The organism is Pseudonocardia sp. NPDC049635 (assembly GCF_040659795.1).
Classification (GTDB): Bacteria; Actinomycetota; Actinomycetes; order Mycobacteriales; family Pseudonocardiaceae; genus Pseudonocardia.
In genome coordinates this window covers 57672-114350 of sequence record NZ_JBFAON010000007.1, presented here as the reverse complement: position 1 = coordinate 114350, position 56679 = coordinate 57672, and the positions used below count along the sequence as shown (strand labels likewise).

Genomic DNA, 56679 nt, shown 5'->3' with positions numbered 1-56679 from the left:
ACCGCCGGTGTCGGTGAGTTCGCGAACACGATCGTGCGGCTCGGTGGTGCCCGGCCCGGTGACAAGACCCTGCTCGACGCGCTGCTGCCCTTCGTCGAGGACCTGGAACGCCGGGTCGCCGCGGGCGACGAGCTGGCCCCCGCCTGGGTCGCGGCCGCCGAGGTCGCGACCCGCAGGGCGCGGGACACCGCGGGCCTGAGGCCACGGATCGGGCGCGCCCGCCCGCTGGCCGAGAAGAGCGTGGGGACGCCCGACGCGGGGGCGACCTCGATGGCACTGATCGTCACCGCGGTGGGACGGGTACTGGAGGAGGACAGGTGAGCGACGCACTGCGCATCGTGGTCGGCGCCGACGACGCCGGCTTCGACTACAAGGAGCGGCTCAAGGCCGATCTGCAGGCCGACGACCGGGTCGCCGAGGTGATCGACGTCGGGGTGGCGGCCGACGGGCACACCGCCTACCCGCACATCGGGGTGGCCGCCGCCAGGATGGTTGCCGACGGAGCGGCCGACCGGGCCCTGCTGGTCTGCGGCACCGGACTCGGCGTGGCGATCTCGGCGAACAAGGTGCCCGGCATCCGCGCGGTGACCGCGCACGACCCGTTCTCGGTGGAGCGTGCGGTCAAGTCCAACAACGCGCAGGTGCTCTGCTTCGGCCAGCGGGTGGTCGGGCTCGAGCTCGCCCGCAAGCTCGCCTCGGACTGGCTGGACCACCGGTTCGACCCCCGGTCGGCGTCGGCGGAGAAGGTCGCCGCCCTGGACGTCTACGACCGCCGGGCAGGTGAGCCGGCCGAGCCGGAGACGGTGGGGACGGACGGCTGATGTTCGATCTGACGGGCAGGGTCGCGCTGGTGACCGGTGCCGCATCCGGGATCGGGGCCGAGGTGGCCGGAGCGCTCGCCGCCCGCGGCGCCGTCGTCGCCGGGGCCGACCTGCGCGCGGACGGTGTCCGCGGGTGCGGATCGGCGCACCGGGTCGACGTCGCCGACCCGGACTCGGCGCGGTCCTGCGTGCAGGAGGTCGCCGACACCCACGGCCGGCTCGACGTGCTGGTCAACTCGGCGGGGATCGCACTGCTCGCACCCGCGTTGGAGCTCGGCGTGCAGGAGTGGCGTCGCACCCTCGACGTGAACCTGACCGGTTCCTGGCTGATGGCGCAGGCGGCCGGGCGGATCATGGTGCAGCAGGGGCACGGCCGGATCGTCAACCTGGCGTCGCAGGCCGCGAGCAGCGGTCTGCAGGAGCACGCGGCGTACTGCGCCTCGAAGGCCGGCATCAACGGGCTCACCCGCACCCTGGCCGTGGAATGGGGGCCGCACGGGGTGACCGTCAACGCGGTCTCACCGACGGTCGTGCTCACCGCGCTGGGCCGCGAGGTCTGGGACAACCCGGCGGGGGACGCGCACCGCGCCGAGATCCCCGCACGGCGGTTCGCCGAGCCGGCCGAGATCGCCGCCGCCGTCGTGTACCTCGCCTCGGCCGAGGCGGCGATGGTGAACGGCGCCGAGCTGAAGGTCGACGGCGGCTTCACCGCCCGCTGAACCGCCCCGGCCCCGGTTCGTGTTCGTCGCCGGGCCGACCCGCGCGGCTCACACCGGGTTCACCTCGGTGGGGTGTCATGGACGACATGGGAACGCTGCTGGTCTCGCTGTCCGGCCTCACCGACGGCGACGACGCCGACCGGGCCCGTGCGGTCTCCTTCGCCGCCGAGCTGGACCGGCGCGGGGTCCCCCTGACCCACCTGGTGCAGCCCCGCGCGGCGGGGCTGCAGCCGCTGCACCGCGGTGACGACCTGGTCCGCTGGATCGCCGGCCGGATCGGCGCCGGTGACGACCTGCTGCTGCACGGCTACGACCACACCGCCGACCCGGTCGGGGCGTGGCAGAACGGATCGGTCCCGCGGATCGGCAGGCGCACCGAGTTCGGCGCGCTGCCCCGGCACGAGGCGCTGCTGCGATTGACCGCCGCGCGCCGCGTGCTCACCGCCACCGGGTTGTCGACCGACGGGTTCGCGCCACCCGGCTGGGTCGCCTCGGCGGGCACCCTCGCGGCGCTGCCCGAACTCGGGTTCGCCCTGTGCGCCGACGAGGCGTCGGTGCGGTCCACGGTCGCCGGCGGCCCGGTGCTGCGGGTGAAGGTGCTGACCTTCCGCCGCTCCGAGCCGTGGTTGCGGGCCGAGCGGGCGACCGGCGGCCGGCGCGCGCTGCAACAGCAGGCGCTGCGCCTGGCACGGCGCACCGGTGTCGTGCGGATCGGACTGCGCGCCAAGGATCTGCGTAAGCCGCACCGGGTCGAGGCCGCACTGGAGGCGATCGACGCCGTGCGTGGCACGGGTGCCGTCGGGTCGGTGTACCGCACGCTGATGTCCGCGGCCGACGCCGCGGCGTGACACCGCAGGCCCACAGGTTGTCCACACTGTGTGTTGCCTGTGGACAACCCCGGTCGCCTGTGGATGGATCAGTGCCGGTACTCGCCGAGCACGCAGAACTCGTTGCCCTCGGGATCGGCCAGGACGGTCCACGGCTGGTCGCCGTGCTGGCCCACGTTGATCCTCGTCGCGCCCAGCATCAGCAGCCGGGCGACCTCCGAGTCGCGGACGCCGTCCGGCCGCAGGTCGATGTGCATCCGGTTCTTCGTCCGCTTGCCCTCCGGCACCGGCACGAAGGTGATCCCCGGTGCGCCACCGCGCGCGGGCCGGATGGAGAACTCCCGCGGCGAGGCCGCCACCACCTCCCAGTCGAGCGCCTCGGCCCACCATCGGCCCAGCCGTTCCGGATCGCGGGCGTCGAGGACCACCTGCTCCCAGTTCATGCCCATCGGACGCATCCCACCGTTGCCCGGCCGGTGGCCGGTGCGGGGGGCGGAGGACCCGCCGGAGCCTGAGCATCGCTGCGGTGCATACGACCAGCATCCCCGGTCCGGCCGCGCTCGTCCGAGCGGGTGATGTGGGTCGTTGCTCACGCGGCGCAGGCGCGGAGGCCACCGCGGGACCCGGCGCCACCGGATCAGCCGGTCGTGTGCGCCCGAAGTACGGCGCGCTCCTCGTCGGCGGTCAGTCCCGACCGGCGGTCGCGGGCCGTCCCCAGCTCCCGCTCCCGCTCCAGTGCGGCGCGCGCCGTCTCGCCGACCGGCCGGGTACCGAGCCCGGCGGCGAAGGAGGCGGTCACGTCCCGGTCGGCGATGCCCCAGTGCGACTCGGGCAGCCACAGCGGCAGCGATCGCGGCCCGGCCCAGATCGCGACGTCCTCGGAGACCAGCGTCTCGGGCGGCACCCGTACCAGGTCGAGGTCCGTGGCCCCGACGGCGTCGGCGACCTGCTCGAGCACCCGGGACAGGGTGGAGCGCGATCCGGTGCCGTCGAAGACGCCGGTGGCGCCGGTCTCCGCGGACCGTACGATCCACTCGGCGAGGTCCCGCACGTCGATGATCTGCATCGGGTGCCCCGGCACGTCCGGGACGACCGCGCGCCCGCCCCGGGCGAACCGCTCGGCCCAGTACCCGAAGCGGTCCGACAGATCACCGGCCCCGCAGATCAGCCCACCGCGCACGATCAGCGCGCGGTCCCCGACCCGGGCCCGCACGGCCTGCTCGCTCGCCACCTTGGCGGCGCCGTAGACGTCCGGGTCGTCGGAGTCCGGATCGGGCTGCTCGTGCAGCGGAGCGAGGGTGGGCTGGTCGACGGTCCCGCCGCGGAGCGACGGGTCGGCGTAGGCGTTGATCGACGAGACGAACGTCCAGTGCGCGGCCCGGTCGGCGAGCACGCCCAGGGCCTCGCGCACCCAGGGCGCCGACATCGTCGCGACGTCGATCACCGCGTCGAACCCCCGCGCGGAGGGCTCCCCGGCCAGTGCCGCCGCCAGCGCACCGGGATCGGAACGGTCCGCCTTCACCGTCGCCGCACCCGGCGGCGGCGCACCGGAGACTCCGCGGGACACGCAGGTCACGACGTGTCCGGCGGCGAGCGCCGCCTCGGCGATCGCACGCGAGAGGAAGACCGTTCCACCGAGCACCAGAATCCGCATACCCGATGGTGGGGCCCGGCACCGCCGGTTGTCATCTCCGCCCCGCCCGGGACGGGGCGGGCCCGCGATACGAACCTCTACGCTGGTCCCGTGGCGAGAGTGGTGGTGGACGTGATGCCCAAGCCCGAGATCCTCGACGTCCAGGGTCAGGCGGTGACCCGGGCGCTCGGCCGGATCGGGGTCTCCGGGGTGAGCGGGGTGCGGCAGGGCAAGCACTTCGAGCTCGAGGTCGACGACACGGTCGACGACGAGACCCTGCACCGGCTCGCCGGTTCGCTGCTGGCGAACCCGGTGATCGAGGACTGGACGGTGACCCGGCTGTGAGCAGCGCGGCTGCGCCGCCGGCAGACGCTGCCGGCCGGCGGGTGGGTGTGATCACCTTCCCGGGCACGCTCGACGACGTCGACGCCGCCCGCGCGGTCCGTCGTGCCGGTGCCGAGGCGGTCCCGCTGTGGCACGCCGATCACGACCTGCGTGGTGTGGACGCCGTCGTCGTCCCGGGCGGCTTCTCCTACGGCGACTACCTGCGGGCCGGCGCGATCGCGTCGCTGGCGCCGATCATGCGGGAGGTCGTCGACGCGGCCGGTCGCGGCCTGCCGGTGCTCGGGATCTGCAACGGCTTCCAGATCCTCTGCGAGGCGCACCTGCTGCCCGGTGCGCTGGTCGCGAACGCCGGCCTGCACTTCCTCTGCCGGGACCTGGTCCTGACCGTCGAGAACGGGCGGACCGCGTGGACCGGTGACTACGCGGCGGGTGCGGAGCTGCTCGTCCCGCTGAAGTCGCAGGAGGGGCGCTACGTGGCCGACGCCGCCACCCTCGACGAGCTCGAGGGCGAGGGCCGGGTGGTGTTCCGCTACCGCGACGGAGCCCCGAACGGCTCGGCGCGTGACATCGCAGGGATCACCAATCCGGCCGGGAACGTCGTCGGGTTGATGCCGCACCCGGAGCACGCCACCAGCACCCTCACCGGCCCGTCGGACGACGGCCTGGGCCTCTTCACCTCGGTGCTCTCGGCGACGGTGGCCGCCGCTTCCTGAACCGCCGACCGGCCGGTCCGTGCTTGCGGGTACGGCCCGGCCGGTGCCTGCGTCCCGCGATTACCCTGGTGCCGTGACGCAGTCCCAGGTGCAGGTCGATTCCGTCTCCCACGCCGCTGCGACGCCCGAGGCGCCGCAGCCCTACCGCGAGCTGGGCCTCAAGGACGACGAGTACGCCCGCATCCGGGAGATCCTCGGCCGCAGGCCCACCGACGCCGAGCTGGCCATGTACTCGGTGATGTGGAGCGAGCACTGCTCGTACAAGTCCTCGAAGGTGCACCTGAGCTACTTCGGCGAGACGACCACCGACGAGATGCGTTCGGTGATGCTCGCCGGGATCGGTGAGAACGCCGGCGTGGTGAGCATCGGCGACGACTGGGCCGTCACCTTCAAGGTCGAGTCGCACAACCACCCGTCCTACGTCGAGCCGTACCAGGGTGCGGCGACCGGGGTCGGTGGCATCGTCCGCGACATCATGGCGATGGGCGCCCGCCCGATCGCCGTCGGCGACCCGCTGCGGTTCGGCCCGATCGACGCCGACGACACCGGGAGGGTGCTGCCCGGCATCGTCGCGGGGGTGGGCGGCTACGGGAACTGTCTGGGTCTGCCGAACGTGGCCGGTGAGGTCGTCTTCGACCCGTCCTACGCAGGGAACCCGCTGGTCAACGCCCTGTGCGTGGGCGCACTGAAGACCGAGGACCTGCACCTCGCCTTCGCCTCCGGCACCGGCAACAAGATCATCCTGTTCGGTGCGACGACCGGTCTCGACGGCATCGGCGGTGTGTCCGTCCTGGCCTCGGAGACCTTCGACTCCGAGAGCGGCGGATCCGGGCGCAAGAAGCTCCCGAGCGTCCAGGTCGGCGACCCGTTCACCGAGAAGGTGCTGATCGAGTGCTGCCTGGAGCTGTTCGCGGCCGGGCTGGTCGTCGGCATCCAGGACCTCGGTGGCGCCGGGTTGTCCTGCGCCACCTCCGAGCTGGCCAGCGCCGGTGACGGCGGCATGCACGTCGACCTCGACGCCGTCCCGCTGCGCGCGACCGGGATGACCGCGGCGGAGATCCTCTCCTCGGAGTCGCAGGAGCGGATGTGCGCCGTCGTGACGCCGGAGAACGTCGAGGCGTTCCTGGCCGTGTGCCGCAAGTGGGACGTGCTGGCCTCGGTGATCGGTGAGGTCACCGACGGGGACCGGCTCGTCATCACCTCCGGCGGGGAGACCGTGGTCGACGTGCCGCCGCGCACCGTCGCCCACGAGGGCCCGGTCTACCGGCGCCCGGTCGCCCGCGACGACGACCGGCAGGACGCGCTCAACGCCGACACCCCGGACCGGTTGCCCCGCCCGGAGACCCCGTCCGAGCTGCGCGCCGAGATCCTGCGGCTGGCCGCCGCGCCGAACCTGGCCAGCCGCTCCTGGGTCACCGAGCAGTACGACCGCTACGTGCGCGGCAACACCGTCGCCGCGCACGGTGCCGACGCCGGGATCGTGCAGGTCGACGAGGAGACCGGTCGCGGTATCGCGGTGGCCACCGACTGCAACGCCCGGTTCGTCGCACTCGACCCGTACACCGGTGCGCAGCTCGCGCTCGCCGAGGCCTACCGCAACGTCGCCACCTCCGGTGCGGTGCCGCTGGCCGTCACCGACTGCCTGAACTTCGGCTCGCCGGAGGACCCGCACGTCATGTGGCAGTTCCAGCAGGCCGTCCGTGGTCTCGCCGATGCCTGCGCGGTCCTCGGTACGCCCGTCACCGGTGGCAACGTGAGCTTCTACAACCAGACCGGTACGACCGCGATCCTGCCCACCCCCGTCGTCGGGGTGCTCGGCGTGATCGACGACGTGAGCACGGCGGTCCCGTCCGGGTTCGCCGGTTCCGACGGCGACGTCGTGGTCCTGCTCGGCACGACCGGTGCCGAGTTCGGCGGGTCGGAGTGGGCGCACGAGGTGCACGGCCACCTCGGCGGCCGTCCGCCCGCTGTCGACCTGGAGCACGAACGGCGCCTCGCCGGGCTGCTCGCCGCAACGGCCGCGGACGGCGCGCTCACCGGCAGCCACGACCTCTCCGACGGCGGGCTCGCCCAGGGCCTGGTCGAGGCGGCGCTCGCCGGGAACCGGGGCGCCCGGATCGACCTCGCCGGCGTGCACGACGACACCTTCGTCGCGCTGTTCGCCGAGTCCGCCGGACGGGTGCTGGTCACCGTCGATGCGGCGACCGCCGACGCCTTCCTCGCCCGCGCCGCGGAGGCCGGTGTCCCGGCCGCGCGGATCGGCGAGACCGGTGGGACGCGGCTGGACCTCGGCGACGCGGTCGGCGGACTCGGGCTGGACGAGCTGCGGGCCGCCTGGGAGGCGACCCTGCCCGCCCGGTTCGGCCCCGTCGCCGTGTGAGCGGCGTGGTCGTGACCGCCGCGCTGCACGACTGGCTCGACGGCGGCCCGGAACCGGACCGGGCCGCCCGCAAGGCCGCGGTGAAGGAGTCGCTGGCCGAGCTGGCGCGTCGGGCCCCCGGGCACAGCGTCGAGGTACGGGTGCCGCCGTTCGGTGCCGTTCAGTGCATCGACGGGCCGCGGCACACCCGCGGCACCCCGCCCAACGTCGTGGAGACCGATCCGCGGACCTGGATCGCGCTCGCACTGGGGCGCACGTCCTGGCCGGACGCCGTCGCCGGCGGTTCGCTCCGGGTGTCCGGTTCGCGGGCCGCGGAGGTGGCGGCACTGCTGCCGGTGTCCGGTTCGCGGAGTGACCCTCCTCCCCGAAACTGAAGGAACCTGCTGTTGCGGCGTACGATCACGAACTGGTCCCGGTACGCCGCCAGCCGAGGAGCGCCGCGTTGAGTTCCGTCCGGAACGAGCACGTCAGCCCTGCCCCCACAGCCGAGTCCGTCGCCGCTCCCGAACCCGAGGAGACCGGCCCCCGCGAGGAGTGCGGGGTCTTCGGTGTCTGGGCACCGGGCGAGGACGTCGCGAAGATGTCGTACTACGGCCTCTACGCGCTGCAGCACCGCGGCCAGGAGGCCGCCGGCATCGCCGTGTCCGACGGGACCCGGATGGTGGTGTTCAAGGATCTCGGCCTGGTCAGCCAGGTGTTCGACGAGCAGACGCTGTCCTCGCTGCGCGGTCATCTCGCGGTCGGGCACTGCCGTTACTCGACCACCGGTGCGACCACCTGGGAGAACGCCCAGCCGACGTTCCGCACCACCGTCACCGGCTCCGGCATCGCCCTGGGGCACAACGGGAACCTGGTCAACACGGCCGAGCTCCGCGAGGCCGTCGCGCGGCTGGAGACCCGCAACCGTTCCGGATTGCGCGCCACCACCGACTCCGACCTGGTCGCTGAGCTGCTCGCCGCCGAGGCCGCGGACCTCGGCGTCTTCGAGGCCGCGCTGCGGCTGCTGCCGCGGCTGCGCGGCGCGTTCTCGCTGGCCTTCGCCGACGAGACGACGCTGTTCGCGGCCCGCGACCCGCAGGGGGTGCGGCCGCTGGTGCTGGGCCGGCTGGAGCGCGGCTGGGTGGTCGCGTCCGAGACCGCCGCGCTGGACATCGTCGGCGCCTCGTTCGTCCGCGAGGTGGAGCCCGGGGAACTCATCGCGATCGACGCCGACGGCATCCGCAGCGAACGCTTCGCCGCGCCGGAGCCGAAGGGCTGCGTGTTCGAGTACGTCTACCTGGCCCGGCCGGACACCCAGATCGTCGGTCGCTCGGTGTACGACACCCGGGTGGAGATCGGCCGCAGGCTGGCCGAGGAGCACCCGGTCGACGCCGACCTGGTCATCCCGGTCCCGGAGTCCGGCACCCCCGCCGCGATCGGCTACGCGCAGGGCTCCGGCATCCCCTACGGCCAGGGCCTGGTGAAGAACGCCTACGTGGGCCGCACCTTCATCCAGCCCAGCCAGACGATCCGCCAGCTCGGCATCCGGCTGAAGCTGAACCCGCTGCGCACCGTGATCCGCGGGAAGCGGCTCGTCGTCGTCGACGACTCGATCGTGCGCGGCAACACCCAGCGGGCCCTGGTCCGGATGCTGCGCGAGGCCGGCGCCCTCGAGGTGCACGTGCGGATCGCGTCGCCGCCGGTCCGCTGGCCCTGCTTCTACGGCATCGACTTCGCCAGCCGCGCCGAGCTGATCGCCAACGGCGCCGACCCCGAGGGCGTCCGCCGCTCGATCGGCTCGGACTCCCTCGGATACGTCTCGGTGGAACAGATGGTGGCCGCCTCCGAGCAGCCGCGCTCGCGGCTGTGCTGCGCCTGTTTCGACGGGGACTACCCGATCCCGCTCCCCGAGGAGGCGAAGCTCGGCAAGCACCTCCTCGAGGACGTCCCGTCCGCCGAGCACGCCCGGAGCGCGCCCGCCCCGCTGCCGGTCGGATACGGTGCGGGTGAGGTGCTGTCGAGGCCCTAGGGCCCGACCGCACCCCGCGACGCCCCCGACACACACCCCGTACTGGAGAACCGACCCATGCCCTCGACCGAGCCCGGCCCCGCCAGCTACGCATCGGCGGGGGTGGACATCGATGCGGGGGAGCGGGCGGTCGAGCAGTTCCGCCCGTTCGCGGAGAAGGCCACCCGGCCCGAGGTGATGGGTGGCATCGGCGGGTTCGCCGGGCTGTTCGCCGCCAAGTTCGGCAAGTACGCCGAGCCGGTGCTGGCGGCGTCGACCGACGGCGTCGGCACCAAGGTCGCGATCGCGCAGGCGATGGACAAGCACGACACCATCGGTCAGGACCTGGTCGCGATGGTCGTCGACGATCTCGTCGTGTGCGGTGCGGAACCGCTGTTCCTGCAGGACTACATCGCCGTCGGCAAGCTCGTCCCCGAGAAGGTCGCCACCCTGGTCCGCGGCATCGCCGAGGGTTGCGAGCAGGCCGGCTGCGCGCTGCTGGGCGGCGAGACCGCCGAGCACCCCGGCCTGATGGACGCCGGCGGTTACGACCTGTCCGCCACCGGCGTCGGCATCGTGGACGCCGAGAAGATGCTCCGCCCGGAGCGGGTCCGGCCCGGCGACGTGCTGGTGGCGCTCGGGTCGTCCGGCCTGCACTCCAACGGCTACTCGCTGGCCCGGCACGTGCTGCTGGACATCGCCCGGTTGCCGCTGGAGGGTGAGCTGGAGGAGTTCGACCACTCGCTCGGTGAGGAGCTGCTCGTCCCGACCCGGATCTACGCCAAGGACTGCCTGGCGATCACCGCCGAGACCGGTGTCCGCACCTTCTCGCACATCACCGGTGGCGGGCTGGCCCGGAACCTGGAGCGGGTGCTGCCCGACGGCCTCGCCGCGACCGTGGAGCGCGGATCGTGGACCCCGGCGCCGGTGTTCAAGCTGATCCAGGGCCGCGGCCGGGTGGAGCGGGCGGAGATGGAGAAGACCTTCAACATGGGTGTCGGCATGGTCGCGGTCCTGCCGCCCGAGGACGTCGACCGCGCGCTCGCCGTGCTCACCGCCCGGCACGTGCCGGCCTGGATCCTCGGCGAGGTGTCCCGGATCGGCGACGTCGAGGGAGCGGACTCCGGCGGGATCGGCGCCCGGGTGCAGCTGCGCGGGGAGCACCCCCGCTTCTGAGCGGGGTCAGCGCGCCGCCGCGGACCGGTCGTTCGGGCGGTGCGACTCCCGCAGCATCGGTGGGTGCAGCATGGTGGCGGGTCCCCGCCGGAACAGCCGGGGCGGGCGCCCACGACCACCGGTGACCAGCGTCGCCGTCGGCACCAGGAAGCCCTCGGTGGACGTCACCTTCCGCTGGAAGTTCCGCGGATCCAGCGACGCGTCCCAGACCGCCTCGTAGACCCGGCGGAGGTCGGAGACGGTGAACTCCGGCGGGCAGAACGACGCGGCCAGTGTCGTGTACTCGAGCTTGGACCGGGCCCGCTCGACGCCGTCGGCGACGATCCGGTCGTGATCGAAGGCGAGCGCCGGGACGGCGTCGACCGGCCACCACGCCGACGCGGCGGCCCCTCCGCCCGGTGTCGGCTCCGGCATGTCCGGGACGAACGCCAGGTAGCCGACGGACAGCACCCGGCCGCGCGGGTCCCGGTCCGGTGCGGCGTAGCTCGCGAGCTGCTCCAGGTGGCCGACGACGGCGTCCCCGGTCGCGGCCCCGGTCTCCTCGCCGAGCCGGCGGCTGGCGGTGTGCACCAGGTCCTCCTCGGGGCGCACGAAACCGCCCGGGAGGGCCCACTCGCCGAGGAACGGCTGCTCCCCGCGCTCGATCAGCAGCAGGTGCAGCTGGTCCGACCGGACCGTGAGCACGACGAGATTGACGGCGACGGCGAAGAGGTTGCCGCGCATGTCGTGAACACCTCGGACAGGACGGGGACCGGTGAGCGCGCCCCTGCCGGGAACGCGTTGGTGATCTTGCCCTATCCGGCCGGTCGGGCGAAACCGCCCGGTACGACCGGCGTAGCGCTCGCAGCGGCGAGCGGATCAGGAGTGGACGCGCACGTGATGGCGCCCGGTCGGGGACCGGGGTCCCGACCGGGCGCCGGTGCGCGGATCAGCGGCGAGGGTGGTCGTCCTCGTCGTTGTACTTGGCGGCGAGGTCGGCGTACTCGCCGTACTCCTCATCGCCGTTGTCGGTAGTAACCGCCGTCCCGCTCCCGATCTCGCGCTGCAGCGCGTCGAGATCCATCGCGGGGGAGCTGTACTTGAGCTCGCGGGCCACCTTCGTCTGCTTGGCCTTGGCTCGTCCGCGCCCCATGGCTGGTCCCCCTTACAACAGGGAAGGGGCGGCCCGGTCACCTGACACGACCCGGCGGCCCCTCTCGTCTCATCAATGTCGTGGGACCAACCGTACCCTGCTCACCCGGGGGCGTGCGATGCGGCACCGCCGTCGTCACAGGTGCGGGTCCGTGGAGGTCCCTCCGGCGAGGCCTCGTGTCCGCCTCCCGCTCCCTCGGCCGGGTGGCGGGCGACTCCGCAGGTCAGCTGCGGCGACCCGGCCCGCCCCCGGCGCGCTCCCGGGCCGCCCGGCCGGGTGGTGGGCGGTCCGGGTCCGGCTCGTAGGAGTCCGGGTCGATCGTGACGGGGGACACTCGGTCGTCGATGCCCGCGGTCAGTTCCGCGTCCACCGGGACCGAACGCTTCACCAGGGCCAGCGCGATCGGACCGAGCTCGTGGTGCTGGACCACTGTGCCGACCCGGCCGACCACGCGACCGTCGCGGTGCACCGGGTCCCCGGTGCGCGGCAGGTCCTCGTCGCCGGCGTCGAGATGCAGCAGCACCTGGCGGCGCGGCGGGCGCCCCAGGTTGGCCACCCTGGCGACCGTCTCCTGCCCGCGGTAGCAGCCCTTCGTCAGGTGCACCGCCGGTCCGATCCAGCCGACCTCGTGCGGGATCGTCCGCTCGTCGGTGTCACGGTGCAGTCGCGGGGCGCGGGACTCGACCCGCAGCGCCTCGAACGCGATCGTCCCGGCCGCACGCGCCCCGGCCGCGGTGAGCGCGGACCACCAGGTGCCGCGCTCCTCGCGCGGGACGACGACGTCGGCCGCGTCCTTGCCCGGCCACGGCGTGCGCCGCACGAACCCGCCGTCCGGCAGCCCGGCCACGCCGTGCGGTGCGGGCGGGACCGGCAGGCCGGCCCGTTCGAGCACGTCCGCTACGTCCGGGCCGACCACGGTGAACACGGCCAGCTCGGTCGTGGCGTCGCGTGGCTCGACCTTCGACCAGAACACCATCTTGCGCAGGTAGTCCAGCAGTGCCGCACCCTCACCGGGCTCGGTGTCGAGGTACACGGTGTCGTCGGTGGCGGCGACGCCCATGTGGTGCAGGACCCGGCCCTGCACGTCGAGCACGAGCGCCTCGGTGCCGGTGCCCGGTGGCAGCTCGCTCACGTGCTGGGTCAGCAGCAGGTGCAGCCAGGACAGCCGCTCCTCGCCGGTGACCGCGAGCACGTCGCGGTGGCTGCGGTCGACGGCGGCCGCTGAGCGGGCCATCGCACGCTGCTCGGCCGGCGGGTCGCCGTGATGGGCGGGGACGGCCGCGTCGGTGTCGGTGTTGGTGTCGGTGTCTGTGGCTGTGCCGGTGGCTGTGCTGGTGCTTGCGTCGACGCTGGGGCTGCTCGCGCTGCCGCCGGCGATCGGCTCGGCTGCGCCTGCTGCGCCCGCCGGTGCGGTTCCGTCGGGGCCCTCGGGTGTCGTCTGCGGTCCGGTCGTGCTCACCGGTCTCCCTTCGCGGCAGCCGGTGTCACCGGGGCCGCGTCGTCGTGCTCGGCGTGGTGCTGGCGGTGGTGCCGGCTGTCGTGCCGGACGTCGGGCCGGGGCCCGCCGCGGTGATCGGCGTCGTCCGACGCGCAGTCGGCACAGGTCCCCGACAGTGCCACGTGAGTCGCGTCCAGATGGAAACCCCGGTCCGCGAGGGTGTGTTCAGCCACACCGGACAGCAGCTCCGCCGGCACCTCGTCGACCCGGCCGCAGCGGTGGCACACCAGGTGCACGTGGCGGTGCCGGTGCTCGGAGTAGGTCGGCGCCCCGTGCCCCAGGTGGGTGTGCCGGACGACGCCGAGATCCTCGAGCAGGTCCAGCGTGCGGTAGACGGTCGTGATGTTGACGGCGGGCGCCGTGGCCTGGACGTGGGTGCAGACCTGCTCGGGTGTGGCGTGCCCCAGCTCGCGCACCGCGTCCAGGACGAGTTGGCGTTGGGGGGTCATCCGCAGACCGCGCTTGTGCAGCGTGCCCTTCAGCGAGGAGTCCACAGGGTGATGGTATTCGTTCCGGCCGGTACGCTGCGATCGCGAGGACGGTAGCCGCGCATCATGTCACGGGGGCGTCCCTCGCGGGGGACGCCACGCCGGTGGGTGATCATTGCGGGCCGCGGCGTTCGCCGTGGCGGTGCTCGCGTGGCTACCCTGACCGGCGGGGTCGGACCGGTGCCGCCGGTGCGCGGACCTCGCAGTGGTGTCTCACCGGCACTGCGCCGGACGAACTGTGAGGAGTGAGCGATGACGGCAGACGGGGCGGACCGCCCGGGCGGTTCCCCGCGGTTCGACGTCGTGCTCCGCGGATATGACCGCAGGCAGGTCGACGAGCACATCGTCGGTATGCAGCGGGTGATGGCCCGGATGCGGGCCGACATCGACGCGCTGCGTGCCCGGCCGGTGCCACCGATGCCGGTGCCGCCGCCCGGTGGGTTCGTCGGGCCGCCCATGCCGCCCGGGCCGCCCGGCCCGCCGCGGCAGGGCCCGCCGCGGCCCGTGCCGCCGCCGCCAGGGCCCGGCCCCGAGCCGGACCGGCACACCGGGTCCGACCACTTCTCCGACCGTATGCAGGCGATCCTGCAGAAGGCGGAGGAGGAGGCCGAGGAGATCCGGGCCAAGGCGAAGGCCGACGCCGAGCGGGTCACGGCCGAGGCGCGCAAGCAGGTCGACCGGGCCCGGGCGGACGCCGACCGGGCCCGTGAGCAGGGGGACAAGCTCCGTGCCGAGGTCGCCGAGCTCGCCCGGCGCCGGGACGAGCTGCGGACGGGCCTGGGGAAGCAGGCCGGTGCCCCGGCCGAGCGCGCCCGGCCCGACAGCCGGCCGGTCCCGGCGAAGCCCGAGGGTTCGGAGGAGGCGGCTCGTCCCGAGCCGGGCGTCCGTTCCGGGACGGGTGAGTCCCGCAACGGCGCGGCGCAGCCGGGTCGTCCGGGTTCCGGGGCCGCGCCGCAGCCGGCCCAGAAGGAGCAGCCCGCCGCCGCTGCGCAGCAGGGGCAGCAGCCCGGCCGCGGGCCGGGGGCGCCGCAGTCCCCGTCCGGGGTGAACGGCGCCCGCCCCGCCGCTGCACAGCAGGGCGAGCCGGTTCCGTCCTCGCCTTCCCCCGTGTCGTCCTCGTCGCTGTCCTCACCGCCGTCGTCACCCCCGCGGCCCGGTCCGCGCCCGCAGTCCGGCCCCGGCCGCAGCGACTCCGGCTCGCAGGCCCGCCCGCAGGGGCGGCCCGCGGGCCCGCCCGACGCCGCGAAGCCGGCCGGTGGAGCCGGACAGCAGGGTTCCGCCCCGCAGACCAGGCCGGGGCAGGCCGGTGGGTGGAGCCAGACCGTCCGGCCCGAGCGGTCGGACCAGCCGGGCTCGGCCCCGCAGGGCCAGGGCAGCGGCTCCGGTCAGCAGAGCCGGCCCGGCCACGGGCAGCAGGGCCCCGGCGCGGGGCCCCGGCCGTCGCCGGCGCCGCGCCCCGGGGCGGCGCCGCCCGCGCAGTCGGCGCAGGATCAGGGTGCCGAGCGGACCGCCGCCGTACGCCCGGGTGGTGAGGAGTCCGAGCCCGAGCCCGCCGAGCTGTTCCGACCGGCGTCCGACGCCCGTCCGCCCGCCCCGGCGGCGGCCGCCGTGCCGCGTCAGGACGGGAAGGGCGGGTCCGAGAAGGACGCCGAGAAGACCGTCGCGGTCGGCGCCGTCCGCCGTTCCGGTGACACTCCATCGGATGGTTCGGAGAAATCCGGATCGGAGCCGGATAAGGCTCCGTCCGCGAGGTCCGGGTCCGAGTCGGACGCGCCGACGACGGCCAACCCGGCGGCGGCCCGTGGCGGCGGCCAGGGCGAGCCGGAGCCGCGACGGAACGGCTCCGGTCAGTCCGGCAACGGTCAGGGCGGTCTCGGCGGCGGATCGGAGTCCGCGGAGAAGGCCGGTGGCCGACCGGCCAACGGCAAACCCACCGGTTCGCACGGTGGTACGAACGGCCCTGCCGACTCCGCCCGGCCGAGCGCTGCGCAGCCCTCGTCGGGGACGCGCAGCACCTGAGGTTGCACGCACCCGGGCCCGGGCCCCTTTAGGGTCCGGTTCCATGCAGCTCGGCTCGGTCACGGTTCCGCCCCTCGCGCTCGCCGCGGTGCTGGGCGCGGTGGTGCTGCTCGTGGTCTGGATCCTCCGGGGAGCGTGGGGGGCCCGCCGTGGGCCGGCGCACCTGCCCGTTGCGCCGCCCGCTGCGACCGGTTCGCAGCCGTGCGCCGAGGACTGGACCGGGGAGTCGGCGGGCGGTCCGGCGGATCCGCCGCCGCCCGCCCGTCCGCGGACCGTCGCTGACATCGTCGCGGAGCGGCGGATCGACACCTCCGCGGAGCGGCGGGTCGGCACTTCCGCGGAGCGGCGGGTCGGCACTTCCGCGGAGCGGCGGGTCGGCACTTCCGCGGAGCAGCGGGTCGACACCTCCGCGGAGTGGGACGTGCACACCCCTGCCGGGCCGGGCGTCGACACCGGCCCGCTCCCCGGCCTCCCGGTACCGTCCGCCGGCGCGGTCCCCGGTCACGCCTCCGGGCCGGCTCCCGCCGCGCACGACGGGCCCGGCCGGCACGCCCGGGAGACGGACCGGGGCAGCCTGCTCGACGAGCTGTTCGCACCCGCGGACGAACGGCCCGACGAGGCCACACGGGCCCGTACCCGCCCTGCTCCGGTGAGCCATGACCGGCCGCAGGACGAGACCGCCCCGCAGGCCCGGCGGCACGGGAGCGCCGTGGAGCAGACCCGTCCGTCGGGGTCCACGAACCCGCCCGCGGCCACGACGAGGCAGACCGACCGCGACGAGGGGCGCCGGGCCACCGGGTGGCGGGCGCCGGAGCCGGGCCCGGCCACCGTCGACGGGTCGGCCGCGGGCAGCGCGGCCCGGTCACAGCCGGGCGTCGGTCGTGCGGCGGCTGCTGCGGGCGGGCCGAGGGAGCGGTCCGCGGACCCGGACGATGTCAGGCAGGGGGCGGCCGGCCCGGTCTCGCGCCTGCACATCGCCGGCGAGCACCCGGGGGGATCTGACCCGGAGGAGTCGCCCGACGAGCGGCCGGCCGGCGGACCGTCCGTCACCGGGCCGCCTGCCACGGAAACGTCCGGTGAGTCGTCACGCACCGACGCACCGGTCACCGGTCTGCCGGTTTCCCGGATCGGCGAGGAGGGTGTGCCCGGGGCCGGTGATCTCACCGCGGCACCGCTGCCGCCCTGGTCCACCGAACGCACGGTGCCGGCCCACGAGGACCTGCCGAGCGCGGAGCAGCCGGGTGAGCGGTACGGGGACCGGGCCGGACCGGTACCGCCACCTGTGTCCGAGCCGGTGTCCCGCGCCGTGCAGCAGGCACTCGCGGCGCGGGCCGTCCAGCGGGCGCGGATGCGCCGGGACGGTGCCGACCCCGATCTCCCCGACACCGGTCGGGGTGAGCAGCAGGAACTCCCGCTGTCGGTGGTGCCCTCGGTGCCCGGTGACGAGGACGCGCGGGACCGGCTGCTCGCGGTGCTGATCGCCGACCCGGCCCGCGCCGTCGACGCCACCCGCACCCTCGACGACTCGCAGCACCGGATCGAGGAGCTCGGCGACGTGCTGCGCCGCCGTCGCGCCGAGCTGGCCGGCGCCGTCCGGCACCTCAGCGAGTGCGGCCTCGATCCGGCCCAGATCGGGCGGCTCGCCGGTATGGCACCGGCCGATGTCCGGACCATCCTGGACGGCGAGGACGCAGGCCGCTGAACAACCGCCGGCCGCCTCAGCCGATCACGGTGAACCGCACCCGGGTGCCGGGTGTCGCCTGGGCCAGGAGCGGGAGGTCGTCGGTCTCGACCACCGCGATCACCGGGTAGCCGCCGGTCGTCGGATGGTCGGCCAGGAACACCACCGGCGGCCCCTCCGGCGGTGCCTGCACGGCACCGGTCACCATGCCCTCGCTGCGCAGCTCGCGGTCCCGCGTGTCGGGATGCCGGGCGGGCGGCGGCCCGTCGAGCCGCACCCCGATCCGGTTGCCGTCGGCCGACACCGTCCACACCGGACGGGTCAGGGCCTCCCGCGAGTTGCTGAACCAGTCGTCCCGGGGGCCGAGCCGGACCCGTAGGCGCACCGTGTCCGGCGGCACCGAGACCGGGACCGGACCGCAGGCGGGGAGCTCAGCGGGCCGATCCGCGACACGCAGCCGGTCCCCGTCGGCGAGCACGGCGGGGCCGAGCCCGGACAGCAGATCGGTGCTGCGGCTCCCCAGCACCGCAGGCACGTCGATCCCGCCCGCCACGGCGAGATAGACGCGCAGTCCGGCCACCGGTGCTCCGACCTCCAGCACGGCGCCGTCGGGGAGATGCACCGCGGCATGCGATTCCGCGGGCCTGCCGTCCACCCGTACCGGGGCGGGTGCACCGGTCACCGCGACGACGTGGCCTCCGTGGGCGCGCAACCGCAGGCGTCCTCCCAGCAGCTCCAGGCCGGCCGCGCCGGCGTCGTTGCCGACCAACCGGTTCCCCAGCTCGTAGGCGGGCCGGTCGAGCGCGCCGGACGGCGGCACCCCCAGGTGCGCGTTGCCCGCCCGTCCGCGGTCGGTGACGAGCGCCTGCGGGCCGGCGGAGAGGACCTGCAGGACGATCCGGTCGGCGCTCACCGGGCCTCGAAGCGCACCCGGTCGCCCGGGGTGAACAGCGCGGGACGTTCGGCGGCCGGATCGAACAGGACGGTGTCGGTGCGCCCGATCAGGCGCCAGCCACCGGGGGAGCGCCGCGGGTACACACAGCTGTAGACATCGGCGATCCCGACCGAGCCGGCCGGGACCGCGGTCCGTGAGCTCTCCAGCCGTGGCTGCTGCAGCGGCTCGGGCAACCCGGACAGATAACCGAAACCGGGGGCGAAGCCGCAGAAGTCCACCGTGTACTCCGCGCCGCTGTGCAACGCGACCGCCTCGTCCCGGGAGATCCCCGCGGTGTCCGCGACGAGATCAAGGTCGGCGCCGTCGTAGTGGACCGGGATCGTGTGCAGGACACCGGTACCGCTGATCCCGTCGCGGGGGTCCGCGCCGGCCGCGGTGGCCCGGACGCGGTCCAGGGAAGCGCCCGGCGCGACCTCGACGAGCACGGTCCGCGCGGCGGGAACGAGCTCGGTGACCTCGGTCAGGCCGGCGGCCCGCACGGCGTCGACGATCGCGGCCACCTCGGCGGCGGATCCCACCTCGAACAGCAGCGCCCGGTTCCCGCACGGGCGGACGACGGCGTCCACCTAGCCGACCACGCGGTGCAGCAGCGCCGAGATGTGTGGCTGCATCGGCTGGCCGACCATCGCCCGCTCGTCGACGTAGGCGAGGTCGCCCTGGTTCACCAGGCCGTAGAGCCGCTTCGCCGCGGTGACCTCCTTCGCCGACGGGGTGCGGGCGATCGCGTCGGTCTCGATCTGCCAGGACCGCATGTCACCCTTCGGTCCGTAGTAGACCTCGACGACGCCGGTGTGGTGGGCGATCAGCACCTCGACCGAACCGTCCGGCTGCGGCCGCCAGAAACCGGTCTCGCGGGCGGCCTGCCGGATGACCCCGCCGTCGGGGTCGAGCAGCCAGGCCCGCGATTCGTAGGACAGGAACGGGCGCCCGTCGTGGGCGAAGGTGATCTGCTGTCCGAAGTGGAACGGGCCGTCGATGGTCGGGTAGACCACCTCGCCGGTGCCCCGCCAGGTGCCGACGAGCGGAAGCAGGCCCAGGCAGGCCTCGTTCAGGTCGGGGCCCTGGCGGAGGTTGGCGGTGTCGTCGTCGACCGGGAGGTCGGGCCACTGCGGCCGGTTGCGTTGCGGCGAGTCCGGCGCGGCGTTGGCGGGGCCGGAGATGGTGGTCTGCAGCTGCTCGTCGTCGGGATCGGTCACGAGTCGCGCTCCTCGGTGTGGTCGTCGGCGGCGTCGTCCGGGACGGGACGGTCCGTGCGCCCGGGATCCGGTGCGGCGGCGGGGTCGACGACGAACAGGCGCCGGAGCAGCCACCCGGCCCAGGCGGCGGTCCCCGCGGACAGGGCGATCAACAGCCCGGTGGAGAACCAGTGCACGACGCGCCAGCCTACCGAAGCGCCGGTGGGGAACCCGCCGGGCGTGCCGGGCCGCCGGGGCGGCCGCGCACCGGAGCGCGTCGCCCGGTGCGAGTGCATCATGCAGGATGCATTCTTCACTCATTCGGGTGTGATGCAACTCGCTGACGCGTTCGTATGTTGTGGTTCCGCCGGTTTCGGCACGACCCACGACCACGACCACGACCACGACCACGACCACGACCACGACCACGACCACGACCACGACGAGGTGGACCATGGCGCTCGCCGACGCGACCGCACGATTCCTGGCCCAGATGGCGGAGAGCGGGGCCGCACCGCTGCACGAGATGACCCCGGCAGAGGCTCGCGAGCTCGGTGGGGCACTGCGGGACATGTACGGCGAGGGCCCCGAGGTGGCCCGGTGCACCGACGAGGCGATCCCGGTCGACGGGGGCACCATCACAGCCCGGGTCCTGCTGCCGGAGGACCCGCGCGCAGTGAGATCGTCTACTACCACGGTGGCGGCTGGGTGATCGGCTCGCTCGACGAGTTCGAGACGCTCGGGCGGAACCTGGTGGCCCGTACCGGCGCCGCGGTCGTGCTGGTCGACTACCGGCTGGCGCCCGAGCACCGCTACCCGGTCGCGGTCGAGGACTCCTGGGCCGCGTTGCGCTGGACCGTCGACCACTTCGCGGCGCAGGGCCTGCAGCTGCCGCTGATCGTCGCCGGGGACAGCGCGGGCGGCAACCTCGCCGCGATCATGGCACAGCGGGCGAAGGCCGAGGGCGGACCGGAGATCTCGCTGCAGGTCCTGATCTACCCGGTCACCGACGCCGACGTCGACAACGTCAGCTACACCGACCCGTCCAACCAGCTCATGCTCAGCCGCGACTCGATGATCTGGTTCTGGGACCACTACGCACCGGACACCGCCGCCCGCTCCCGGCCCGACGCGTCGCCGCTGCAGGCGACCGACCTGTCCGGTCTGCCGCCCGCGGTCGTGCTCACCGCCGAGCACGACGTACTGCGCGACGAGGGCGAGGCCTACGCCGAGAAGCTGCGCGCCGCAGGCGTCCCGGTGCAGAGCCGCCGGTTCGAGGGCCAGATGCACGGCTTCTTCACCTTCGTCAACGTCCTGCCCGGCTCGGCGGCCGGTCTGGACTACGTCGCCGAGCAGGTCGAGCAGCACCTGGCCGGCCGCTCACAGCCGGCCTGAACCCGTCCCCGCCCACCCCGTCGGCACGACAGCGCTCCCCACGCCGTACCGCACTCCGATCTGCAACGACGCACGTCAGGAGCAAGCATGAGCAACGAACGGACCGTGGACGCCGTCATCGTCGGCGCCGGACTCGCCGGTCTCTACCAGCTGTACCGGCTGCGCGAACAGGGACTGAGCACCCGGGTCTTCGAGGCCGGCGACGGTGTCGGCGGCACCTGGTACTGGAACCGGTACCCGGGCGCCCGCTGCGACGTCGAGAGCCTCTCGTACTCCTACTCGTTCTCGCCCGAGCTGGAACAGGAATGGGAGTGGACCGAGCGCTACCCCAGCCAGCCCGAGATCCTGAGCTACATCGAGCACGTCGCCGACCGCTTCGACCTGCGGCCCGGGATCACCTTCAAGACCAGGGTCGTCTCGGCGGTGTTCGACGAGGCCACCAACCGCTGGCGGGTGGACACCGACACCGGTGAGACCGTCGACGCCCAGTACCTGATCATGGCGACCGGATGCCTCTCCCGGGCCAAGGACATCGACATCCCGGGGATCGCCGACTTCCAGGGCGCGACCTACCACACCTCGCGCTGGCCACGGGAGGGTGTGGACTTCACCGGCAAGCGGGTCGCCGTGATCGGTACCGGATCGTCCGCGGTGCAGTCGATCCCGGTCATCGCGGAGCAGGCGGCCGAGCTCACCGTGTTCCAGCGCACACCGGCCTACTCGCTGGCTGCCCGCAACCGTCCGCTGGAACGGTCCGAGATCGACGCGATGAAGGCCGACTACCGCAACTGGCGACAGGCACAGCGCACCTCCGGATTCGGTGTACCGGTCGAGCTGGCCACCAAGTCCGCTCACGAGGCGACCGAGGCCGAACGGAACGCCCGGTACGAGGCGGGCTGGCGGGAGGGCAACCTCGTCTCCATCCTGGCCGGATACACCGACACCCTCACCGACGCCGCCGCGAACGAGACCGCCGCGGAGTTCGTCCGGCAGAAGATCCGGGAACGGGTCGCGGACCCGGAGGTGGCCGAGATGCTGTGCCCGCGCACCTACCCGTTCGGTACCAAACGGCCGTGCCTGGACACCGGCTACTACGAGACGTTCAACCTGCCGCACGTCTCACTCGTCGACATCAGGCGGACACCGCTCGTGGAGGTGACCACCTCCGGGGTGCGCACCTCCGAACGTGAGTACGAGTTCGACGTCATCGTGTTCGCGACCGGGTTCGACGCCATGACCGGCGCCCTCGAGGCGATCGACATCCGGGGCCGCGACGGCCTGCTGCTGCGGGAGAAGTGGGCGGAAGGTCCGCGCACCTACCTCGGACTGGCCGTCGCCGGGTTCCCCAACCTGTTCACCATCACCGGCCCCTCCAGCCCGTCGGTGCTGTCGAACATGATCGTGTCCATCGAGCAGCACGTCGACTGGATCACCGACTGCATCGTCGCACTCCGGGAACGGGCGATCCCCGCGATCGAGGCGACGGTGGAGGCGGAGGACCAGTGGGCCGCCCACGTCGAGGAGGTCGGCAACGCGACCCTCTACCCGACGGCCGACTCCTGGTACATGGGATCGAACGTGCCCGGCAAACCGCGGGTGTTCATGGCCTACATCGGTGGGGTCGGGTTCTACCGCGAGCAGTGCGATGCGATCGCCGCCGACGGGTACCGCGGATTCCGGCTCCACGAGGCACTCGCGACGACGTGAGCACACATCACGGCCCCGGGGCCGGTGCACCGGGCACCGGCCCCGGGGGTGATCGGCCGGGGGAGGGGGAGCATGATTTCCCGGTGTCCTTCTCGATCCCACCGACCCGGCGCGAGGCGATCACCCGTCAGCTCCGCGGTGAGATCGTCGAGGGCACGCTCGCGCCCGGGACCGTGATCAAGGACGCCGAGCTCGCCGCCCGGCTCGGGGTCAGCATCACCCCGGTCCGGGAGGCGATCGCGCAGCTCGTCGCCGAGGGGCTCGTCGACGTCGCACCGAACCGGACACGGCGGATCGCCGACCTGAACGTCCAGGACACCGTCGACCTGATCGACGTGATGGGTCTGCTCGCCTGCGCCGGCGTCGAATGGGGCGTCGAGAACATCACCGACGAGCACCTGGAGCGGCTGCGCACCCGGCTCGGCGAGTTCGAGGACGCGCTCGCCCGCCGCGACGTGACCGCCGCCAACGCCGCCGGATCGGACTTCAGCACCATCCTGATCCTGGCGAGCGGCAACCGGGAGCTGCAGACCCACGTCGATCTCGTGGTGACCCGGACCCGACGGATGATCGCGCTGAAGTGGGACAGCGCGATGTGGGCCCCGTGGACCGAGGGCTACCGCGCCGTCCTCGAACTGCTCGAACGTGGTGAGCGGGCCGGTGCCGTCGAGCGGTACCGGCAGATCTACCGGGAGTGCCGGGCCCTGCTCGGGGCCGCCGCCGAGCAACCGTGACAGCCGAGCCCTGATACGCGAACGGGCCCTTCCCGGGAGCGATCCCGCGAAGGGCCCGTCTCGCGCCGACGCACGCTCGGGCGAGGGTGTTGTCTCGCGCCGTCGCACGCTCAGGCGACGGAAATCTCCGTCTGGTGCAGGCCCGGCCCGTCGACGACGAACTCGGACTGCCCGTTGCCCGAGCGTGACAGCGCCCGGACCGTCCAGCTACCCGGAGCGGCGAAGAACCGGAAGTCACCCGAGGCCGAGGAGACGACCTCCGCGGTGAACTCGCCGGTGCCGTCCAGCAGCCGGACGAACGCACCACCGACCGGTTCGCCCCCCGCCACCACCCGCCCGGCCAGCACGGTCTCCTTCTCCAGGTCGGTGCCTGCGGGCAGGCTCACGGTCTGGTCAGGTGCACCACACATGTCACTTCGCTCCCAGCTCGATCGGCACGCCGATCAGCGAGCCGTACTCGGTCCAGCTGCCGTCGTAGTTCTTGACGTCCGCGTGGCCGAGCAGCTCGTGCAGCACCACCCAGGTGTGGCTCGAGCGCTCGCCGATCCGGCAGTACGCGATGGTCGGCCGGCCCTCGTCGAAACCGGCCTCCTTGTACAGCGCGGCCAGCTCCTCGTTGGACTTGAAGGTGCCGTCCTCGTTCGCAGCCTTCGACCACGGAATGTTGATGGCCGACGGGATGTGCCCCGGCCGCTGCGACTGCTCCTGCGGCAGGTGGGCCGGGGCCAGGATCTTCCCGGAGAACTCGTCGGGCGACCGGACGTCGACCAGGTTCTTCGCGCCGATCGCCTCGACGACCTCGTCGCGGAACGCGCGGATCGAGGTGTCGGCCTCCTTGGCGGTGTACGAGGTGGCCGGGCGGTCCTTGACGTCGGTGGTCAGGGTGCGGCCGTCCAGCTCCCACTTCTTGCGGCCGCCGTCGAGGAGCACGACCTTCTCGTGGCCGTAGAGCTTGAACTCCCAGTAGGCGTAGGCGGCGAACCAGTTGTTGTTGCCGCCGTAGAGCACCACCAGGTCGTCGTTCGAGACGCCCTTGGCGCTGAGCAGCTGCTCGAACTGCTCCTTGGTCACGATGTCGCGGCGGACCGGGTCCTGCAGCTCGTCGGTCCAGTTGACCTTCACCGCACCGGGGATGTGGCCCCCGTCGTAGGCGGTGGTGTCCTCGTCGACCTCGAGGAACACCACCCCGTCGGTCTCCAGGTTCTGCTCCGCCCAGTCGGCGGTGACGAGGACGTCCTCGCGGCTCATGTCAGATCTCTCCCGAATCGTGTCGCGTGATGATGGACGGTCAGGGGCGCGCGGCGGCGGTGCGGCTGCCGCGCAGGCGGGCGAGAAGCCCGTACATCTCGCAGCCCAGGCAGTAGCCGAAGGCCGCGTTGAGGAACGCCGCGACGAGCGCCGCAGCGGCGGCCGCGGCGCCGAGCGCGGGCAGGCCGGACAGGTACCCGACCGCGGCGACGGCGCTGAACACCAGACCGACGGTCTGCGAGAAGCGGACCGGGGCGGCGTCCTCCCACTCGGTGGACGGGCCCAGTCGCGGTGCGATCAGGACGCGGTACAGCGCTCCGTAGGGCGCGAAACGCATCCCGGCCACGGCGCCGAGAGCGAAGACGACGGCCTGTGCGACCGCGAGCAGGCCGCTGCCGCTCACCAGCACGAGCGCCAGGACGGCGGTGGTGAGGGCAGCGGAGAACCGGACGCCGCGCGGATCGAGCCGGGGCTCGGTGCGCACGGATCCGTTGTCCGTGGCGGACATGGACACTCCTGGTGGACCGGGTTTCGGCCGACGGCGCCGCAGGACGCCGCGGCTGGAGGCGCGCGGGTCAGGAGTCCAGACAGAGGCAGCCGGCGAGGCGGCACAGATCGACTGTGCGGCGTCGGGTCAGCGGCCAGTTCACGCCCCGAGCGTAACCGACCCCGAGCGACCCGCACACCCCGCGCGCCCCGGTCGTTGCATCACAGTGCGGGAGGGTGTCCGGTCAGGCCGTCGGCAGCGCCTCGGCCAGCTCGTCGGCACGCGGCACGCCGGAGACCCGCAGGATCTCGTCGCCCGCGGAGTCGAAGACGACGGTGGTCGGGGTCCGCAACACCCCCAGCGCGCGGGCCACCTCGATCCGCTCGGCCACGTCGATCTCGACGTGCGCGAGGACCGGATCGGCTGCTGCGAGGTCCCCGAGCAGCTGCGCCGTCCGGCGGCACGGCGTGCACGCCGGCGCGGAGAGCTGCAGCAGCAGGGCACGCCTGCCCTCCGGTTCGACGCCGGCCATCTCCCAACCGCCGGCGACGGCGTCCCGGTCCGGCATCGTCGTCCGGACCCGCCCCGAGCGGGCGCGCAGCACCAGACCGGCCGCCGTCGCCAGGGTCAGCGCCACGACCAGGACGATCAACCCACCGGTCTGCATCCTGCGCCTCCCCGGGTCAGCTGGTGGAGCGGGCGGCCCCCGCTCCACCGATGTCGAGATCCCGGACGGCACCGGAGATCTCCAGAACGTTGTACTCCGGGACCGACGCTGTCGTCGGCGTCACACCGAGCGGGAGCGTCCCGGGATCGAGCTCCACCGCCAGCGCGCGCAGCAGCGAGTCGCGTAGGGCGTCGGGAACCGGCTCGTTCGTGTCGACCTCACGGACGTCGCGCGGCACGATCCGCAACACCCCGTCGGTGACGACGAGTGCGCTCAGCACACCGACCCTTGCGTCCGAACCCTCGATCTCCAGTTCGGCGACGAACCGGGCGGCCGTGCGCGGGTCCGTGCCGCGCAGCGTCGGATCGGCACCGGCCCGGATCGCGGTGTCGATCGCGTTCGCGTCGACCTGCTCGACGGTCAGCCGCTCGACCCCGGCGGCGGGCCCGCCTGCCGCGACGACCATCCGCCGGACATCGTTCGGGCTGACCCGGACGGTTCCCTCGGCGGCGGCCGCGCGGAACTCGGCCGGGCCGGAACCGGCCAGAGCGGACAGCGGCGCGCGCACGCCGTGCAGCGTGACCCGGACCTCGGGGGTCCGCAGCGGACCGATGGGCACCCGCTCCATGGCGACCTCCACCCGGCCGTAACGGCCGGTGACCGCCTGCGGGAGGAAGGCGAAGCCGCTCACCTGCACCGCCGGGTCCTCCGGCAGGTCCAGGGTGTCGCGCATCTGCCGGGCGATACCGGACTCGGCCGCGGCGGCGGTGCCGAGATCGGCGAGCACGAGCACGGCGGCCGCGGCCAGCACGGCGGCGAGCGCCCGCCTGACGGTGCTTCCCACGGGCGGTGCCTCCCTGTGCGGGTTCGGGACCCCCGAACGGTAGAGACCGGGCCTCCCGCCGTTGCGCCCGACCCCCGCCTGTCCGGAGGGGCAGGTCCGGCTGCACCGATCAGTGGATCGATGCACCGGCCGGGCGTGAGGCAGGTCGCGATCCGGCTGACCAGCGCATGACGTGGCGGTATCGTCCACGTATCGCGCGAGAGGAGGAGTCCATGGAACTGCTCCTGCTGACCACGGCTCCCGACGCGGCAGCGGTGCTGCCCGCCCTGTCCCTGCTTCCGCACAACGTCCGGACCGCAGCGCCCGAGGTGGCCGCGCTGCTCGACGCCGGACCGCACGACGCGGTTCTGGTCGACGCACGCAGCGACCTGGTGGCGGCCCGGAGCCTGTGCCGCCTGCTCGGCAGCACCGGAACCGACGTCCCGGTGATCGCCGTGCTCAACGAGGGCGGTCTGGTGGCCGTCTCCGGCGAGTGGGTGGTGGACGAGATCCTGCTGCCCGACACCGGCCCCGCCGAGGTCGACGCGCGGCTGCGGCTGCTGCGGTCCCGGCCCGGTGCGGAGTCCGCCTCCGGTGGCGGCGCTCTGGTGCTCGGTGAGCTGGTGATCGACGAGGCCACCTACTCGGCGCGGCTCAAGGGCCGCCTCCTGGAGCTCACCTACAAGGAGTTCGAGCTGCTCAAGTACCTCGCGCAGCATGCGGGCCGGGTGTTCACCCGGGCACAGCTCCTGCAGGAGGTGTGGGGTTACGACTTCTTCGGCGGCACCCGGACGGTCGACGTCCACGTGCGGCGGCTGCGGGCGAAGCTCGGCGGCGAGCACGAGCAGATGATCGGCACCGTGCGCAACGTCGGGTACAAGTTCGTCCGGCCCTCCCGCGGCGGGCTCACCGCCCCGCCGGACCCGGAGGCCGAGGCCGACCCCGAACCTGCCGACCGTCGGCTCCCCGGATCGGCCCGTCCCACCGGCCCGGGCCGGTCCGGCCCCGGGGCGCTCTCGTCGCGCTGACGACGGTGATCGGGTGGCGCTAGGGTCCGGTCCCGTGGAACCGCAGGTGCTCACCCGACTCGACGACGACACCGCCGCGGCGGTGCACGACCTGCTGGCGGTCACCGGTGCCGCCGACGGTGCGGACCCGCTGTCCGACCAGTTCCTGCGGAACCTGCGCGCCGGTGAGCCCCGCGACGGCGTGCTGCACGTGGTGATCGGCGGTGCCGACGGCCCGGCCGCGGCAGGCCCGCCCGGGGTGGACGTCGCCGGTTACGCCCAGCTGGACGGCGAGTACGCCGAGCTGGCGGTGCACCCCGAGCGGCGCCGCAGGGGGCTCGGCACCGCACTCGTCCGGGCGCTGGAGGCGGTGACGCCCGACCCCCACGTGTGGGCACACGGTGACCTCGACGCCGCGAAGGCCCTCGCCGGAGCCCTCGGCTACCACCGGGACCGGGTGCTGTGGCAGATGCGGCGTCCGCTCACCGGGCCGGACGCGCCCGCCCTGCCCGACGTCGAGCTCCCCGACGGGGTCACGCTCCGCACGTTCGTCCCCGGGCAGGACGACGCCGAGTTCCTGCGGGTCAACAACGCCGCCTTCGACTGGCACCCCGAGCAGGGCGGCTGGTCCGGTCGCGAGCTCGCCGCCAGGCAGGCCGAGAGCTGGTTCGACGCCGGCGGGTTCCTGCTGGCCACCGATCCTGCCGGCACGCTGCTGGGCTACCACTGGACCAAGGTGCACGCGGCCACCGACGACGAGCCCGCGATGGGCGAGGTCTACGTGCTCGGTGTCGATCCGGCCGCGCACGGACGGGGGCTAGGCCGGGTGCTGACCCTGGCCGGGCTGCACCATCTGCGCGACCGCGGGCTGGGCACCGTGCTCCTCTATGTCGAGGCGGACAACGCCCCCGCCGTGCGGGTGTACGAGCGGCTCGGGTTCACGGTGCACGCCGCCGACGTGAATTACACCCGAAAGTGATCGCCTGAGTGGTGTGACCGGCGTCGATCCTGTGACCAGAATCCCCCGACCGGCGGTCCTGTTCATTCCACGTTCATCTTCCGTGGGTCCTGCGTCCAACGTCGGCTCCTAGCGTCTGCGCTCGGACGGCCACCCCAGGCCGTCATCTCGAACGGCAGCAGCCGACCACGGAGGAACCTGCAGTGAAGACGAAGCGGCGCGCGCCCCGGGCGCGTCTGGCGGCCGTCGGCGTCGCCACCACATGTGCGCTGTTCGTCGCCGGATGCGGCGCGGCGAACGAGGGCGGCGGTGGCGCCACCGAGGGTGAGGGTGTCTCCGGCACGATCTCCGGCGCCGGCGCGAGTTCCCAGCAGGCGGCGATGCAGGCCTGGATCGCCGGGTTCGTCGACGCCAACCAGGGCGCGACGGTCAACTACGACCCGGTCGGTTCCGGCGGTGGCCGTACCCAGTTCGTCGAGGGCGGCGTGCAGTTCGCCGGTTCCGACGCGTTCCTCGAGGACGAGCAGCTCGAGCAGGCGCGCGAGCGCTGCGGCGGCTCGGTCATCGAGATCCCGAACTACGTCTCGCCGATCGCGATCGTCTACAAGCTGGACGGCGTCAGCGAGCTGAACCTGGCCCCGGCCACCATCGCCGGAATCTTCAGGGGCGAGATCACCACCTGGAACGACCCGGCGATCGTCGCCGACAACCCGGGCACCGAGCTCCCGGACACGGCGATCACCCCGGTGCACCGCTCCGACGAATCGGGCACCACCGAGAACCTGACCGACTTCCTGAGCCAGGCCGCGCCGGACGTGTGGACCGACGAGGCGGACGGCAACTGGCCGATCCAGGCGGGCGAGGCCGCGCAGGGCACCTCCGGCGTCATCGGCGCGGTGAACGCCGGTAACGGCACCATCGGCTACGCCGACGCGTCGCAGGCCGGTGACCTGGGCCAGGCGAACGTCAAGCTGGGCGACCAGAACGTCGCGCCGACCGCCGAGGCCGCCGCCCAGATCTTCGAGGAGTCGCAGCGGGTCGAGGGCCAGGGTGAGGGCTCGTTCGCCTACGAGCTCAACCGGACCGCCGCCGGCGGTGCCTACCCGGTCGTCCTGGTGTCCTACCTGATGGCCTGCGAGACCTACCCGGACCAGGCCCAGGCCGACGTGGTCAAGGCCTTCCTGAACTACGTGGTCAGCCCGGAGGGGCAGGCTGCCGCGGCCGAGGCCGCGGGGTCCGCACCGCTGTCGGACACCCTCCGTTCCGAGATCACGCCGGTGATCGAGCGCATCTCGGCCGGGGCCTGACCGCTCTGGACGAGCTCGGTACCGAGTCGTATGTCATGTAGCCAGGAGCCTCGGGCGGTGTTCATCATGGAACCGCCGCCCGGGGCTCCGGGCGCCGTTCTGACCCTGCCCAGCGCACTCCCGCACCCCCAGGGACCACAGTGACCACCACCAACGTCTCGCCTGAGCGCCCGGCCGCGAAACCGGTCTCGCAGCTCGGCGACCGCGTCTTCGCCGGCTCCGCCAAGGGGGCCGGGATCCTGATCCTGGTCGTTCTGGCAGGGGTCGCCGCCTTCCTGCTCATCGAGGCCTTCCCGGCGCTCACGGCTCCGGAGTCGGAGCTGCCCGGCGGGATCGCCGTCTACGTAGCACCACTGATCTTCGGCACGCTGCTCAGCGCGGTGATCGCGCTGGTGGTGGCGACACCGCTCGCGGTCATGGTCGCGCTGTTCATCAGCCACTACGCACCGCGCCGGCTGGCGCAGGGCCTCAGCTACATCGTCGACCTGCTGGCCGCGGTGCCCTCGATCGTCTACGGCCTGTGGGGCGCGTGGACGCTGGCGCCGCTGTCGGTGGGCCTCTCCACCTGGTTGGCCACCTACCTGGGCTGGATCCCGCTGTTCGCCGGGCCGCCGTCGACCACCGGGCGGACCATGCTGGTCGTCGGGCTGGTCCTGGCGGTGATGATCCTGCCGATCATCACCGCGGTGGCGCGGGAGGTCTTCCTGCAGGCGCCCAAGCTGCACGAGGAGGCCGCGCTGGCCCTCGGCGCCACGCGCTGGGAGATGATCCGGCTGGCCGTGCTCCCGTTCGGCCGCTCGGGCATCATCTCCGGCGCGATGCTGGGGCTCGGCCGGGCGCTCGGTGAGACCATGGCGGTCGCGATGATCCTCTCGGTGTCGGGGGCGGTCACCTTCAACCTGATCAGCTCGGAGAACCCGGCGACGATCGCGGCGAACATCGCGTTGCAGTTCCCGGAGGCGTCCGGGCTCACCGTCAACGTCCTGATCGCGTCCGGTCTGGTGCTCTTCGTCATCACCCTGCTGGTCAACATGCTCGCCCGCTACATCGTCGAGCGCCGCCGCGACTTCTCCGGAGCGAACTGAGATGTCCACCGGAACCGAACCCGACCGCACCGGAGAGGTCCACGTGACCGGAACCGGGCTGGAGGCCCCCGCCTCCGCCACCCCGGAGGTGCTGCAGCGCAAGGGCAGCCTGCCTCGGTGGGCGCCGCTGGGAATCCTCGCCGTCACGGCGGCCGTCATGGCCGGCGTGGTGGTGGCGATGGGCTCCGGCGTGGGGCTGTGGCTGTTCTTCACCGCAGTCGTCTACGCCGTCGCCACCTACGTGACCTCGCGCGTCGTGGAGGGGGCCCGCAAGGCCGCCGACCGCCTGGTCACGGTCGTCGTGAGCACCGCGTTCCTGCTCGCCATGATCCCGCTGGTCTCGGTGCTCTACACCGTGGTCATCCAGGGCTGGGAGCGGTTCGACCTCGCCTTCTTCACCAACTCCATGCGGGGAGTGGTCGGCGAGGGCGGGGGTGCGCTGCACGCCATCCAGGGCACCCTGGTCATCACCGGTCTGGCGGCCCTGATGTCCATCCCGGTCGGCCTGCTCACCGCCATCTACCTGGTCGAGTACGGGAACAACTCCCGGCTGGCCAGGTCGATCACGTTCTTCGTCGACGTCATGACGGGCATCCCGTCGATCGTCGCCGGTCTGTTCGCCTACGCGCTGTTCGCGCTGCTCTTTGGCCCCGGCGTGCGGTTCGGGTTCGTCGGTGCGGTCGCGCTGACCGTGCTGATGATCCCGATCGTGGTGCGCTCCACCGAGGAGATGCTCAAGATCGTTCCGAACGAGCTGCGCGAGGCGTCGTTCGCCCTGGGTGTGCCGAAGTGGCGGACGATCCTCAAGGTCGTGATCCCGACGACCGCCGGCGGTATCGCCACCGGCATCACGCTGGCGATCGCGCGGGTGATCGGTGAGACGGCGCCGCTGCTGGTCACCGTCGGCCTCGCGACCGGGGTGAACCTCAACCCGTTCGACGGCCGTATGGCGACCCTGCCGGTGTTCTCCTACTACTCGTACGCGGTGCCCGGCGTGCCCCGCGAGCCGTTCCTCGACCGGGCGTGGACCGCGGCGCTGGTGCTGATGCTCATCGTGATGGTGCTGAACGTCATCGCCCGGCTGATCTCCAAGTATTTCGCCCCGAAGACCCGATAGGACATCCCGCCATGGGCAAGAGCGTCGAAGCCAAGAACCTGAACATCTACTACGGGTCGTTCCTCGCCGTCGAGGGCGTGGACATGCTGATCAAGCCGAAGACGGTCACCGCCTTGATCGGCCCCTCCGGCTGCGGCAAGTCGACCTTCCTGCGGTCGATCAACCGGATGCACGAGAACATCCCGGGCGCCCGCGTCGAGGGGCGGCTCGAGCTGGACGGTCAGGACCTCTACGGGGCGAACGTCGACCCGGTCGGCGTGCGCCGTCAGATCGGCATGGTGTTCCAGCGGCCGAACCCGTTCCCCACGATGTCGATCTACGACAACGTCATCGCCGGGATGAAGCTGAACAACAGCCGGGCCTCGCGGGCCGTTCTGGACGAGACCGTGGAGCGTTCGCTGCGCGGCGCGAACCTGTGGAACGAGGTCAAGGACCGCCTGGACAAGCCCGGGTCGGGCCTGTCCGGTGGTCAGCAGCAGCGGCTGTGCATCGCCCGCGCGATCGCGGTGCGCCCGGACGTGCTGCTGATGGACGAGCCGTGCTCGGCCCTGGACCCGATCTCCACGCTCGCGATCGAGGACCTGATCAACGAGCTGAAGAACGACTACACGATCGTCATCGTGACCCACAACATGCAGCAGGCCGCCCGGGTCAGCGACTTCACCGGCTTCTTCAACATCGAGGGGACCGGCAAGCCCGGCAAGCTGGTCGAGATCGACGAGACGAAGACCATCTTCTCCCAGCCGTCGCAGAAGGCGACCGAGGACTACGTCTCCGGCCGCTTCGGCTGATCCCCGGCCCCGGCCCCGGCCCCGGCGCCCCGCGTGGGGTGCCGGGGCCGACCCGTGTCTGCGGTCAGAGGGGGATCTCGTCCGGGGTCGATCCGGTGACCGCGTAGACGACGTGGCTGGCCAGGTGCACGCAGTGGTCGGCGTAGCGCTCGTGGAAGCGGGCGAGCAGCGCGGCGTCCACCGCCGCGGGCACGCCGGCCTCCCAGGTGGGGCCGAACATCAGCTCGAAGACCGAACGGTGCACCTCGTCCACGGCGTCGTCGTCGGACTCGAGCTCACAGGCGAGGACGACGTTGCGGGTGCGGAGCACCGTGACCGCCTTCTCGCCGAGCGCGGTGACCAACGTGCCGTACTCGGTGAACAGGGGGACGATCTGCTCGGGCAACGCGGGCCGGTCCCCGGCGCGCAGCACCGCCTTGGCGACGTGCCGGGCCAGGTCGCCCATCCGCTCCAGCTGCTGCGAGCAGCGCAGCGCCGTCACGACCGAACGCAACGGGCTCACCATGGGCTGGTGCAGGGCCATCGTCTCCACCGCGAGCAGTTCGATCGCGGCCCGGTGCCCGTCGATGATGTGGTCGCGTGCCACGACCTGCTCGGCGAGCCGCCGACGACCGTTCAGCAGGGCCTCGGAGGCGTTGCGGAACGCCGTCACGACCAGGGGGCCCATCTCGTCGAGCATGGCCTGCAGCTGCGCCAGGTTGTCGTCGAGGGTCTCCCTGCTCATGGTCCTGACCTTAGATCGGCTCCGGCCGGCGGCTCGGCGCGGCAGCGATGAACGGTCGGTGAACGGGCGGCGCGTGGCAGCGCTCAGGCCACCGATCGGACGCCGACCCGCAGGTCGACCTGGAACCGCTCGGTCGAGGCGAGCACGGTGGAGCGCACACCGGTGACCTCGAACCATTCGAGGGACTGCCCGGCCCGGCACACGCCGTTCCGGATCGCCTCCTCGACGCTCTCGTCCGACGTGCCGGTCACCTCGGTGACGGCACACCCCGTGTGTTCCATGCGGTAAGTGTGCCCCGGCCGTCTCGCGACCAAACGCGATCCGCCCGCCGGCGTCGCACCCGCGCGCCGTGCGGTGACCCTCAGACGGTCAGCGGACCGGGCATCTGGCCGGTGACCACGTAGACGATCCGCCGGGCGACGGCCACGGCGTGATCTGCGTAGCGCTCGTAGAACCGGGCGAGCAGCGCCACGTCCACGGCGGCCGAGACCCCGTGTGTCCAGTTCCGGTCCATCAGCACGGTGAACATGTGCTTGTGGAGGTCGTCCATCTCGTCGTCGTCCACCTCGAGCTCGGTGGCCGCCTCCAGGTCCCGGGTGCGGATCACCCGGCCCGCCTTCTCGGCCAGCGCGACACCGACCCGGCCCATCTCGGTGAAGTACGGCTTGACCTCGTCGGGGAGGACCGACTGGGGGTGCCGCCTGCGGGCGGCCTGCGCGACGTGGAGGGCGAGGTCGCCCATCCGCTCGATGTCACCGGCGCCGTGGATCGCCGCGACGACCACCCGGAGATCGGTCGCGACCGGAGCCTGGAGCGCAAGGAGACCGAACGCCCGCTCCTCGGCGGTGGCACGGACACCGTCGATCCGGACGTCCTCAGAGATGACCTGCTCGGCGAGCTGCAGGTCGGCGTCGAGCAGCGAGCGGGTCGCCCGGTCCATGGCGGCGGCGACGTCGTCGCACATCCCGGCCAGGCCGTTCGCCAGCTCGTCCAGCTGCTCCTGGTACGTGTCGCGCATGCCCCGAGCCTAGAGCCGGTGTCGACGCGGGGCAGCCCGGTCCGATGAACCCACGGTGAACGGTGCCCGACGTCCGGATGCGCGAGGGTCGCCGGTGAGGTCAGGAGCAGTCGGCGGAGTCGGTCGCGACGGCCTGGACCGGCGCGGCGCCCGTCGCGCCCACCACGAGCTCCAGCCGCCCGCTGCCGGTCGGGTCCGGAGCCGGCCGGGCGCCCGGGAGCGCGCCGACGAGCGTGCCCGCGGCGTCGGTGTTGTCGGGCGAGTAGCGGACCGTCGCGCCCTGCGCCGGGTCGCCCGTACTGATCGTGCCGATCTCGTAGCCACGCTCACGCAGGTCCTCGGCCACCTGGTCGACCGACCCGGCGGCACCGGTGGCGTCGACGAGATCGACCACCGTCCCGGCCCCGGCCGGGGCGGCCGCCGACCGTGCGGCCGGCGCCGTCGCGGACTCGGGCAGCGGTTCGTGCTCGCGCAGCGCCGCGAACAGCGCCCGGGCGTCGCTGCGCTGCAGCTCCAGATGCCCGCGGGTGTTCGGGGTCTCCGACACCGGCAGGCCCAGGAACAGGGGTGTGCTCCCGTCACCGGCCGTCCCGGCCCGTCCGAGGCCCCGGGCCAGGGTCAGGATCTGCCCCGCGTCGAGGCCGTCCGCGAACAGCGCCGCCGAGACCCCCTCCGCCGCCCGACCGGCGGCACCCGGGGTGAGCAGGGATCTCGTCGAGAGGGACTCGGCGAGCGCTGCCGCGAGCACCCGTTGCTGACGCTGCACCCGGTTCGCCGGTGAGCTGTCCCCGGTCGCGGTGGCGGAGGCGAACCGCAGCGCGTCCGGGCCGTCCAGCGGCACCGAGCCCGAGCCCTCGACGATCGGCCCGAGCACCGGATCGACCACCGGCCGCTCGGTGCAGACCTGGATCCCGCCGACGGAGTCGACCAGCTCGGGCGTGCCGGCGAGGTCGAGGGCGACGAGACCGGTGATCGGGATACCGGTGAGCTGCTGCACGACGCCGACCGTGCACGCCGGCCCGCCGACGTCGTAGGCGGTGGCGAACGCCGTCCTGGACTCGGCGGGGACAGTGTCGCCGTAGGTTCCGGTCACCGGGTCCCAGCGGGCACACGGCGGCCGGGCCACCTCGAGGGTGGCCGGTATCGACAGCGTCACCTGCTGTCCACCGCGAGCCGGTTGGTGGACGACGACCGCGGTGTCGGTGCGGGCCGGCTGCGGGGCGTCGGCGCGGTCCGCCTGCAGGCCCAGGACCAGTATGTTCCGGTCCCCCGCCTGGACGTCGGCGTCGAGTACCGCGTCCGAGTCCGGTGCGAGTGCGGCGGCCGGGCGGACCGAACCGTGGATCTCGCTGCGAGCGGCGAAACCGAATGCGGTGGTGACGAGGACGAGCGCGGCCGCCGCGGCGGCCCCGATCCGGATCCAGCGCTGCCGGGGTGACGGAGCGGGGACGGGCTCGTCCGGCTCGTCGTCCGGCTCGTCGTCGGCGGCGACCTCGTCGGCGTAGCGGCGGCGCAGGCGCCGTGGGACGGCCGCGATCTGGGTCTCCCGGGAGTCGGCGGCTCCCGGTTTCGTGTTCGTCACCGCGGCGGCCTCCGGCGTGGTGGGACGCCGCCGGGAGTCGCTGTCGTGCCGGGCCTCCGGCAGTCCCCCAGCCTGCTGGACGGGCCGGCCCCGGTCTGCGCTACCCGGGTCTGCACTACCCGGATCTGCACTGCCCCGGTCTGCACTGTCCCGTCCTGCGCTGTGCTGGGCCCCGCCGTGCTGATCCCCGTCGGGCCGGCCCGGGGCACGCCGCGTGTTGTCCCGGCCCCCGCCGTCGGGTCCGCCTCCGTGCCGGTCGAGCCGATCGAGCCGGTCGGCCACGGAGCCGGCGGCACCTCCGTCCGGGACACCCGGCACCGCCGCAGAGCGGCCACCGGGCACCGACGCTGCGGGGACCCCGGGCGGGGGTGTGGTGGGGCCGGCTGTGCCCGTGCGGCGGCCGCCGGGCTCCGGGGCTGCGGGGACCCCGGGCGGGGGTGTGGCGGCGCCGGCTGTGCCCGTGCGGCGGCCGCCGGGCTCCGGCGCTGCGGCTGACCCGGGTACGGGTGTGCCGGGGCTCGGGCCGCGGCCCCCGGGCCCCGTCGGTCCCGGTCGGGCGGTGGGTGTGACCTGGGCGGGCGAGTGCTCGGCCCGGCCCGGGCCCTCGGGCACCACCGGGCCGCCGGGGCGGGGAGCGCCCGGGCCGCGCGCTGCCGGCGCGGAACCATGCTGGTCCCGCAGGCCGGGGTCGGGGCGGCCCGCCCCGGCGGGGCCGGGCCCCGGTCCCTCGGGCGCGGCGCCGCCCGGGCGGGGATGGTTCGGCCCGATCGGTGGCACCTGGGAGGCACCCGGGGGCCCCGAGGACGGTCCGGCCGGTGCGGGTCCGCCGGGTCGCCGGGGCACCCGGCCGCCGCGCACCCGTCGGGGGCCGGTCGGTCCGACGGCGCCGGACGCTTCCGGTCGGGCCTGTGCGTCGGAGCCCGGCCGGGGGGCCGGTGCCCCGTCGGGTCCACCGACGGCGCGGTCCGGCGCGTCGCCCGCCCCGGCCCTGCGGCGCGTACGCCGGGGCCGGCGGGCGTCGTCGTCGCCGTCCTGCACCGGGCCTCCTCCTCGCGCGGCCGATCCCGGCGCGCTCGCCGTGCGCGTGGGGGAACGCGGACGGCCGGATCCTGCGCGGTGAGTCTATTCAGCCGTCAGCGGGGAGGGCGGCCCGGGGCGGCCACGATGTACCTCCGGTTGGGGTATCGACCTGCGTCCGGATGCTGCACGGCGAGCACGACCCGCCCACCGGCCGCCCGGTGCGCCACCGCGTTGCGGCCGGCCTGCTTGGCCGTGTAGAGCAGCAGGTCGGCCTCGGCGACCAGCGGGTCCACCGTCCCGTCCCCCGGGCCGGTGTGCGCGACGCCGATGCTGATCGTCATGCGGAGGTCCTGGTGCAGCTCGGACCAGTCGTGCGCGGCGACCCGTTCCCGGGCGGCCTCACAGGCCGCGACACCCTCCTCCGGGCCGAGACCGGGCAGGACGAGCGCGAACTCCTCACCGCCGTACCGGGCACAGAACGCGCCTCTCGGCAGCGCACGGCCGAGCTCGAGCACGATCCGTTGCAGGACCCGGTCACCGAAGGGATGTCCGTGGGTGTCGTTGACCTGCTTGAAGTGGTCGATGTCGGCGAGCGCGAGGCACACCTGCTGCTCGGCACCCAGCAGGTCGGCGAGCGTCTCGTCGAGGTAGCGGCGGTTGTAGGACGCGGTGAGGCTGTCCCGCCGGCTCTGCTCGCGTGCTTCGGCGTGCTCGCGGCGCAACCGGTCCAGCTCGTCCTCGACGGTGGCGCCGTTGAGCAACCGCACGGCCTCACGCAGGTGCAGGTACGCCTGCTCGAACCGATCGTGGGCGGCGAGCCGTTCCGCGGCGGCGGTGTGCAGGGCCGCCCGCGCGGTGGGGGTGGTCGGCGGGACGTCTCCGAGTCCGGAGTCGGGGACGACGCCGGTCGGCGGCAACGCCGCGCGCCGAGCGGAGCGCACCAGATTGCGCACCGTCCAGGCCGTGTCGGTCACCCTCCACCTCCCCTCTCGCCGATCGTCACCAGTGCTATCGGTGCGGCACCTGTGACTCTTGAGGCGCATGAGAATTCAGTACCCGTTCGGCGGGTCCGGTTCCCCCGGCCCGGGGACGGTTCGTCGCCCCCGGGTGGGTCCAGACGTCCGGCGATCAGCCGCCGGAGTGCTCCACGTCCGCACCGAAGGGGACGGACGGGTCGTCCGGATCGTCGAGCCAGTGCTCCGGGAGCACCACCCGGCCGGGGGAGCCCTGGCGGCCCCGGGGGCCGTCGGCGTCGGCGGGGAAGGGCTCGTCCGGGTCCAGCTCGGCGAGCAGTTCGTCGAGATGCTCGATCGAGGTGACCATGCCCAGGCTGCGACGCAGGTCCGAACCGACCGGGAAGCCCTTGAGGTACCAGGCGACGTGCTTGCGGACGTCGCGGATGCCCTTGTGGTCACCCATGTGCTCGCAGAGCAGCACCGCGTGCCTGCGCAGGGTCGCGGCGACCTGGCCGAGGTTCGGCGGGGCGGGCAGGTCCCGCCCGGAGAACGCCGCCTCCAGGTCCCCGAACAACCACGGCCGCCCCAGGCAGCCGCGTCCGACCACCACGCCGTCGCAGCCGGTGCGGGCGACCATGTCCAGCCCATCCTGCGCGGAGAAGATGTCACCGTTGCCGAGCACCGGGACATGGGCCGGAACGGCCTCGCGCAACCGGGCGATCGCGCTCCAGTCGGCGGCGCCGGAGTACCGCTGGGATGCGGTGCGGGCGTGCAGCGCGACGGCGACGGCACCCGAGTCGACCGCGATCCGGGCGGCCTCGAGGTGGGTGTGGTGCTCGTCGTCGATGCCGATCCGCATCTTGACTGTGACCGGGCGATCACCGGCCCCCTCGACGGCGGCCCGCACGATCCGCTCGAACAGCTTCCGTTTGAACGGTAGCGCCGCGCCGCCGCCGCGGCGGGTGACCTTCGGGACCGGGCAGCCGAAGTTCATGTCGATGTGGTCGGCGAGGTCCCGCTCGACGATCATCTCCGCGGCCCGGCGCATCGAGGCCGGGTCGACACCGTAGAGCTGCATCGATCGCGGATGCTCGTCACGGTCGAAGGCGATCATGCGGAAGGTGAGCGGGTTCTTCTCCACCAGCCCGCGGGCCGTGATCATCTCGCACACGTAGTAGCCGGCGCCCTGCTCCCGGCACAGACGGCGGAAGCCGGCGTTGGTGATGCCGGCCATCGGTGCGAGCACCACCGGCGTGTCGACCCGGTACGGGCCGATCCGCAACGGTGGCAGCACGCGTCCGCGGCGGGCGGGGGCGTACTGCACGGTCACGCGGACGATTGTCCCAGGTCCGTGTCACCACCCCACGCCCCGCCCGCCCGGGACGGATCAGAAGTCGACGGTCACGCAGGCCGGGCGGCCACCGGCGGTGCCGGCGTGCCCGGCATGGGTGGCTGTGGGCTCCTCGTGCAGGACGACCGACTCCGCGCGGCGGTCGTCCGGGAAGGTCCACGGGACGGTGCTCGTCGACTCGCCTGCGCCCGTCTCGTCGGTGGTGAGGTCGAGCCAGATCTCGTTCTGCGGGTTCGCGTAGGCGGGGTCGACGCTCGGCGTGACCGGGTCCTCGGAGAACTGGTAGTGCGGGCCGGCGTCGGCGCCGTCCTCGGGGGTGCACGCCCGGGTGTGCGCGTGCGAACCGTAGGTGCGGTTCGGCTGGAGGCCGGTGACCCGTAGCGTCGTCGTGGTCGAACCCTCGCTCTCCACGCTCGTGACCTCCATCGTCGCGCCCACCGGGGCGAGCTCCGTGTCGTAGGTGTAAGCGGGCCCGTCGCCACCCTCGGTGACGGTGGCGGACACCTGGACGGCCTGCCCGGCGGTGGCCTCGGGCTGCTGTTCGCCGCCTTCACCGTCGCCGCCGCAGGCGGTGACGAGGAGCGCGGCCGCGCCGAGCAGCGCGAGCCTGGTGGTCGTGCGTCGGAACCTCATGACCCGATGGTGCGCGAACCGGACTTTCTGGGCAGATCCGCCACGCCGTCGTGGCGGGGATCCACCGGGTCGGGTGTCCGTTACCGTGACGTGTGTGACTACCGACGTGGTCGAGCGCACCGAGGACCTGGAACCGCTGGACGCGCCTGCCGAGCCGGTCGCCTGCGTGCGCTGCTCGGCGCGAGCACTCCTGACGATCGTCGGGCGGTGTGCGGACTGCATCTCCGACATGGGCCGCAACCACCCGGACGAGCGTGAGGCGTGGAAACGGGAACTCACCGAGGCCATCGAGAGCCGCGGTCAGTAACCGGCACCTCCGTCCTCCGGAAGTGCCGCTCCGACCGGGTCGGTGGGGCCCGGCTGTACGATGAGGCCCGGGATCGCCGAGGCCGTCCGGGGGGACCGATCGTCCGGTGTGGTCCCGTCCCGGCGTCGGCCGGGGTGGTTCTGGGGCCTCTAGCTCAATCGGCAGAGCAGCGGACTTTTAATCCGCGGGTTCGGGGTTCGATCCCCCGGGGGCCCACCCCTTCTGAGCAGCGACGATAGCTCGCACCGTCGCTCGAACGCAAGGCTCGTGGAATCAATCGTGGTGCGGGAGGGCTGCTAGCCTCCCTGGTCATGGCCGGTACGCGGAAGCGGTCGACCCGACCGCGGGGCAGCATCGAGGAGCTGCCGAGCGGGTCGCTGCGCGTGGCCGTGTACGCCGGGATCGACCCGGTCTCGAAGCGCCGGCACTACCTGCGCGAGACCGTCCCGGCCGGCCCGAACGCCCAGCGTGAGGCGGAGAAGACCATGCGCAGGCTCGCGACCCAGGTCGACGAGCGGCGCAGCCCGCGCACCGGCGCCACGGTCGACCAGCTGCTCGACAAGCACTTCGAGCTGGCCGACCTCGACCGCAACACGCTGTCGACCTACCGGGGTTACGCGGACCGGCACATCCGTCCGCTGATCGGCACCACGAAGGTCGGCGCGATCGACGGTGCGCTGTTCGACTCGTTCTACGCCGAGCTGCGCCGCTGCCGGGCGCACTGCGACCGGCGGCCCTTCACCGAGCACCGCACCGACCGCGACCACGAGTGCGACGCCCGGTGCCGTCCGCACGTGTGCAGTCCGCTGGCGGCCGGGACGATCCGGCAGATCCACTTCATCCTCAGCGGCGCGTTGAAGCGCGCCGTGCGCTGGCGGTGGATCGCGACGACCCCGATCGTCGAGGCCGAGCCGCCGTCGGCGCCGCGACCGAACCCGCAGCCGCCGAGCGCGGCGGAGGCCGCGCAGATCCTGGCCGCGGCGTGGGAGCGGGACCCGGAGTGGGGCCTGCTCGTCTGGCTGGTCATGGTCACCGGGCAGCGCCGCGGTGAGCTGTGCAGCATTCGGTGGCGGGATCTCGACCTCGACCGAGGTGTGCTGACGCTGGCGCGCAGCATCGGGCAGCGCGACGGGCAGGTCTGGGAGAAGGACACCAAGACCCACCAGCAACGCCGGCTCACCCTCGACGAGCACACCGTCGAGCTGCTGCGCGCCCACCACGACCTGTGCCGGCGCAACGCCGAGAAGATCGGTGCGGTGCTCGGCCGCGACGCGTTCGTGTTCTCCCGGTCGCCCGACGGGTCGACGCACCTGCTCCCGGACTCCGTGACCCAGCGCTACGGCAAGCTGGCCCGCACGCTCGGGATCACGACGACGCTGCACAAGCTGCGGCACTACTCGGCAACCGAGCTGATCGCGGCTGGGGTGGACCCGCGCACCGTCGCCGGCCGGCTCGGACACGGCGGGGGCGGGACGACGACCCTGCGCGTCTACTCGGCCTTCGTGGAGGAGGCGGACCAGCGGGCGTCCGCGAGCCTCTACGCGCGGCTGCCGCAGCGGCCGGCGGTCGTCGGGTCCGTGCGGACCGCGCCGGACGACTTCGTCGCCAAGCACCCGTACGAGCACCTGGCCGTCGAGCTGCGGGCCGAGATCGACGCCGGCGAGTGGATCCCTGGGCAGACGCTGCCGCCGTTCAAGGAGATCGCCGCCGCCCGGGGTGGCTCGGCCGCGACCGTCCAGCGCGCGGTCAAACTGCTTGCCGAGTGGGGCTACGTGGACGTCGCGCCTGGCCGTGCCGCCCGGATCCGAGGTGGACCGTGACTTCGCAATCGCACACCGGGTCTCCCGAAACGGCCACGGTCCCCGTCCCGCGCGAGGCACCCTGCGCCGAGCGAGGGGGTGGGCCGGTGACCGACACTGCCGACGGGTGGCTCAGCCGGCCCGGTACGGGCGCGGCCACCGACGACGCCGGTGCGGTCCTGCGGGCCTGGCGTCTGCGCCATCGGCACACCCAGGGCCACGTTGCCGACCTGCTGGGCACCAGCCAACAGCACCTCTCGCAGATAGAGAAGGGCACCCGCCCGCTGTCCCTGGAGCAGCGCCGGCAGATCGTCGCCGAGCTGGGTATCGCGCCGGAGGAGCTCGGCCTGTCGTCCGGGCAGACCCGTGGCGTCGTCGCAGGCGACGACGCGAGCCCCGAGATCGCCACCAACCGCGCGCAGTGGCGGGCCGAGCGCCGCTGGCTCAACCAGCACCGTTCCGACCTCGCCCGCCTGGCCGTCGAGCTGTATCCGGACGAGCACCGGATCCCGCGCGCACCGCTGATCGCCGCCCCCGAGTGGCTGCCGAGCGAGCCGGTCCCGCTGCACACGATCGCGCTCTCGCTCGACGAGACCGAGCCACCGTGCGCCGTCGACGGCAGCGAGCCGGAGTCCGCGCGAACCCGGCCCCTGCGGATCGCGGACACCCGGTTCGAGCACTACACCGCGGCGATCAAGCACCTGGACCGTCCCGCGCTGTTCGAGTCCCGGCCCAGCTACCGCTTGCTGGACGGGTCGCCGGCCGACGGTCGGCTGTCGTTCGGTCTGGCCGCCTATTTCGACAAGCTCGACATCTCAGAGGCCGTCGGCCACGAGATGGCTGCGGTCTGCATGGACGACCCGGGCGCACTGGGTGCTCCCGGCCGGGACCTGGCGGGTCGTCTCCCGTTCCGGGAACTGATCGGTGACCCGTTCGACCCGCTGCGCCGGGCCGTCATCCCGGCGATCACGACGCTGACGATCCGGCTGCGCCGCTATCCGGCCGAGCCCTCGTTCCTGCTGCATTGGCGCGACCCGTCCCGGGTCGCGACCGCCGGCGGTCTCTACGACGTCGTCCCGGCCGGGGAGTTCCAGCCCTCCAGCGTCGCGCTGTGGGATCGTCGCAACGACTTCGACCTGTGGCGCAACGTCGTACGGGAGTACTCGGAGGAGCTGCTCGGCACGCCCGAGCACGACGGAACCCGCAGCAAAGCCATCGACTACGACGCCTGGCCGCTCTACCGGACCTTCGAGCACTGCCTGGACGCCGGTACCGCCAGCGCCCACGTTCTCGGTGTCGGGCTGGACGCACTCACCCTCGCCGCCACGATCCTGACCGTGGTCGTGCTCGACGACGACGCCTTCGGGCAGGCGTTCGAGTCGGTGGTCCGGCACAACGACGAGGGCGAGATCGTCGGGGTCGGAGAGAACGTCGCGGAGGGTGTGCCCTTCACGGCGACATCCGTTGAGCGGATGCTGTCCGAGGAGCCGATGGCTTCCCCCGGCGCGGCGTGCCTCTCACTGGCTTGGCAGCATCGGGAGGTCCTGCTGGGGCTGTGACGGAAGGAGCTGCGGGTGACCGGTCTCGATGAGCGTCCCGAGGTTCTCAGCGATGCCGACCGTGGATGGCTCCGGGTTCGGACATACCTGCGCGACAATCGCTACTCGCTGGCCGTGCAGGCGTCGCGCGAGCTGTACCCGGGGACTCCCCGGGTAGCCGGCACCCCGCTGCTCGCAGACCCGGCCTGGCTTCCGGCTGAGCCGCTCCCGCTCGACTCGATCGCTCTCGAACTCGACACCGGTGAGGCCCCCGACCTGCCCCCGGCACCCGAGCCCCGGTACTCGGAGCTGATCGGCCGGCTGGCCGCACCGGCAGTATTCGAGAACCGACCCACCTACCGGCTGATCTCCGGACGACTCGATACGGCGGACCCGATACTGGTCTTCGGGCTCGGGCACTATTTCGACGCCGTAGACACCGGTGAATCCGTCGCACACGAATTCGCGGCGATCCAGCTCGGCGAACAGGCGGAGGCTGTGCAGCGGTGTGCGATCGGCGATCCTGTCGACCCGCGCCGCCGCCCGACGAACGTCGCGATCAGTGCTCTCACCATTCGCCGCGACATCCGGACCGGGGATGCTCGGTTCCTCGTCCACTGGCGGGACCCAGCCAAGGTCGGTCACGCCGGCGGCCTCTTCCAGGTCATTCCGGTCGGGGTGTTCCAACAGGCCACCGATCACCCGGACAGCGTCCGCAACGACTTCTCGCTCTGGCGGTGTCTCCAGCGTGAGTACGCCGAGGAGCTGCTCGGTGAGGCCGAGACCCCGGCCGTCGCGGGACCCATCGACTACGCGGCATGGTCCGCAGCGGCCTCGCTGGACGAGGAACGCCGACGGGGCACGCTTCGCGTCTACTGCCTCGGTATGGGAGTCGACCCTCTGACGTTGGCCACCGACCTTCTGGTCGTGACCGTCGTCGACGACCCGGTGTTCGACCGGCTCTTCGCGGAGCTGGTCAGCGGCAACGCGGAGGGTGAGCTGACGTCGTCTGACGACGGGTGTGTCGGCCACCCCTTCACCGCCGCGGAGGTCGAACGCCTGGCCTACGGTGAGCCGATGCAGGCAGCCGGTGCCGCGCTGCTGGCACTCGCCTGGGAACACCGGGAAGCGCTCCTGGCGGGGTGAATACAACGGCGCGTTGTACAACGCGCCGTTGTTCGATCTCACCGGTGTCGGTTGGCCACTCTTGGCGGCATGACCCACACACCGAATCGGGCTCTGTCCCCGGTAGCGGTTCCGATTCCGGATTCCGCCCCTCGTTTCTACAGCGTCGCGCAGGCCGCCCAGATGCTCGGCATGTCGGCGATGACGCTCTACCGCGCGATCAACTCGGGAGGCTTCCCTGCCGTCCGGATTCGCGGACGGCTGATCGTGCCCGCGAAAGCCATCGAGGCGATCGCCGACCTCGCCGTCGCGGAACAGACCCTGGTCGACGCCGCTGACTGGGTTCCGGTCCCCCGCGGGAGCGCCGGCTGATGGGCAGCGTCGGGGTACTCATCCTCGGGGCGATCCTGGGCGCGTTCATCTGCGCGAAGGCGCGGTCGGCGGGTGGGGCGGTGGTGTTCGCGGGGATCGCGCTGGTGTTGCTGATGGCGACACCGGTGGGTGCGGGGATCCCGGGTGCGGTGTCGACGTTCGTGTCGGCGTTCGACCGTGCGGCGACTCCCGCGCTGACCGGGCCTGCCGAGGACGGGCAGCGGGCGGAGTCCGGTGGTGGGCGATGAGCCCGGCCGCCGGTGAGCCGGTGGGCGGGTTCGCGCTCACGGCCGCGCAGGGCCGGGAGCGGGGTGGTCCCGCCTTCGGCGGGGCGGTGGGCCGGTCGGCCCGAGTTTTGCCCGGCTCCACTCGAATTAAAGGGTCGCTGCGCGATCGCCTTCGGCGACGGCCTGCGGCCGCCCTTGAGTTCGAGCCTCGGGAGCCGTGCGCGCCTGACGGCGCGGTGGCGGACGGGACGCCGCCACCGGGGGGCCGGACCGACCGGCCCACCTCAATCCTTGTGGGGGCCAGCGTGGACACGATGATCGTGCACGAGCAGACCGACTACGAACTCGGCGACGATCTGGTCGATGTGACCGATCTGGTGTGCCCGGGCTGTCGGGGTGCGGTGGTGGAGGCCCCGCCGGCGGGATGGCCGACCAGCGCCGGGATCGTGCCGGAGTTCTCGCACCCGGACGGCTCGGTGCTCTGCCCCGACGGGTACGGGCGGGTCCCGGAGCCGGTCGAGCGGTGGTCGCGGTGACCGGCCCGGATCAGGGGTGGCCGGTCCCGGCGCGGGCGGTGCAGCCCGAGGAGATCGATGCGCGGCTACTGCGCCCGGTGGGACGGACCGGTCTGCTGCGGGTGGTGGCTGATCACGACATGCCCGCGGCCGGTCGGTGTCCGGGGTGTGGGTGGTCGTCGGTGACGCGGCGGCGGGACTGCCCGTCGCCGGCGATCGCCCTGGCGGTGCTGGAGAACACGCCGCTTCCTGGACGGTTGGCGCACCTGGCCGACGCGGTTCCGGGTGCGCGGGCGGGGCGGGATTCGGCGGCGGAGCGGTGGGCGGGTCGGGTGCGGGAGGACGGGTTGCCGGGGTTGTTCGCGGCGCCGGCGCGGGTCCCGGAACGGAGGAGGACCCGGTGAACACACAGCAGAACGTGCAGGTGCAGGTGGGGCGGCCCGGCGACGGGATCTTGGCGGAACGCGATCGCCGGGCCGCTCTCCCCGTGACTCAGAAGGAGGCAGGAGAGATGGTCACCGTAAACCGAGACCGTGCACCCGGTGACACCCATGGCGGGGACGTGGGGTGGCGGTTGGGTGCGGCGTGTGCGTCGACGGATCCGGAGGTGTTCTTCCCGACCGCGACCCGCGGCCGGCCCCTTGCCCGGGCGGAGGCGGCGGCGCTCGCGGTGTGCGCTGGCTGCCCAGTCCTGGCGCCGTGTCGGGTGTGGGCGGTCGCTGAGCTTGCGCATGGTGTGGCGGGTGGGTTGACCGAGGCCGAGCGGGTAGCGCTGCGTCGCACCGGCCGGCCCGACACCCACCGCCGTCCGCACCGGCCGGGCCCGGCGACCGGGTCACCGGTGTCTGCCCTGCGCGACCGCGTCGCCGTGACCGGCGGTGACCGGTGATGAGTGTGTTCGAGGAGCCGACAGAGGGCGAGCGCCGCGTATGGCGGGTCCGGGACCTGATCCGGTCCCTGGCCACGGAATGGTTCAGCACCGGGGAAGTCGGTGAACTGGCCGGGGACACGCCGGTGCCCCGCGCGGTGCCGGCCGACCCGTTGGACGGGCTGCGTACGGCGGTGCTGATCCAGCAGGTCGCTGCCGGGCAGGCCCGCGAGTACGCGCTGGAGGCCCGCGGCGCGGGGGTGTCGTGGGTCGAGGTCGGCGCGGTGCTCGGGTTCGAGGGCCTGGACGAGCCGGGGGTGTCGGCGTTCGAGCACGTCGCCGAACGCGGCGTACGAACCGGGGTCCGGCGGGAGTCGGTCTCGTGGACCTGCGCCAGCTGTAGGACGCGGGTGACCGACACCGGCCCCTACAACGGCCATCCGAGCGATGTCGAGTCCGGGCACGCCGATGCGTGCGCCCGGCACCGCGGCGAGATCGCGGTGTGGGAGCAGGGGGCCGGGTGGGCCGCGCGATGAGCATCCTGTTCAGTTCCACCAGCATCGTCCTCACCGTGTTCGTCGCGGGCGCGCTGCTGGCGTGGGCACGCGGTGCCCGCGCCCTGGCCGCCGGGCTCGGGGTGGTCGCGCTGTTGCCGGCGGCGACGATCGTGACCGCCCTGTCCTGGCCCGCCCTCGTCGCGGTCGCGGTGTTGGTGGTGGTGATCGTGTGGCATCGCTGGTCGCGCTCGTCGGCGACGGTGTCGCGGTGGGCGTCGCGGTCGCGCCGCAAGGTCGGCGTCGCCTCCAGCCTGGACATCGTCCGCCACGCCGGGACCCTCGCCGTGCGGCGCCGGACCGGGACGGTGCGGCCGTCGCTGGCCGGCCTGCCGTGGCGGCAGCGGTGGCGGCTGGCCACGAGCGAGTCGGCGGTGGAGTTGTGCCGCACCGGGGTGTTGCGGGTATGGGCGTTGGTCGAGGACGTGGTGATCGTCGTCGGCGGCCCCCGCACCGGCAAGACCGGCTGGCTCGCCGGACGCGTCCTCGACGCCCCGGGCGCCGCCCTGGTCACGTCCACGCGGACGGATCTGCTGGACCTGTGCGGCCCGCTGCGCCGCCAGAACCGTGGACCGGTGTTCGTGTTCAACCCCGCCGGCCTTGGCTCCCGGCAGTCGACGATCACGTTCGACCCGCTCACCGGCTGCAGCGACCCCGTCACCGCAACGGAGCGGGCGACGGACATGCTCGCCGCGGTCGCCTCCGGGTCGGGCGGGGATCGGGAGTTCTGGGACGGTCAGGCCCGCCGCGTCCTCGCAGCCCTGCTGCACGCCGCCGCCCTCGGCGGGAAGCGGATGGCTGATGTCCTGGGCTGGGTCGCCGACCCCGACACCGCCGGCCGCGAGGTCCCCGCCCTGCTGCGCCGGTCGGGGGTGACCGCGTTCGAGCAGGACGTCATGCAATTCCTCACCACCAACGAGCGGACTCGGAGTTCGATCACCTCCAGTGTGATGCCCGCCCTGGGGTGGCTCACCCACCCCGCGGCGGCCGCGGCCGCGGCACCGGGCGCCGGGTTCGACGTCGCCCGGCTCCTGGACGGCCGGGCGACGGTGTTCCTGCTCGGCGCGGAGGAGGCCCAGACCGCACCCCTGGTCTGCGCGCTGACCGGGCACATCGCCCGCGAGGCCCGCCGCCTCGCCGCCGCCCGGCCGAAGGGCCGGCTGGATCCGCCGCTGGGGTTGTTCTTGGACGAGGCCGCCCTCATCTCGCCCGTGCCCCTCGAATCGTGGACGGCGGACATGGGTGGTCGGGGAGTGACGATCGTGTGCGCGTTCCAGTCCCGCGCCCAGCTCCTGGCCCGCTGGGGTGAGCATCGGGCGGCGACGATCTTGAACAACGCCGCCGCCCTGATGATCTTCGGTGGGACGCGGGACAAGGCGGATCTGGAGTTCTGGTCGACCCTCGCGGGCGAGCGTGACGAGCGGGTCACCACCACCGATGACCACGGGCGGGTGGCGTCGCGGACGGTGCGGAAGGTGCCTGTCCTGGCGCCGGCGCAGATCGCGAACCTGCCGGCGGGGCGGGTGGTGGTGATCCGGCGCGGGATCTCCCCGGTGATCGGCCGCGCCCGGATGGCCTGGCGACGCCGGGATGTGCGGCGTCGGGCCCGGTTGTTGCGGCGGGTCGCCGCGGAGACCCGCCGGCGCCGCCGCGGCGAAGTACTCCGGGCGTGGGCCGACGGGCAGCTCGAACGGGTCGTGGTGGTGTTGGCCGGTTGGTGGCCGGCCCGGTTCGGTCAGGCGGCGGAGCGGGTGCGGTCATCGAACGCGATGTTTGCCGAGCTCCGCGCCATCCGCACCACCACCCACCGCGACAACCACGACCAGGACCAGGTCCAGGAGCTGAACGGTCGGGCGTTGATCGAGCCCGGCCCAGCACCGCGCCCTGCCGACCCGACCGGCGGTGCCGGAGACGACCGCGGACCGCAGCCATGACCACGAGCGAGGAGGAGCAGATGAACCACCTGGAGAACCACCCGCGCGTCGACGTGGGTGAGGTGTGGACCGATGAGCGGGGCGATCGTGAACGGGTCGTGGCGGAAGGCTCGGGAGCCTTCGTGGGTGGGATGTGGTTCACCCCGGACGCGACCGCCGAAGGTGGTGTGCGGCCGCTGACCGTCGCCGAGGTGAACCGGTTCGCCGACCTGATCCGCAGCTCCCAGACCGACGCGCTCGAACCCGACCTGTCCGAGGCCCGGAGCGCTGAGGCCCGGAGCGGCGACGCCCGCGCCGATGACGCGACGGCTGATGACGGGGGGTGGGAGCGGTGACCGGGCCGACTCACCCCGGCCCGGACCCCGCCGCGCCGGAGGGGCCGGCGGTGGCAGGACTGGCGCGGGAGGTGGAGGTGCTGCGCCGCCAGGTCGCCGAGCTGGAGCCACTGCCCGGGCAGGTCGGCGAGCTGGGCCGCCTGGTCGGGCAGCTCTCGGAAACCCTGGCCGCGGTGACCGCGCGGCGGCGGGTGCCGGCGGCGCCGTCGTGGCTGATGGCCCCCACCGACCCCGCCGACATCGAACGGCTGTTGGGGGAGGTGTGTGGCTGGGTGGAGGTGGTGTTCCTGCGCTACCCCGACGGCGCCACCGCCTTGCCGCAGTGCTGGTTGTGGCACCCCGACGTGGTCGAGGAGCTGCTGTGGTTGATGCACGCCTGGTGCGCCGCCTACCAAGGCCCGGCCGCGTCGGTCGGGGCGGCGGGGGACTGGCACGACCGCCAACGCCCCGGGGTCGTGGCCCGGTTGCGGCGGTCGGTGGGGTCGTGCTCGGTCGAGGCACACCAGACCCGCCCCGGCTGGAGCGCCCCCACCGGCACCCCGCCACCGGTGCCCGGGGTCGAGCACGTCGAGCTGATCACCCGCTGGTGGGCCACCGACCGCGACCACACCCCACCCGAACCACCCACAGCCGCCGAGCCTGACGGATCGACCGGGCCTGCTGGGGGTGGGTGGCGGTGAGCGGCCCGGGATATGCGGCGCGGGTGCGGGCGGCGTGGGCTGCGGTGCGGGAGGTCCGTGACGCCTACGAGGTCGACCAGCGTGCGCTCCGCGCTCGGGCCCGGGCGGTGCTGGACGGACACGGCCGCCGCCTCACCCACGAACGCGACGGGGATGTGGTGGGGGAGCGCACCGCCCGGTTGTCGGAGATGGTCGATGAGTCCTTGGCGGGGTTGCGGTCGGCGGTGTGGGGGCGGCGGGTCGACAGTGCGGCGTTGATCGCACGAGCCCGGGAGCTGTCGGCGACCGCGGCCAGCGCCTACCGCCTCGACCCGATCACCGCCTCCGACGGCGACCGCAGCGCCGGCCCAGACTCGGAGCAGACCGATACCGCCGGGAATGAGCCGGGCGGTGCCACCGCGACCGACCAGGGTGCAGAGGACACCGGCCTGGCCGGTCCGGTCGAGGACACGCCGCCGGAGCGCCCGCGGGCGGCCGCAGCGGAGCGGGACGGGGTGGAGCCGGTGGTGGCGAGTTGGCCGCCGTGGCAGGACGCCCAGCGGATGCGCGACCCGGACCTCGATGTGGTGGAAGCGGTGCTCGAGGAGGTCACCGCCACCGATCCGGAGCGGTGGCGCCGCGAGTTCGCCCAGGCCGACGAGCTGACCGAGATCGCCGAGAACGTCGCCGACGAACGCGACCGACCCCAACCCCACGACCCCACCCGCGACATACCCGGCACCGACTTCGCCGCGGACTCCGACGGGCCCGACGACGTGGGGCCCGGTGTCGGCGACCAGGGCGATACCGACGGGAGCGGTGACGACAGTGGTGACGACGGGGTCAGGTCGCTCGGGGAGGTGCCGGACCCGCTCGAACAAGCGCGTCAGGCGTTGGCTGCGGTCCGCCTCGACCTCACCGACAACGACGACACAGCCGAGCGCCCCGGTGGGGTGTGGCGTGACACGGGCGCCGACGACGGCCAGGAGGACCAGCAGTGACCACCCCCAACCCGGCCGGACCGGGCCGCCGACCCGGTTCGCGGATGATGCTGTGGCTGCCCGGGTTCGCGGTCGCGGTCGGCGCGGCAGTGGCGACCGCGCACGGCCTCTATGAGGTCGCGCTCGCCGCGCGGGTCCCCACCGTGATCGCGTGGCTCTACCCGTTGATCACCGATGGTCTGGCTCTGGTCGCCTACGCCGCCACCGCCCGACTGAGCGGGTCGGCGGCCCGCTACGCCTGGAGCGTGGTCATCGTCTCGGCGGGGTTGTCGGGGTTGGCGCAGGCGGTCTACCTCGCCTCCGACACCGTCGCCACCGGTGGCGGGCTGGCGGTGTCGCCGGCGTTGCGGTTCGGGGTCGGTGCGTGGCCGGCGGTCGCCGCGGCGGTGGTGGCGCACCTGCTCTACCTCCTCGCCGAGACCCGCACCGGCGAACCGGATGCCGCCGGTAACCGCGGGCGTGCCCGGGCGGAGATCACCGTCCCACCGTCCCAGAAGGTACGGGTGGAACGGCCTGACCGGGTGGGACACCTCGACACGGTGGGACACGGTCCGGGTGTCCCACCCGCGTTGGACGGGCCGGTCATCCCCGGCCCGCCCCGACCGCTGTCCCACCCACCACCCCGACCCGCGATCCGGCCGGACCGCTCGGACGGGTCGACGGCCGGTGGGACGGGTGGGTCGGGCGTGGGCGCGCAGGAGCGCGCCCGTAGCACAGCCCGGACCTATCGGGAGCGGCACGGGCGGTGGCCGACGGTGCGCGAGTTGCAGGACGCCGCCGCGGTCGGGCGGGGCACCGCCGCCCGAGCACTCCAACAGCTCCGCGAGGACCCCACACAGGCCGCGAGCGGCCTGCACCTCGTCCCCGACGAACCCCCGAACAGGACCCACCAGTGAGCACCAGCAGCCAGAACACCACCGCGACCGAGCACACCATCAGAAGCGAGAGCGACTACCCCGAACAGAGCAACCCCAGAGCAAGATCAAAGGACTCACACCCTTGCATCACGATCCGCGGGGCCGGACCGGCCTCCGGCCTTCCGGCAACCCCCACCCCCGCCGCGCAGACCTGTGCGGACCGGCTCGCCGCCGTCACGGGGTGGTCGCAGTGCTGAGGATCGTCAACGGCTACAGCCCCGAGTACCTGCTCAACGAGGTCGCCACCGGGCGGGAGAACTACTACACCGGCGCCGTCGCCGAGGGCGAGCCGCCGGGCCGGTGGTGGGGCGCCGGGGCGGAGAAGCTCGGCCTGCACGGCCTGGTCGAGGCCCAGGACATGCGCGCGGTCTACGAACGCTTCCTCGACCCGCGGGACACCGCGTTCCAGGATCCGTCCCAGTGGGACACCGCCGGAACGCTGGGACACACCGGACGCAAGTACCTGTCCGAGGACGAGATCTACGCCGCCGCGTTGGAACGCGAGCCGGACGCGTCCGCCGAGCGCCGGGCCCAGCTCCGGACAGAGGCGGGACAGAAGGCCCGGCACAACGTCGCGTTCTACGACGCCACGTTCTCGGTGCAGAAGTCGGTGACGCTGCTGCACACCGCGTTCGAGGCCCGCGAGGTCGCCGCCCGCCAGACCGGGGACGAGGCCACCGCCGCGGCGTGGGGCGAGTTCCGCACGGCGGTCGAGGACGCGATCTGGGCCGGGAACAACGCCGCGCTCACCTACCTCCAGGACAAGGCGGGTTACACCCGGATCGGGCACCACGGCGGCGCAGCCGGCCGCTACACCGACGCCCACGCCTTCACTGTGGCGTCGTTCTTCCAGCACGACTCCCGCGACCGGGACCCGCAGCTGCACATCCACAACACGATCCTCAACCGCGTCGAGGGCCCCGACGGGATCTGGCGCACCATCGACGGCCGAAGCCTGCACCGCTGGCGCCCGGCCGCCGCCGCGGTCGCCGAGCGCACGACCGAGGAACGGATCACCGCGTCGCTGGGTTTGTTGATGGCGACCCGCCCGGACGGGAAGGCCCGCGAGGTCGTCAGCGTCTCCGAGCAGGCGATGAGCCTGATCTCCACGCGGCGGCACAAGGTCACCGCGAAGACCGCCGAGCTGGTCGAGGCGTTCGAGACCCGCTACGGGCACGCCCCGAACGGCTACCAGCTCGAACGCCTCGCCCAGCAGGCCACCCTCGCCACCCGCGCGGCCAAGTCCCACCAGGGCGAGACCCGGGAGGACCTGCTCGACCGGGTCGCGGCCCGGATGGACACCGAGATCGCCGGTGGCCTGGCCGGGATCGCCGACACGGCCCTGGCCGCCCGCCCGGGTGAGGTCGCGCCGATGCAGTGGTCCCCGGCCGAGGTCGTCTCGGTCGCGCTCGCCGAGGTCCAGAACTCCCGGACCGTGTGGACCCGCCCGGACCTCATCCGCGCACTGAACGCAGCCCTGCCCGACCACCTCGGGATCAGCGACGGCGCGCAGATCGCGAAGCTCCTCGACATCCTCGCCGACGAGGCCATGACCGCCGACCTCGCGACCGTGCAGACCAAACGTCCCGCCGCCGACGTCCTGCCGGATGAGTACCGCCTCGCCAACGGCGACTCCGCGTTCGAGGCCCCCGGCGCCACCCTCTACGCGACGACCGGGCACGTGCACACCGAGCGGATCCTCGCCGGGGCCGCAGGGCGTCACGACGGCTCCCGCATGAGCGAGGCGTCGATCGACAGCTACCTCGCGACCCTCGCCCGGCAGGGCGTCCGCCTCGGCGCGGCCCAGGAGGCCGCCGTGCGCGGGGTCCTCGGCTCTGGGGCCCGGGTCGAGACCCTGGTCGGCCCGCCCGGGACGGGGAAGTCGTTCACGGTCGGGATGATGGCCCGCGCCTGGACCAACCCCGACCTCCCCGGCGGTGGTCCGGCGCGTCGGGTGTTCGGGCTCGCGACCGCGCAGGCGGCGACGTCGGTACTGGCCGAACAGGGCCTCACCGCCCGCAACATCGCCGCCTGGCTCGCCACGCAGGACAGGCTCACCACCGGCCGCCCCCGCGACGACACCGATCTGGGGTTCCGGCTCCACGCCGGCGACATCGTGGTGGTGGACGAGTCGGCGATGACCGACACCCCCGCCCTGGCCGCGATCCACGGCCATGTGGATGCGGCGGGGGCGAAGCTGCTGCTGGTCGGGGACCCGCGCCAGCTCGCCGCGATCGGCGCCGGCGGCGGCATGGACCTGATCTCCCGCGCGGGCGGGGCGCGCTACGAGCTCAACGAGGCCCGCCGCTTCACCCACACTTGGGAGCGCGAGGCGTCGCTACGGCTGCGCGAGGGCGACACCGACGTCCTGGACGACTACCACCGCCACGGCCGGTTGATCGACTGCGGCGACGTCACCGCCGCCGAGACCGCTGCCGCGCGCGCCTGGCTCGCCGACACCCTCAACGGCACCCCGTCGCTGCTGCTGGTCGACACCAACGACCAGGCCGACCGCCTGTCGGCCGAGCTGCGCGCCCAGCTCGTCGACCTCGGCCTGGTCACCGAGACCGGGGTGCGGCTCGGCCGGACCGGTGCCTACGCCGGGGTCGGCGACGTCGTCGAGGCCCGCGCGATCGGCCACGACCTCGCCGGATACGAGGGCAACACCCGCGCCCCGCACACCCGCGAACGCTTCCGCGTCCTCGCCGTCCGCGACGACGGCGGCCTCGACGTCACCACCGACCTCACCCACCACAGCAACACTGCCGACGACGGGGTGGGGGAGCGGATGGTGCTCTCGCCCCGGTTCGTCGCCGACGACCTCGCCCTCGGCTACGCGGGGACCCGCTACTGCGGGCAGGGCGCCACGGTGACGACCTGCCACTCGGTGGTCACCGAGAAGACCGACCACGCTGCCGCGCTGGTCGGGCTGACCCGTGGGACCGACGCCAACACCGCCCACGTCGCCACCGTGACCGAGTTACCCGACGCCGCGGACGGCAGCGACCGTCACCAGCTGCACCGTTCCCCGAAGGCCGTCCTGACGACCGCACTCGAGCTGGCCGAACCGGACCGCTCCGCCCTGACCATCGCCGAGGACTCCGCCCGGTGGGCCGAGTCGATCCCGGTCGCGGCCGAGCTGTTCGCCGACGCCGCGCATCAGGCGTCGGTGCGCCGCACGAGTGCGTGGCTGGACCGGCTCACCGACACCGGAGTGCTGACCGTCGAGCAGCGGGACCAGCTCGCCGCCGAGGACGCCTCCACCTCGCTGACCCGCGTGCTGCGCCGTGCCGAGGTCTCCGGCACCGACCCCTACACCGTCCTGCACTCCACGATCGCCGGTCAGCCACTCACCGGGGCCCGTAACCTCACCAATGTCATCCACGCCCGTCTCCGCGACCGGCAGCGGTTCGAACCCGACGTCGGCACCTGGGCCGATCGGGTCCCGCAGCTCGACGACCCGCAGATGACCCGCTACCTGCATCGGCTCGCCGAGCACCTGGACCAGCGCACCGCCGACCTCGGCGCGCAGGCCGCGGCCGATCCGCCGCGGTGGGCGACCGACCTGCTCGGTGACGTGCCCGACCGGGACGAGGTCGAGGCCCGCGCGGAGTGGGAGCGCAAGGCCGGCGCTGTCGCCGCCTGCCGTGCGCTGACCGGCCGCGAGGACGTCGACGGCGCCGAGGCTGGCCCTGTCGAGGCCCTCGACGTGCTCGGCGCCGCACCGAAGCCCGGGATGGTGGAGCACCACGCCGCCTACTGCGCCGGGTGGGAGGCGCTGGGCCGACCTCGCGCGGATCGGGAGGAGTTCGAGCTGTCCGACGGGGCGCTGAGGATGCGGGTGCGCGCCTACGAGCGTCAGCAGGCGTGGGCACCCCGCTACGTCGCCAACGAGCTCGCCGGGACCCGCCAGGCCGCGGAGCACCACCGCGCCGCCGCGACCCTGCACCGCGCCGAAGCCGACGCCACCACCGACCCGGCCCACGCCGCCGAGCTGCGCCAGGCCGCCGACGGCGCCGCCGCGCTCGCCGCGGAGCTGGACCGGCGGATCGGCGAGCTGGAGGAGGTCGAGGCCGCCCGCGGGCGCTGGCTGCTCCGAACCACCGTCGACCGGGACAAGCACGACCGCGCGGTGATCGCGCTCGCGCACCGCAACAGCGACCGCGACGCCCCCGACGAGCGAGTCACCGCCGACGAATGGCTCACCGCCCACGACGAAGCCATGCGCGCCGAGGACGAACACCGCCCGATCACCGAACACGACCTCGACGACACCACCGTCGACGAGCACCAGGCACTCGACGACGGTCCAGTCCTGGAGACCGCGGTCCCCGACCTTCGGGAGACCGCCGGGGCCGAGCCGCGGGAG

At 73.4% G+C, this 56679-nt stretch carries 59 protein-coding genes, 1 tRNA gene and 1 pseudogene (2 of these 61 running past the window's edge); 38 read left to right on the top strand and 23 right to left on the bottom strand.

What is annotated here, in order from left to right:
• From AB0J24_RS11395 to AB0J24_RS11380, 4 genes are all read left to right on the top strand, one after another.
• Window positions 1-321, top strand: the final stretch of a protein-coding gene (locus AB0J24_RS11395; protein ID WP_358679065.1) for a dihydroxyacetone kinase family protein. 1395 nt of this gene lie to the left of the window's left edge; 321 of the gene's 1716 nt are visible here — the last part of the coding sequence; the start codon falls outside the window, past its left edge; the stop codon is at window positions 319-321.
• Complete coding sequence (locus AB0J24_RS11390; RefSeq protein WP_358679062.1) at window positions 318-821, top strand: ribose-5-phosphate isomerase; 504 nt, start codon at window positions 318-320, stop codon at window positions 819-821. The genes AB0J24_RS11395 and AB0J24_RS11390 overlap by 4 nt, the downstream gene beginning before the upstream one ends.
• Complete coding sequence (locus tag AB0J24_RS11385) at window positions 821-1540, top strand: GolD/DthD family dehydrogenase (RefSeq protein ID WP_358679059.1); 720 nt, start codon at window positions 821-823, stop codon at window positions 1538-1540. The genes AB0J24_RS11390 and AB0J24_RS11385 overlap by 1 nt, the downstream gene beginning before the upstream one ends.
• Before the next feature lie 77 nt (window positions 1541-1617).
• Window positions 1618-2388, top strand: coding sequence for a DUF2334 domain-containing protein (locus AB0J24_RS11380; protein WP_358679056.1), 771 nt, complete (start codon window positions 1618-1620; stop codon window positions 2386-2388).
• Between the two features lie 68 nt (window positions 2389-2456).
• Here the strand turns inward: AB0J24_RS11380 and AB0J24_RS11375 are convergent, their stop codons facing one another.
• Both AB0J24_RS11375 and AB0J24_RS11370 read right to left on the bottom strand, forming a co-directional pair.
• A complete protein-coding gene (locus AB0J24_RS11375) occupies window positions 2457-2816 on the bottom strand; it encodes a VOC family protein (RefSeq protein ID WP_358679053.1) in 360 nt (119 codons plus the stop codon).
• Between the two features lie 188 nt (window positions 2817-3004).
• Window positions 3005-4021, bottom strand: coding sequence for an NAD-dependent epimerase/dehydratase family protein (locus tag AB0J24_RS11370; protein WP_358679050.1), 1017 nt, complete (start codon window positions 4019-4021; stop codon window positions 3005-3007).
• A 90-nt stretch (window positions 4022-4111) separates the two neighbouring features.
• Between AB0J24_RS11370 and purS the strand changes: the two genes are divergently transcribed.
• From purS to purM, 6 genes are all read left to right on the top strand, one after another.
• Window positions 4112-4345 carry a phosphoribosylformylglycinamidine synthase subunit PurS gene (gene purS, locus AB0J24_RS11365; RefSeq protein ID WP_358679047.1) on the top strand — a complete coding sequence of 78 codons (234 nt, stop codon included), beginning with the start codon at window positions 4112-4114 and terminating at the stop codon, window positions 4343-4345.
• Window positions 4346-4392: 47 nt separating this feature from the next.
• Entirely contained in the window at window positions 4393-5058 is a 666-nt protein-coding gene (gene purQ, locus AB0J24_RS11360; RefSeq protein WP_358679044.1) for a phosphoribosylformylglycinamidine synthase subunit PurQ, read from the top strand.
• Between the two features lie 73 nt (window positions 5059-5131).
• Window positions 5132-7438: a phosphoribosylformylglycinamidine synthase subunit PurL gene (gene purL, locus AB0J24_RS11355; RefSeq protein ID WP_358679041.1), complete on the top strand. Its 2307-nt coding sequence runs from the start codon at window positions 5132-5134 to the stop codon at window positions 7436-7438.
• Window positions 7435-7812, top strand: a complete 378-nt coding sequence (locus AB0J24_RS11350; RefSeq protein WP_358679038.1) for a sterol carrier family protein — start codon at window positions 7435-7437, stop codon at window positions 7810-7812. The genes purL and AB0J24_RS11350 overlap by 4 nt, the downstream gene beginning before the upstream one ends.
• 68 nt (window positions 7813-7880) lie before the next feature.
• Window positions 7881-9446, top strand: coding sequence for an amidophosphoribosyltransferase (gene purF, locus AB0J24_RS11345; RefSeq protein ID WP_358679035.1), 1566 nt, complete (start codon window positions 7881-7883; stop codon window positions 9444-9446).
• A gap of 57 nt (window positions 9447-9503) precedes the next feature.
• On the top strand, window positions 9504-10601 hold the full coding sequence (purM, locus tag AB0J24_RS11340) for a phosphoribosylformylglycinamidine cyclo-ligase (protein WP_358679032.1): 1098 nt from the start codon (window positions 9504-9506) through the stop codon (window positions 10599-10601).
• Between the two features lie 6 nt (window positions 10602-10607).
• Here purM and AB0J24_RS11335 read toward each other — a convergent pair whose 3' ends face one another.
• The 4 genes and pseudogenes from AB0J24_RS11335 to AB0J24_RS11320 form a co-directional block, all read right to left on the bottom strand.
• Window positions 10608-11324 carry an NUDIX domain-containing protein gene (locus AB0J24_RS11335; RefSeq protein WP_358679028.1) on the bottom strand — a complete coding sequence of 239 codons (717 nt, stop codon included), beginning with the start codon at window positions 11322-11324 and terminating at the stop codon, window positions 10608-10610.
• Window positions 11325-11529: 205 nt separating this feature from the next.
• Complete coding sequence (locus AB0J24_RS11330; RefSeq protein ID WP_344024905.1) at window positions 11530-11733, bottom strand: DUF3073 domain-containing protein; 204 nt, start codon at window positions 11731-11733, stop codon at window positions 11530-11532.
• A gap of 223 nt (window positions 11734-11956) precedes the next feature.
• Entirely contained in the window at window positions 11957-13192 is a 1236-nt protein-coding gene (locus AB0J24_RS11325) for a glycine cleavage T C-terminal barrel domain-containing protein (RefSeq protein ID WP_358679025.1), read from the bottom strand.
• Window positions 13193-13332: 140 nt separating this feature from the next.
• Window positions 13333-13725, bottom strand: a pseudogene (locus AB0J24_RS11320) (transcriptional repressor); the annotation flags it as partial.
• A 246-nt stretch (window positions 13726-13971) separates the two neighbouring features.
• Between AB0J24_RS11320 and AB0J24_RS11315 the strand changes: the two are divergent.
• On the top strand, window positions 13972-15738 hold the full coding sequence (locus AB0J24_RS11315) for a hypothetical protein (RefSeq protein ID WP_358679022.1): 1767 nt from the start codon (window positions 13972-13974) through the stop codon (window positions 15736-15738).
• Between the two features lie 43 nt (window positions 15739-15781).
• Window positions 15782-17440: a hypothetical protein gene (locus tag AB0J24_RS11310; protein WP_358679019.1), complete on the top strand. Its 1659-nt coding sequence runs from the start codon at window positions 15782-15784 to the stop codon at window positions 17438-17440.
• Between the two features lie 16 nt (window positions 17441-17456).
• On the opposite strand, the gene AB0J24_RS11305 is transcribed toward AB0J24_RS11310, so the two are convergent.
• From AB0J24_RS11305 to AB0J24_RS11290, 4 genes are read right to left on the bottom strand one after another with little or no spacing between them, the layout of a single operon-like run.
• Window positions 17457-18332: a biotin-dependent carboxyltransferase family protein gene (locus AB0J24_RS11305; protein WP_358679016.1), complete on the bottom strand. Its 876-nt coding sequence runs from the start codon at window positions 18330-18332 to the stop codon at window positions 17457-17459.
• Window positions 18329-18940: an allophanate hydrolase subunit 1 gene (locus tag AB0J24_RS11300; RefSeq protein WP_358679014.1), complete on the bottom strand. Its 612-nt coding sequence runs from the start codon at window positions 18938-18940 to the stop codon at window positions 18329-18331. Before AB0J24_RS11300 ends, AB0J24_RS11305 begins: the two co-directional genes overlap by 4 nt.
• Window positions 18941-19534 (bottom strand): FABP family protein, encoded by a 594-nt coding sequence (locus AB0J24_RS11295; RefSeq protein WP_358679407.1) that lies wholly within the window; start codon window positions 19532-19534, stop codon window positions 18941-18943. It abuts the gene before it with no gap.
• A gap of 32 nt (window positions 19535-19566) precedes the next feature.
• Entirely contained in the window at window positions 19567-19746 is a 180-nt protein-coding gene (locus tag AB0J24_RS11290) for a hypothetical protein (RefSeq protein WP_358679012.1), read from the bottom strand.
• A 257-nt stretch (window positions 19747-20003) separates the two neighbouring features.
• Between AB0J24_RS11290 and AB0J24_RS11285 the strand changes: the two genes are divergently transcribed.
• The 4 genes from AB0J24_RS11285 to AB0J24_RS11270 all read left to right on the top strand — a co-directional run bounded on the left by AB0J24_RS11285 (window position 20004) and on the right by AB0J24_RS11270 (window position 23385).
• Window positions 20004-20261 (top strand): hypothetical protein, encoded by a 258-nt coding sequence (locus tag AB0J24_RS11285; protein WP_358679010.1) that lies wholly within the window; start codon window positions 20004-20006, stop codon window positions 20259-20261.
• A complete protein-coding gene (locus tag AB0J24_RS11280; RefSeq protein ID WP_358679008.1) occupies window positions 20258-20944 on the top strand; it encodes an alpha/beta hydrolase in 687 nt (228 codons plus the stop codon). The genes AB0J24_RS11285 and AB0J24_RS11280 overlap by 4 nt, the downstream gene beginning before the upstream one ends.
• 87 nt (window positions 20945-21031) lie before the next feature.
• Window positions 21032-22651, top strand: a complete 1620-nt coding sequence (locus AB0J24_RS11275; protein WP_358679005.1) for an NAD(P)/FAD-dependent oxidoreductase — start codon at window positions 21032-21034, stop codon at window positions 22649-22651.
• 83 nt (window positions 22652-22734) lie between these two features.
• Window positions 22735-23385, top strand: coding sequence for a GntR family transcriptional regulator (locus tag AB0J24_RS11270; protein WP_358679002.1), 651 nt, complete (start codon window positions 22735-22737; stop codon window positions 23383-23385).
• A gap of 110 nt (window positions 23386-23495) precedes the next feature.
• Here AB0J24_RS11270 and AB0J24_RS11265 read toward each other — a convergent pair whose 3' ends face one another.
• The 6 genes from AB0J24_RS11265 to AB0J24_RS11240 all read right to left on the bottom strand — a co-directional run bounded on the left by AB0J24_RS11265 (window position 23496) and on the right by AB0J24_RS11240 (window position 26631).
• The gene (locus tag AB0J24_RS11265; protein ID WP_358678999.1) at window positions 23496-23795 is read right to left on the bottom strand and encodes a DUF1416 domain-containing protein; all 300 of its coding nucleotides are present in this window, start codon (window positions 23793-23795) and stop codon (window positions 23496-23498) included.
• A gap of 1 nt (window position 23796) precedes the next feature.
• Window positions 23797-24633: a sulfurtransferase gene (locus AB0J24_RS11260; protein WP_358678997.1), complete on the bottom strand. Its 837-nt coding sequence runs from the start codon at window positions 24631-24633 to the stop codon at window positions 23797-23799.
• 40 nt (window positions 24634-24673) lie between these two features.
• Window positions 24674-25141, bottom strand: coding sequence for a DUF4395 domain-containing protein (locus AB0J24_RS11255; RefSeq protein ID WP_358678994.1), 468 nt, complete (start codon window positions 25139-25141; stop codon window positions 24674-24676).
• A 67-nt stretch (window positions 25142-25208) separates the two neighbouring features.
• Window positions 25209-25283, bottom strand: coding sequence for a putative leader peptide (locus AB0J24_RS11250; protein ID WP_350662235.1), 75 nt, complete (start codon window positions 25281-25283; stop codon window positions 25209-25211).
• Between the two features lie 81 nt (window positions 25284-25364).
• A complete protein-coding gene (locus AB0J24_RS11245) occupies window positions 25365-25787 on the bottom strand; it encodes a thioredoxin family protein (protein WP_358678991.1) in 423 nt (140 codons plus the stop codon).
• A gap of 16 nt (window positions 25788-25803) precedes the next feature.
• Window positions 25804-26631 (bottom strand): DUF2993 domain-containing protein, encoded by an 828-nt coding sequence (locus AB0J24_RS11240; RefSeq protein WP_358678988.1) that lies wholly within the window; start codon window positions 26629-26631, stop codon window positions 25804-25806.
• 212 nt (window positions 26632-26843) lie between these two features.
• Between AB0J24_RS11240 and AB0J24_RS11235 the strand changes: the two genes are divergently transcribed.
• The 6 genes from AB0J24_RS11235 (at window position 26844) to pstB (ending at window position 32875) form a co-directional block, all read left to right on the top strand.
• Entirely contained in the window at window positions 26844-27638 is a 795-nt protein-coding gene (locus AB0J24_RS11235) for a response regulator transcription factor (protein ID WP_358678986.1), read from the top strand.
• Between the two features lie 34 nt (window positions 27639-27672).
• On the top strand, window positions 27673-28596 hold the full coding sequence (gene mshD / locus AB0J24_RS11230; protein WP_358678983.1) for a mycothiol synthase: 924 nt from the start codon (window positions 27673-27675) through the stop codon (window positions 28594-28596).
• 215 nt (window positions 28597-28811) lie between these two features.
• Entirely contained in the window at window positions 28812-29882 is a 1071-nt protein-coding gene (gene pstS, locus AB0J24_RS11225) for a phosphate ABC transporter substrate-binding protein PstS (RefSeq protein WP_358679404.1), read from the top strand.
• Between the two features lie 140 nt (window positions 29883-30022).
• The gene (gene pstC / locus AB0J24_RS11220; RefSeq protein ID WP_358678980.1) at window positions 30023-30967 is read left to right on the top strand and encodes a phosphate ABC transporter permease subunit PstC; all 945 of its coding nucleotides are present in this window, start codon (window positions 30023-30025) and stop codon (window positions 30965-30967) included.
• Between the two features lies 1 nt (window position 30968).
• Window positions 30969-32084, top strand: a complete 1116-nt coding sequence (gene pstA / locus AB0J24_RS11215) for a phosphate ABC transporter permease PstA (protein ID WP_358678977.1) — start codon at window positions 30969-30971, stop codon at window positions 32082-32084.
• Between the two features lie 11 nt (window positions 32085-32095).
• Window positions 32096-32875 (top strand): phosphate ABC transporter ATP-binding protein PstB, encoded by a 780-nt coding sequence (gene pstB, locus AB0J24_RS11210; protein WP_358678974.1) that lies wholly within the window; start codon window positions 32096-32098, stop codon window positions 32873-32875.
• Between the two features lie 64 nt (window positions 32876-32939).
• Here pstB and phoU (AB0J24_RS11205) read toward each other — a convergent pair whose 3' ends face one another.
• The 7 genes from phoU (AB0J24_RS11205) to AB0J24_RS11175 all read right to left on the bottom strand — a co-directional run bounded on the left by phoU (AB0J24_RS11205) (window position 32940) and on the right by AB0J24_RS11175 (window position 40159).
• A complete protein-coding gene (phoU, locus tag AB0J24_RS11205) occupies window positions 32940-33599 on the bottom strand; it encodes a phosphate signaling complex protein PhoU (RefSeq protein WP_358678971.1) in 660 nt (219 codons plus the stop codon).
• A gap of 83 nt (window positions 33600-33682) precedes the next feature.
• Complete coding sequence (locus AB0J24_RS11200) at window positions 33683-33880, bottom strand: dodecin family protein (RefSeq protein ID WP_358678968.1); 198 nt, start codon at window positions 33878-33880, stop codon at window positions 33683-33685.
• An 80-nt stretch (window positions 33881-33960) separates the two neighbouring features.
• Complete coding sequence (gene phoU / locus AB0J24_RS11195) at window positions 33961-34617, bottom strand: phosphate signaling complex protein PhoU (protein WP_358678965.1); 657 nt, start codon at window positions 34615-34617, stop codon at window positions 33961-33963.
• Window positions 34618-34717: 100 nt separating this feature from the next.
• On the bottom strand, window positions 34718-36199 hold the full coding sequence (locus AB0J24_RS11190; RefSeq protein ID WP_358678962.1) for an LCP family protein: 1482 nt from the start codon (window positions 36197-36199) through the stop codon (window positions 34718-34720).
• Between the two features lie 1133 nt (window positions 36200-37332).
• A complete protein-coding gene (locus AB0J24_RS11185; protein ID WP_358678959.1) occupies window positions 37333-38193 on the bottom strand; it encodes a GGDEF domain-containing protein in 861 nt (286 codons plus the stop codon).
• Window positions 38194-38347: 154 nt separating this feature from the next.
• Entirely contained in the window at window positions 38348-39505 is a 1158-nt protein-coding gene (dusB, locus tag AB0J24_RS11180) for a tRNA dihydrouridine synthase DusB (protein ID WP_358678956.1), read from the bottom strand.
• A 57-nt stretch (window positions 39506-39562) separates the two neighbouring features.
• Entirely contained in the window at window positions 39563-40159 is a 597-nt protein-coding gene (locus AB0J24_RS11175; RefSeq protein ID WP_358678953.1) for a superoxide dismutase, read from the bottom strand.
• Window positions 40160-40253: 94 nt separating this feature from the next.
• Here AB0J24_RS11175 and AB0J24_RS11170 point away from each other — a divergent pair, with 94 nt between their 5' ends.
• From AB0J24_RS11170 to mobF, 16 genes are all read left to right on the top strand, one after another.
• Complete coding sequence (locus tag AB0J24_RS11170) at window positions 40254-40466, top strand: hypothetical protein (protein WP_358678950.1); 213 nt, start codon at window positions 40254-40256, stop codon at window positions 40464-40466.
• A gap of 143 nt (window positions 40467-40609) precedes the next feature.
• Window positions 40610-40682 (top strand) — tRNA-Lys (locus AB0J24_RS11165).
• A gap of 95 nt (window positions 40683-40777) precedes the next feature.
• A complete protein-coding gene (locus tag AB0J24_RS11160) occupies window positions 40778-42286 on the top strand; it encodes a tyrosine-type recombinase/integrase (protein WP_358678947.1) in 1509 nt (502 codons plus the stop codon).
• An 86-nt stretch (window positions 42287-42372) separates the two neighbouring features.
• Window positions 42373-43824 carry a helix-turn-helix transcriptional regulator gene (locus AB0J24_RS11155; RefSeq protein ID WP_358678944.1) on the top strand — a complete coding sequence of 484 codons (1452 nt, stop codon included), beginning with the start codon at window positions 42373-42375 and terminating at the stop codon, window positions 43822-43824.
• 15 nt (window positions 43825-43839) lie between these two features.
• On the top strand, window positions 43840-44949 hold the full coding sequence (locus tag AB0J24_RS11150; protein WP_358678941.1) for an XRE family transcriptional regulator: 1110 nt from the start codon (window positions 43840-43842) through the stop codon (window positions 44947-44949).
• A gap of 69 nt (window positions 44950-45018) precedes the next feature.
• Window positions 45019-45300, top strand: a complete 282-nt coding sequence (locus AB0J24_RS11145) for a helix-turn-helix domain-containing protein (RefSeq protein ID WP_358678938.1) — start codon at window positions 45019-45021, stop codon at window positions 45298-45300.
• A complete protein-coding gene (locus tag AB0J24_RS11140; protein WP_358678935.1) occupies window positions 45300-45548 on the top strand; it encodes a hypothetical protein in 249 nt (82 codons plus the stop codon). The genes AB0J24_RS11145 and AB0J24_RS11140 overlap by 1 nt, the downstream gene beginning before the upstream one ends.
• Before the next feature lie 293 nt (window positions 45549-45841).
• The gene (locus AB0J24_RS11135) at window positions 45842-46063 is read left to right on the top strand and encodes a hypothetical protein (protein ID WP_358678932.1); all 222 of its coding nucleotides are present in this window, start codon (window positions 45842-45844) and stop codon (window positions 46061-46063) included.
• Window positions 46064-46553: 490 nt separating this feature from the next.
• Complete coding sequence (locus AB0J24_RS11130; RefSeq protein WP_358679401.1) at window positions 46554-46931, top strand: WhiB family transcriptional regulator; 378 nt, start codon at window positions 46554-46556, stop codon at window positions 46929-46931.
• Window positions 46931-47446 (top strand): hypothetical protein, encoded by a 516-nt coding sequence (locus tag AB0J24_RS11125; protein ID WP_358678929.1) that lies wholly within the window; start codon window positions 46931-46933, stop codon window positions 47444-47446. Before AB0J24_RS11130 ends, AB0J24_RS11125 begins: the two co-directional genes overlap by 1 nt.
• Window positions 47443-49398, top strand: a complete 1956-nt coding sequence (locus AB0J24_RS11120) for a TraM recognition domain-containing protein (RefSeq protein ID WP_358678926.1) — start codon at window positions 47443-47445, stop codon at window positions 49396-49398. Before AB0J24_RS11125 ends, AB0J24_RS11120 begins: the two co-directional genes overlap by 4 nt.
• Complete coding sequence (locus AB0J24_RS11115) at window positions 49395-49733, top strand: hypothetical protein (RefSeq protein WP_358678923.1); 339 nt, start codon at window positions 49395-49397, stop codon at window positions 49731-49733. Before AB0J24_RS11120 ends, AB0J24_RS11115 begins: the two co-directional genes overlap by 4 nt.
• On the top strand, window positions 49730-50413 hold the full coding sequence (locus AB0J24_RS11110) for a hypothetical protein (RefSeq protein ID WP_358678920.1): 684 nt from the start codon (window positions 49730-49732) through the stop codon (window positions 50411-50413). Before AB0J24_RS11115 ends, AB0J24_RS11110 begins: the two co-directional genes overlap by 4 nt.
• The gene (locus tag AB0J24_RS11105; RefSeq protein WP_358678917.1) at window positions 50410-51393 is read left to right on the top strand and encodes a hypothetical protein; all 984 of its coding nucleotides are present in this window, start codon (window positions 50410-50412) and stop codon (window positions 51391-51393) included. Before AB0J24_RS11110 ends, AB0J24_RS11105 begins: the two co-directional genes overlap by 4 nt.
• On the top strand, window positions 51390-52289 hold the full coding sequence (locus tag AB0J24_RS11100) for a hypothetical protein (protein ID WP_358678914.1): 900 nt from the start codon (window positions 51390-51392) through the stop codon (window positions 52287-52289). Before AB0J24_RS11105 ends, AB0J24_RS11100 begins: the two co-directional genes overlap by 4 nt.
• A gap of 211 nt (window positions 52290-52500) precedes the next feature.
• Window positions 52501-56679: the 5' portion of a MobF family relaxase gene (gene mobF / locus AB0J24_RS11095; protein WP_358678911.1), read on the top strand. 213 nt of this gene lie beyond the right edge of the window; 4179 of the gene's 4392 nt are visible here — the first part of the coding sequence; its start codon is at window positions 52501-52503; the stop codon falls past the right edge of the window.

Coding starts and splice junctions, on each gene's coding strand:
- AB0J24_RS11375 (WP_358679053.1), bottom strand. CDS start 2,816: ATGGGCATGAACTGGGAGCAGGTGGTCCTCGACGCCCGCGATCCGGAA.
- AB0J24_RS11130 (WP_358679401.1), top strand. CDS start 46,554: ATGGTCACCGTAAACCGAGACCGTGCACCCGGTGACACCCATGGCGGG.
- AB0J24_RS11380 (WP_358679056.1), top strand. CDS start 1,618: ATGGACGACATGGGAACGCTGCTGGTCTCGCTGTCCGGCCTCACCGAC.
- AB0J24_RS11285 (WP_358679010.1), top strand. CDS start 20,004: ATGGCGCTCGCCGACGCGACCGCACGATTCCTGGCCCAGATGGCGGAG.
- AB0J24_RS11315 (WP_358679022.1), top strand. CDS start 13,972: ATGACGGCAGACGGGGCGGACCGCCCGGGCGGTTCCCCGCGGTTCGAC.
- AB0J24_RS11160 (WP_358678947.1), top strand. CDS start 40,778: ATGGCCGGTACGCGGAAGCGGTCGACCCGACCGCGGGGCAGCATCGAG.
- AB0J24_RS11175 (WP_358678953.1), bottom strand. CDS start 40,159: ATGAGGTTCCGACGCACGACCACCAGGCTCGCGCTGCTCGGCGCGGCC.
- AB0J24_RS11335 (WP_358679028.1), bottom strand. CDS start 11,324: ATGCGCGGCAACCTCTTCGCCGTCGCCGTCAATCTCGTCGTGCTCACG.
- AB0J24_RS11145 (WP_358678938.1), top strand. CDS start 45,019: ATGACCCACACACCGAATCGGGCTCTGTCCCCGGTAGCGGTTCCGATT.
- AB0J24_RS11140 (WP_358678935.1), top strand. CDS start 45,300: ATGGGCAGCGTCGGGGTACTCATCCTCGGGGCGATCCTGGGCGCGTTC.
- AB0J24_RS11370 (WP_358679050.1), bottom strand. CDS start 4,021: ATGCGGATTCTGGTGCTCGGTGGAACGGTCTTCCTCTCGCGTGCGATC.
- phoU (WP_358678971.1), bottom strand. CDS start 33,599: ATGAGCAGGGAGACCCTCGACGACAACCTGGCGCAGCTGCAGGCCATG.
- AB0J24_RS11125 (WP_358678929.1), top strand. CDS start 46,931: ATGAGTGTGTTCGAGGAGCCGACAGAGGGCGAGCGCCGCGTATGGCGG.
- AB0J24_RS11265 (WP_358678999.1), bottom strand. CDS start 23,795: ATGTGTGGTGCACCTGACCAGACCGTGAGCCTGCCCGCAGGCACCGAC.
- AB0J24_RS11200 (WP_358678968.1), bottom strand. CDS start 33,880: ATGGAACACACGGGGTGTGCCGTCACCGAGGTGACCGGCACGTCGGAC.
- AB0J24_RS11330 (WP_344024905.1), bottom strand. CDS start 11,733: ATGGGGCGCGGACGAGCCAAGGCCAAGCAGACGAAGGTGGCCCGCGAG.
- AB0J24_RS11385 (WP_358679059.1), top strand. CDS start 821: ATGTTCGATCTGACGGGCAGGGTCGCGCTGGTGACCGGTGCCGCATCC.
- AB0J24_RS11235 (WP_358678986.1), top strand. CDS start 26,844: ATGGAACTGCTCCTGCTGACCACGGCTCCCGACGCGGCAGCGGTGCTG.
- AB0J24_RS11120 (WP_358678926.1), top strand. CDS start 47,443: ATGAGCATCCTGTTCAGTTCCACCAGCATCGTCCTCACCGTGTTCGTC.
- AB0J24_RS11115 (WP_358678923.1), top strand. CDS start 49,395: ATGACCACGAGCGAGGAGGAGCAGATGAACCACCTGGAGAACCACCCG.
- pstB (WP_358678974.1), top strand. CDS start 32,096: ATGGGCAAGAGCGTCGAAGCCAAGAACCTGAACATCTACTACGGGTCG.
- AB0J24_RS11245 (WP_358678991.1), bottom strand. CDS start 25,787: ATGCAGACCGGTGGGTTGATCGTCCTGGTCGTGGCGCTGACCCTGGCG.
- AB0J24_RS11135 (WP_358678932.1), top strand. CDS start 45,842: ATGATCGTGCACGAGCAGACCGACTACGAACTCGGCGACGATCTGGTC.
- purM (WP_358679032.1), top strand. CDS start 9,504: ATGCCCTCGACCGAGCCCGGCCCCGCCAGCTACGCATCGGCGGGGGTG.
- AB0J24_RS11275 (WP_358679005.1), top strand. CDS start 21,032: ATGAGCAACGAACGGACCGTGGACGCCGTCATCGTCGGCGCCGGACTC.
- AB0J24_RS11310 (WP_358679019.1), top strand. CDS start 15,782: ATGCAGCTCGGCTCGGTCACGGTTCCGCCCCTCGCGCTCGCCGCGGTG.
- AB0J24_RS11260 (WP_358678997.1), bottom strand. CDS start 24,633: ATGAGCCGCGAGGACGTCCTCGTCACCGCCGACTGGGCGGAGCAGAAC.
- pstA (WP_358678977.1), top strand. CDS start 30,969: ATGTCCACCGGAACCGAACCCGACCGCACCGGAGAGGTCCACGTGACC.
- phoU (WP_358678965.1), bottom strand. CDS start 34,617: ATGCGCGACACGTACCAGGAGCAGCTGGACGAGCTGGCGAACGGCCTG.
- AB0J24_RS11255 (WP_358678994.1), bottom strand. CDS start 25,141: ATGTCCGCCACGGACAACGGATCCGTGCGCACCGAGCCCCGGCTCGAT.